Below are 56917 nucleotides of genomic sequence, written 5' to 3' on the forward strand. Positions count from 1 at the left end.
CGTCGTCTACGAAATCCACCTGACCAGCATAGGTCCACTTAAGCAGATAAGCAGTACATGCGTTCTATTTTACGCACTTCGCCGGGATCCGCAAGGGCTTCGCGACAATCGGCCTCGAGTATTTTCGAACCTATGTTGTTGCAGTGCAACATGATCAGGCGTCCGAACCGGCAGGCGGCATGCTGACCGATGTCCGGCTGCAGTAGTCGCAGTTCAACGGCACTTTCCAACAGCACTTTCCAAATCTGTCGGTACCCCATGCCACGCTCTGCGGTGTCACGTTCTGCACAACATTCTGGGGGAAGCAGATGACCATTACAGTCGACCGTTCGGCAGCCGATCACACACTGACCGTCGCCGAGCAGTGCAAGCAGGATCTCGGTGATCCAACACTGTGGATCGAGCGCGATTCGATGCGAAATTCGTTGGCGCTGTGCATCATCGATGCGATCCAGTCGACGAGATCACAGTACAGCTCCGTCGCGAAGATCTTGGATCGCTACGCCGAATATCGGTCAGGGCAAGGATCGGAAGCCGAGGCGGACAACGCCACCGACCTGATTCGATCCTTCGACGATGTCGGCGGTCCGGCCGAGTGGGCAGACGCGATCGGCAACAGGCGGCCGGTCTCGACCGTGCAGGGGGCTCCGCTGAAAGCTGCAGCGATTCTCGAAGCAGCAAAAGTGTTGACAACCAACAACATCGAGACTGCCGAACAACTACGCGACGTCGTCGATCTGGGACAGATTCGCGAGCCGTGGACTGCGATCCCAGGTCAGAAGTCGGGACTCACGTGGAGCTACCTGACGATGCTGACCGATGTCGCTCTGGAGACGCCGGACCATCTGGTGGTGCGCTACCTCGGCCGGGCGACCGCAACGATCAAGCTCGCACCCGCAGACGCCGCCGCCATTCTGCGGGACGTCGCCGAGCACTGTGGCCACGACTCCGACCGACTTGCCTACGCCATCTGGCGTTTCGAATCCGGAAGGCCTATCGGGCAACAGGTTCAGGAGGAGCAGGTTCAGGAGGAGTAGGCCCGCCCTACTCGCCCTCGAGTTCACCTTCGGTCTCGAGGTAGACCTGGCGCAGGCCATCGAGCGTGGCCTGTTCCGGGTTCTCCCACATCTCGCGCTGCGCTGCCTCGAGTAGCCGCTCCGCGATACCGTGCAACGCCCACGGATTGGACTGCTCCATGAACTTGCGGTTCTGCTCGTCGAAAACGTAACTCTCGGCCAATTTTTCGTACATCCAGTCGGCGACGACATTGGTTGTCGCGTCGTACCCGAAGAGGTAGTCCACTGTGGCGGCCATCTCGAAAGCACCCTTGTAGCGGTGGCGCCGCATGGCATCGAGCCACTTCGGATTGACGACACGAGCGCGGAACACGCGGTTCGTCTCCTCGGACAGGGTCCGAGTGCGGACCGCATCGGGTCGAGTGCTGTCGCCGATGTAGGCCTCCGGATCCTTTCCGGTCAACGCGCGGACGGTCGCGACCATGCCCCCGTGGTACTGGAAGTAGTCGTCGGAGTCGGCGATGTCGTGCTCGCGGGTGTCGGTGTTCTTGGCAGCAACGGCAATACGGCGATAGGCGGTCCGCATGTCGTCGGCTGCCGGCGCACCGTCGAGACCGCGGCCGTAGGCGTAGCCACCCCACGTGGTGTACACGGCAGCGAGGTCGGCATCGGTTCGCCAGCTCTTCGAATCGATCAGCTGCAGTAAACCTGCGCCGTAGGTCCCTGGCTTGGAACCGAATATGCGTGTGGTGGCACGTCTGTCGTCACCGTGCTCCGCGAGCGCCTCGAGCGTGTGCGCTCGGACGTAGTTCTGCTCCGCAGGCTCGTCCAGTGCCGCAACCAGTTGAACCGCGTCATCGAGAAGGGCAAGAACATGCGGGAAAGCATCACGGAAGAAGCCGCTGATGCGGACCGTCACGTCGATACGTGGGCGTCCCAATTCCTCGAGGGAGATCGCTTCCAACGAGATCACACGCCGCGACGCGTCGTCCCAAACCGGCCGGACACCGAGCAGCGCGAACACTTCGGCGATGTCGTCGCCGGAGGTTCGCATCGCACTGGTGCCCCACACCGACAGCCCGACCGACTTCGGATACTCGCTGTGATCGGTGAGATAACGCTGCACAAGCGACTCGGCCATTGCTTGACCGGTCTCCCAGGCCAACTTGGACGGCACGGCCTTCGGGTCGACGGAGTAGAAGTTGCGACCGGTCGGCAGAACGTTGATCAGACCACGCAACGGCGACCCACTCGGGCCGGCTGGGATGAAGCCGCCGTCGAGTGCGTGCAGGATCCACTCGAGTTCGCGGTCGGTCTGCCGCAGCCGGGGGACGACCTCGGTCGCAGCGAAGCGCAGAATCGCTGCAACGGTCGCATCGTCGGTGAGCGAATCCGCCGCGTCCGGGTTCCAGTCGGCTTTCTGCAGCGCTGCCACCAAACCGCGCGCCTGCTCCTCCACCGCGTCGACCCGACCGCGATTCTCGTCGCCCTTCTCGCTGAGACCCAACGCTTCGCGAAGACCAGGAACACTCTGTTCGCCACCCCACATCTGGCGGGCCCGCAGCATCGCGAGAACGAGGTCGACCTCGGCTTCACCACGCGGCGCTTCGCCGAGAATGTGCAGACCGTCGCGGATCTGGACATCCTTGATCTCGCACAACCAACCGTCGACGTGCAGCAGCATGTCGTCGAACGTGTCCTCGTCGGGACGTTCGGCCAAGCCGAGGTCGTGGTCCATTTTCGCGGCGCGCATCAGTGTCCAGATCTGCTGCCGGACCGCGGGAAGTTTCGCGGGATCCAGCGCCGACACGTTCTGATGCTCGTCGAGCAGTTGTTCGAGGCGTGCGATATCGCCGTAGCTTTCGGCACGCGCCATCGGTGGAATCAGATGATCGACCAGAGTCGCGTGCGCACGGCGCTTTGCCTGCGTGCCCTCGCCGGGATCGTTGACGAGGAAAGGGTAGATCAGCGGAAGATCACCGAGCGCGGCGTCGGTGCCACACGACGCGGACATTCCCATGGTCTTGCCGGGGAGCCATTCCAGGTTGCCGTGCTTGCCGAGGTGTACGAGGGCGTCGGCGCCGAAGGACTCTCGAATCCAGCAGTAGGCGGCCAAGTAATGGTGGCTCGGCGGCAGATCGGGATCGTGGTAGATGGCGACCGGGTTCTCACCGAAACCACGTGGCGGCTGCACCATGATGACTATCTTGCCGAATTCCATTGCTGCGATGACGATCTCGCCTGCGGGGTCGGCCGTGCGGTCGACATACAGCTCGCCCGGCGCTGCTCCCCAATGCTCTTCGACACCAGCACGGAGGTCCTCGGGCAGTGTCTCGAACCAACGCCCATAGCTCGCTGCGGAGATCCGAATCGGATTGCCTTCGAGTTGCCCTGCGGTGAGCCAGTCGGGATCTTGGCCGCCGGCGGCAATCAACGCATGGACGAGTGCGTCACCGTCCTGGGCCGCGAGGCCGGGAATCGTGTCTTCGGGCCCCAAATCGTATCCAGCGGTAGCCATTTCAGCGAGCAGCCGCACAGCGCTTGCAGGTGTGTCGAGTCCGACGGCGTTGCCGATGCGCGCATGCTTCGTCGGATACGCCGAGAACATCAGCGCGATGCGTCGCTCCCCCGCCGGAATGTGCCGCAGTCGCGCGTGGCGAACGGCGATGCCCGCGACTCGCGCAGCGCGCTCCGGATCGGGGACGTAGGTGGACAGACCGTCGGCGTCGAACTCCTTGAACGAGAACGGAACCGTGATGATGCGTCCGTCGAATTCCGGAACGGCGACCTGGGTCGCGACATCGAGCGGCGACAATCCGTCGTCGTTGGCCGCCCACGCCTCACGACGACTCGTCAGGCACAACCCCTGCAGTATCGGCACATCCAGATCTGCGAGCTCGCCGATGTCCCACGCCTCGTCGTCGCCTCCCGCCGACGCTGTGGACGGTTTGGTGCCGCCGGCAGCGAGAACCGTGACGATCAGCGCATCGGCCTGGCGAAGTGTGTGCAGCAGTTCGGGTTCGGCGGTCCGCAGCGACGCGCAGTAGATCGGCAACGCACGACCACCTGCGGTTTCGATTGCGGCGCAGAGCGCTTCGATATAGGCCGTGTTGCCTGCCAACTGCTGAGCGCGGTAGTAGAGCACCGCGATCACGGGTCCGACTGCGGCCGCCTCGGTCCGCTCGAGCAAACCCCAACTCGGAGTGTGCACCGGCGGGGTGAACCCGTGCCCGGTGAGCAGCACGGTGTCGGAAAGGAAGTGAAACAGCTGAGCAAGGTTGTCCGGCCCGCCCGCGGCGAGATAGTTGTGCGCTTGCGCCGCGACACCGCCGGGAACGGTCGAGCACTCCATCAGTTCGGCGTCGGGTGCGTTCTCACCACCGAGCGCGACGACGGGAATGCCGCTCGCGAGCAGCGCGTCGAGGCCGTCTTCCCACATCCGTTTGCCACCGAGGATTCGGACGACGACGAGGTCGGCACCGTCGAGGAGCGCCGGCAGATCGTCGACGAGCAAGCGGGCGGGATTTGCCCAGCGATAGTCGGCGCCGCTCGCACGTGCACAGAGCAGGTCGGTATCCGAGGTCGAGAGCAGCAGAATCACGGGTCAGCCTTTCCTCGGGGTTGCGCGCCCCGTCGGGTAGTCGCTCGCCGACCGAAGATCTGGCTTTCAGCGCAGACGTGGACCGTCTGGCCGAGTCACAGTGGCGCGACCGCACCGGAATCTCACCGGTTTCCTCGTCTGCCGCCGAGCACTCGGATCCTACGGCACTGCACCGTACGCTGGATTCGTGTCTCGATCCCGGCCCGACGCCTGCCCCGGTGCCCTGCAGGTACACCACGCTGCCGACGGTGCCCTTGCACGTGTCCGGCTGCCCGGCGGACTGCTCACGCCCGATCAGTTGACCACTCTCGCCGACGCCGCCATCGACCTCGGCAACGGCGACATCGAACTCACAGTGCGCGGAAACGTGCAGCTACGCGCCGTATCGGACCCCGCTGCACTCGCGGACCGACTAGCCGAGGCAGGTCTGCTGCCGTCCGCGACACACGAACGTGTTCGCAACATCGTCGCCTCGCCGCTGTCCGGTCGCATCAGCGGACTCGTCGATGTCCGTGAGCACGTTCTCGGACTCGACGCCGCCATCCGCGCCGACGCCGTGCTCGCCGAACTTCCCGGCCGCGTCCTGCTGTCGATCGACGACGGTCGCGGCGACGTCAGTGGACTCGGCGCTGACATCGGTCTACACGCCGTCTCGGACCGCGAGTTCGCGCTCGTGCTTGCTGGCGCAGACACCGGTGCACGCGTATCGATCGACGACGGTGTCGACTACGCGATCCGAGCCGCACTTGCATTCGTCGACCACCGCAGCGACGAGTGGCGGCTGGCGGAACTCGAAGGCGGCGTCGGCACACTCCTCGACAGCCTCGGCCTCGTCGGCGACGCCGACCCGCTCACCTTCGAGCCGCCCGAACTGCCGCCGATCGGTTGGCTCCCCCAGGACGACGGCCTCGTCAGCCTCGGCGCCGGCGTGCGGCTCGGCATTCTGCCTGCCCGAACCGCTCAGTTTCTCGCCGCGATCGAACGCCCGATCATCGTGACGCCGTGGCGGTCGATCATCATCGCGGACCTCGACGAATGGGCAGCGGAACAGGTGGTGCGCGTCCTCGCGCCGATGGGACTGATCTTCGACAGCGAATCGCCCTGGTTGCGGATCAGCGCGTGCACCGGCAAACCCGGTTGCGACAAGTCACGTGCCGACGTCCGAGCGGACGTGACAGACGCTGTCGAGAACGACGAACTGCCTACTGCCGGACGTCAGCACTGGGTCGGTTGCGACCGAAAATGCGGACGTCCACGCGGCGACGTGACCGACGTCGTCGCTACCGACGCGGGGTATGTCGTCGACTGACTTCGCTCTGTATCTATCGTTGCCTCATGCTCGACTACATCCGCGACGGCGCCGAGATCTACCGCCGATCGTTCGCAACCATCCGCGCCGAAGCCGATCTGACCGCGCTTCCTGCCGATGTGTCGCAGGTCGTCGTGCGCATGATTCACGCCTGCGGCCAGGTCGATCTGACCGAGGACATCGCGTTCACACCCGACGTCGTCACCGTCGCTCGCGCTGCACTGCACGCCGGAGCACCCATCCTCTGCGACACCCGCATGGTCGCCGCCGGAGTCACCCGCCGCCGCTTGCCTGCCGACAACGAGGTGGTCTGCACTCTGCCCGATCCGCGGGTGGCCGTCCTCGCCGAAGCGCTGCAGACAACGCGCTCGGCTGCGGCCCTCGAGCTGTGGCGTGACCGCCTCGAAGGTGCGGTCGTGGCGATCGGCAACGCCCCGACCGCGTTGTTCCACCTGCTCGACCTGGTGGAGCACGGTGGTCCGCGACCTGCCGCGGTGGTCGGCGGACCTGTCGGCTTCATCGGAGCCGTCGAATCCAAGGACGCACTCGTCGAACAGGCGGCCGCTCTCGGAATCGAGTACCTGGTTGTCCGCGGCCGCCGCGGCGGCAGCGCGATCACGGCAGCAGCACTGAACGGTATCGCGAGTGAAATCGAGTGACCGACAAGACCTTCGGCAAACTATGGGGCGTCGGTCTCGGACCGGGCGATCCCGAGTTGGTGACCGTCAAAGCCGCGAAGGTGATCGCCGCGGCCGACGTCGTCGCTTTCCACAGCGCAGCCCACGGGCGAAGCATCTCCCGCGCCATCGCGGCACCGTACCTGCGGGGCGACCAAATCGAGGAACACCTCGTCTATCCGGTGACGACGGAGACGACTGATCACCCCGGCGGCTACCAGGGAGCGATCGACGAGTTCTACGTTGCCTCCGCGGAACGCCTTGCCGCACATCTCGAAGCGGGGCGCAGCGTCGCGTTGCTCGCCGAAGGCGATCCGCTCTTCTACAGCTCCTACATGCATATGCACAAACGTCTGGTCGAACGGTTCGAGGCCGAGATCGTTCCCGGCGTCACGTCGGTCAGTGCCGCCGCAGCTGCGCTGGGAACACCGCTGTGCGAAGGCGACGAGGTGCTGACCATCTTGCCGGGCACATTGCCGGAAGCCGAACTCGCACGCCGACTCGCCGACACCGATGCAGCGGCGATAATGAAGCTCGGCCGAACCTATCCCACCGTGCGACAGGCACTGTCGGATTCGGGTCGACTCGACGACGCACGTTATGTCGAACGGGCAAGCACAGGTCGGCAGCGCGTCCTCGGCGCGGCGGACGTGGTCGACGACGACGTTCCCTACTTCTCGATCGTCCTCGTTCCAGGTGCTGGCAACGCTCGCACCACGGCGCCGCAACCGGACGTGACAGGCGAGGTCGTCGTCGTCGGACTCGGGCCCGGCGCTCGGGAATGGACGACTCCGGAGGTCCGCGCCGAACTCGAACGGGCGACCGATCTCGTCGGCTACGGACCCTATCTGGATCGCGTCGCGCATCGCTTGGGTCAGCGTCGCCACGCTAGCGACAATCGCGTCGAGTCCGAGCGTGCGGCAATGGCTTTGGATCTCGCAAAACGTGGGGCGCGGGTCTGTGTGGTGTCGTCGGGCGACCCTGGCGTCTTTGCGATGGCGGCCGCGGTGCTCGAAGTCGCGACCGAAGATCAATGGCGCGGGGTGCCGGTTCGCGTACTGCCGGGAATGACCGCCGCCAACGCTGTTGCCAGCCGGGTCGGCGCACCGCTCGGCCACGATTACGCCGTCATCTCGCTCTCGGACCGATTGAAGCCGTGGGACGTTGTCGCCAAACGTATTTCGGCTGCCGCCGCCTCGGACATGGCGATCGCCGTCTACAACCCGGCGTCGCGGTCGCGGACCTGGCAGGTCGGTGCGATGCGAGATCTGCTGCTCGAGTATCGATCTCCGGACACCCCGGTGATCATCGGGCGCGACGTCGCCGGACCTACCGAGAGTGTGCGGGTGGTACAGCTCGCCGAACTCGATCCAGCCGACGTGGACATGCGGACGCTGCTGATCATCGGATCGTCGACGACAACGATTCACCACACCGACGACACCACAAGGGTTTTCACCTCCAGGCGGTATCCGGAACAATGACTGGATCGGTCAGCCGCGCGGCTCGGGTCACAGCATCCATCGGCATCGCCGCGGTCGTCGGTGCGAACGTCTGGATCCGGCTCGCGGCGGCCGGCCGGATCCGCACACCCGCCGAGGCGCCGACGACGGCGGTTGCGATCGTGCTCGGCGCACAGGTCCGCGACGGCCAACCGATGTCGTTTCTCGCCGGCCGTCTCGACACCGCCGTACAGCTGTTTCACGAAGGTCGCGTCGGTGTGGTGCTGGTATCGGGCGACGGCAACGGCAGCTCCGGCGACGAGATCGCCGCGATGACCGAATACCTTGTCGGCAAAGGTATTCCACACGAGCGCATCGTCGGCGATCCGCTCGGTCTACGCACCTACGACACGTGCGCACGAGCCGTGCACACCTTCGGTATCGAGCGGGCACTCGTCGTCTCGCAGGCTTTTCACGTGCCTCGAATCGTCGCACTGAGCCGTCGGGTTGGCCTGAACGCTGTTGGTGTCAACAGCGAATGCAATTGTCGTGCAACGTCATTGGCGCGCAATCGCGGTAGGGAATGGCTGCTCGCCAGACCGCGGGCGGTGGTGGATATTCTCCTGCGGCACGGACCGACGGTGGTCTCCGAGCCGGACGACGCCATCGAAAAGGCCCTTGCAGCTCTAGGCTGACGCGCTGCCTCGCACGACTCGGAGCCAATTCACTACGCCGTCGACAGTGTCCACGACAGCTGCGCTGACGCCGAGGTCGGGCCGATCGACGACGATCACGGGCAAACCAAACATTCGGGCGGCAGCAAGTTTCGCGACGGTCTGATCGCCACCGCTGTTCTTCGTGACAAGCACGTCGATACCATGATTCTCGAGCAGCGCTAGCTCGTGCTCCACGCTGAAAGGTCCACGCTCGAGCAGCAATTCGTGCCTCGGGGGCAGCGCCCGACTCGGTCGATCGATCGCTCGGATCAGGAACCAGGATCCTACCTCGGCAAAGACGTCGACCCCCTGCCGCCCGATCGTCAGAAAGACACGATCGCCGAACTCCGGAAGCACCGCCGCAGCGACAGCCATCGATTCGACAGGCGTCCAGCGGTCACCGGGCACTGGCTGCCACGGCGGACGTCGAAGGACGAGATACGGCAATCCGAGTGCGGTGGCAGCGTCGATCGCATTGCTGGTCATCCGGGCCGCGAACGGGTGGGTAGCCACGACGAGAGCATCGATCAGATTCTCGTGCAACCAGTCTCGCAAACCTTCGGCACCGCCGAAACCACCGACCCGCACCTCCCCGTCGGGCAGCCTGGGATTGCGCAGCCGACCGGCGAGCGAGGAAACGACATCGATTCCCGGCTCGCCGGTCAACAGTTCGGCGAGTTCACGGGCTTCACCCGACCCGCCGAGCAGCAGAACTTTCACCCAGTGCTCATGGCTGACCCGTGAGGTACTGGTATCCGGCATCGAGCAGCGGCTGACCGCCGGTGTTGACGGCACCGACCACCGCACCGATAGCCGCTCCGATCAGCACGCCGGGGATGCAGCCGACGACGATCCCGATGATGCAGCCGGTCACAAGCCCGATGCCTGCGCCGATTGCAGCGGCGACACCGATACCGAAGGACGCGCGATTGAGCTCGTACAGAAAGCGGTCCTGCGCGCTGACATCCTGCAGAACCGCTGCACTCGCCGGGCTCACCGACGGCGTCAGAGTCAAACTACGACCCGCCGCATCGATGGCGGGAGCGACCGAAACCTGTTGGCCCGCAACGTCGAACACCAAGGGAATCTCGGTGACGACCGCGCCCGCGTCGTTGGTGAGGCTGACGGCTGTTCCCGCCCTCGTCAGCGTGAATGCACCGGCATCGACAATTGTCGTCACCGCCTGGCCCGATACTTCCGTGCGATAGCCGACGCCGCCGTCGCTGTTCTCGAACCCCGCCGGTGCGGGTGCCGCGTGCGCGGTGCCCGCTGTGATGCCGACCGCGGCGATGGCCATGACTGCAATGGTTGTGAGCTTTCCGACCTTCATTCGGTGTTCTCCCCTGTTCTACTGGACTTGTGCCCAGTTCCCACTGAAACCTTAGCGTCGCTCATCGTCAGGTGCCATGGCTTCCTGTGCCCCTAAAATCAACTGCGCGACGGGGAGTTGCGGTCGCCAGGTGGTGAATCTGCCGAGCGGTTCCCCACGATGAACCTGCAAGCGCCGCAACGTTCCACCGAACTTCGAAGACCACTCGACCAGCAACGCTTCCGACTCGGCGGTCACCGCGTTGGCGACGAGGCGCCCGCCGGGAGCCAGTCGGTCCCAGCAGGCTTCCAGCAATCCCGGCACGGTGACTCCCCCGCCGACGAAGATGGCGTCGGGCGCAGGTGCCTCGTCGAAGGCCGCCGGTGCTGCGCCACGCACCGTCACGCCGGGGACGCCGGGAACGCCGAGGGCACGAGCATTGGCTTCGATCGTCGAGACCCGTGCCGCAACGTGCTCGAATGCGATTGCACGACACAGCGAACTGGTTCTGCACCACTCGATCGCGATGCTGCCGGAACCTGCTCCGACATCCCAGAGCAGCTCACCGGGCGCCGGTGCAAGCGCGCTCAGGGTCAGCGCCCGAACCTCCTGTTTGGTCAGCTGGCCGTCACCGCCGAAGACGTCGTCAGGCAAGCCGGGGATGCGGGTGACCCTGCGGCCGGCGACCTCGGCGACGCAGGTCACCGCGACGACGTTCAACGCGTCGCCGACCGGATGCTCCCACGTCTGCGCGACACCGTCGACTCGTCTCTCGGCGGGTCCACCCAGCTGCTCGAGAACGCTCACAGTCGACGCTCCGAACCCGTTGGCGCACAACAGTTCGGCGATCTCACCTGGTGTCTGCACGCCACGACTGAGCACGACGATGCGACCGGTGTCGTACAGCGCGGGCAGCAACGTCTCGACCGGGCGATCGACAAGACTCACGACGGCTGTGTCGGCGACCGCCCAGCCCAACCGTGCACAGGCGAGCGACACCGACGATGCCTGCGGTAGCACCTCGAGGCGGTCGGCGCCGAGCAACCGCGCGAGTGTCACCCCGATGCCGTGGAACATCGGATCACCGCTGGCCAGAACGCAGATCCTGTGCTGCGCATACCGATCGAACAAGCCTGGCAGCGCAGGTACGAGCGGTGTCGGCCAGGGCACCCGCTCCGCTGAACCGACGTCGACGAGTTCGAGTTGCCGTCGCGAACCCAGCAGCACGTCGCATTCGGCCAGCTCTCGTAGTGCTCGACGCGAGAGCCCGTCGACGCCGTCGGCGCCGATCCCGACAACGACAACCCGTTCGGTCACCTCGGCAACCGTCGCCAGACGGCTCGTGGCACGAACCGCGTCGCAAAGTACATCGGCCGCAATGCCTTCGGCACCCAGACAACGTTCGACCGCTTCGACAACCCCGCGACTACCCCCTCCGCCACATCGGGCGGAGTGCTCGAAAACGGTGCGGGCGACATCCCTTCGGTCATTCGTCCGATCACGAAGCCCGATCGGATCAGCAGCAGATGAACACCGCTGCCTACCAACGCATCCGCGAGACCCGACGCGAATCCGTCGAGTCCGGCCTTCGCCGAGCCGTAGACGTAATTGGCGCGCCGGACTCGGAAGCCGGCGAACGAGCTGAACACGACGAGATGCCCAGCACGTTGTGCTCGAAGGATTTTCGTGAGATGGGTAAGGACGCTCACCTGTGCGACGAAGTCGGTGTGGACCACCTCGACGGCATGCGCCGCGTCCGTGCTGGCGCGATCCTGATCGCCGAGAATGCCGAATGCGAGAATTGCCACGCCGATTCGACCGTGGTCGGCGACGATCGCGTCCAGTATCGGACCGTGGTCTGCTACCGCGTCGGCGTCGAATTCGACAGCGTGCACCGCCGCGGCGCCACGATCGAGCAACCGCTGCTTTTCGGCATCGAGTTCGGTACTTCGTCGGGCGGCGAGTACGACGGTCCGCCCGGCCGCGAGTCGATCGGCAATTTCGAGTCCGATCTCGCTACGCCCGCCGAGCAGCACAACCGAACCCTGCGCGAGAGTCTTCGATCCGAAAGCCATGGCAGTCAGTTTCCTCGATTACCGTCGTGGCATGCCGACCACCCCCTCCGACGCCGTCACCGTTCTGACCGAGACCGCACTCGCCTTCGTACGCGAGCGTCATCTCGCAACCCTCACAACTTTGCGGACGGACGGCACCCCGCACGTCGTCGCCGTCGGGTTCACCTGGGACCCGGAAGCAGGCAAGGCACGCGTCATCACCAGCGGTGGGTCACAGAAGGCGCTCAACGCCGGCCGAGGCGCCTACGGGGCGGTGTCTCAGGTGGATGGTGGCCGGTGGCTGACCTTGGAAGGCCCAGCGGTCGTCCTCACCGATCCCGACGCGGTCGCCGATGCGGTAGCTCGGTACGCGGTGCGTTATCGCCAACCCCGCGTCAATCCAGCCCGCGTCGTCGTCGAGATAGACGTGCGACGGGTCCTCGGATCTTCTCTACTGCGCTGAACGGAGCCCTTCAGGCCTCTGGCCCGAGAGCAGCAACGGCTTGCGCCACGGTCGCGTACAGGCCGAGTGCCTTGTCCAAACCGGTCAGCGACAACGGGCGACTGGTGGCTGGGCCATCGGCGACAACTGCGAACGCTGCCGAATCGCCGATCCGCTGACGTGCTTCCACGAGAATCGTCATACCGGCCGACGCCAAGAACTCGACATCGGACAAATCGATGATCAAGCCGGCCGAAGTACTGCTCACTGCCTCGCGCACAGCGGTCTGCAGTACGGGCGCCGTCGCCATGTCGATCGTGCCACTCACCGCAAGGATGGTCAGCCCGCCGTTGACGGACAGTTCGGTGTTCATCGTGTCGGGAGCCGATGCCGCGGACTCCGACGCGTGCGTTGTCATGCGGTCAATCTTGCCCTATCGCATTGCCGACCACACAACTCGCGGCCCCACCTTTCACCGACGTACGCCGTCGTTATCGCGCTGACGTGCGGCGTTCGGCTGATGCTTCGACACTGGATGACCCGTCAACACGGTCGACATTCGCACAGTTGTTCCAGCATCGGATCGTTCGATCGTGACCGCGTCGGTCAACGCCCGCATCATCGGCAGGCCCCGACCGCGGTATCCCGGATCGGCTGCCTGCTCTTTCCAAGTACCGGTATCGCTGACGGTGAACCGCAGCTCGTCGACGGTTGCAACGGCGGTCACCGTGACGCGACCCGGCTCGACATTGCGGAAGGCGTGCTCGACGCTGTTGGAAAAGGCCTCGTTGACAGCGAGAATGCTGTCGACGACAACTTGCTCGGGCACGCCACACGAGTCCATCCACGTGCGTAACCGGGCCCGAAGGACGCCGAGTTGTGTGCCTTCGGCCGGTACCTCGATGAGCATCGGCAACGGCGGCTGCCGATAAATCACCATGGCGACATCGTCGTCGTAACCCTCGCTCGGTTGCAACAGCGCAAGGACGGCATCGGCTACGTCGTCAGGAGCTCGTCGACTCAATTCGAGCAGCACCTCGCCGACCTTGTCGATACCGATGTCGATGGATTCGGTGCGCCGCTCGACCAGTCCATCGGTATAAACCACAAGCGTCGAACCGGTCGGCAACTGCACCGTCGTCTCGGGACGAGGCGAGCAGTCGAAGCTTGCGAGCGGCAGTGCTCGTCCGCCCTCGAGTCGCTCACCCGATACGTCCGGAGCGGCGAGCAGTGCAGGCATGTGTCCGGCACTGCTGTAGGTGAACGAACCGCGGATCGGATCGATGATTCCTGCGCATACGGTCGTGCACTCCGCGCCGGGGATGCGACCGGCGACATCGTCGAGTTCGTCGAGCAGTTGCCCGGGTCCGGCACCTCGCAGCATCAACGCGTTCGCCGCGCTGCGCAGTTGACCCATCACAGCCGCCGCGGCCAGACCTCGACCGACACAGTCACCGACGATGACACCGAACCGCTCGCCAGGGAGCACAACGACGTCGTACCAGTCGCCGCCGATCTCCAGCGGTGGCGTCGCAGGCTCGTAGCGAACCGCGAAACCGGGTGGCAGCGCGATCGGGCCCAACATCGCGCGTTGCAGCGTCAACGACGTTTCGCGGGCGATGTCGTAGGAGCGCGCGCGCTGCAATGCCAGGCTCAGGTGGCCGGCCATCATCGTCACCAAGGCTCGATCGATCGCCGTGGACCGTTGCGGTGCAACATATTCCAACCACAAGGCCGCGTCGGCCGCGCCGCTGATCGCCGCCGAGATGCTGTGTGCGGTGTCGGGCAGATCCGCATCTGGTACCGAAACCGCTGTGAGCGCAGGTTGCAGGCGCGCACGTTCCAGAATGTCGCGCTCGGCGGCATCGAGATCGGACCAATTCACGCTCTCCCCCGTCGCCGAGTAGACGGCAGGATCGGAAAACCGATCGGTCCACACGACAGCGAGGCCACGCCGCGCACCCACACCGTCACGACATTCGCGAATTCCGATCGTCAGCACATCGGCAACACTGGTCGCGGGGGCGATCGCCGTCGCGAGCCGGATCGCAGCCTGCTCTCGATCAGCGGCATGCCGTTCGACGGTGATATCGCGGATCGTCCCGACGAAGATCGATCCGGCACCGTCGACGCCCTCGAGTGGGCTGGTCGTGATGGCCAACCACACCTTGCGTCCGTCGCTGTGTGTGATCGGCACCGACAGCCTGGTGCCGTTGCGAAGGGCATCGATGGTGAAGTTCGACTCGAAGTCGCCGTCCGATCCCGCGCTGCGCGAGAGCCACGGATACGGCCACGGGTACGGCAGGTGGTCGGAGTCGTACCCGGTCATCGCAGCGAACGCCGAGTTGACCTCGACGATGCTGCCCGCCTCGTCGGTGACGAAAAAGCCGTCTTGCAGCGAATCGATCACTGCACGGCGAAACTCGTCCCGGTCGGCGAGCTTGTTCGCGCGGGCGCGCTGCTGCTCGAACCGTCGGGTGCCTTCGAGAAAGCCACGCGTTGCAACATCGAGTGCGGTCAACGTCTGCAACAGAAAACGGAGGGCAACTTCGGCAAGATCGGTCGGCGGCTTCGTCGGCGCCTGCTCCAACTCGCTCACGATCCGAAAATGGTTCTCGGTGACATCGAGCAGGCTGACATCGTCGACGAGTGCATGCCTACCGAGTTCGTGCCCCACAACGAGACTTGCCTCGGTCCGTAGGCGCAGATGCTCGATCAGCGCGGACCGATACTCACCTCTGAAGACATCGACCGCGCTCACGACACTGTCCCGCGATGGCGCGCGGCGAGAACGAAGGCATCGTCGGAGGCCCTGGCGTGGCTGTCGACGATAGCGGCGACGATCTCGTCGGCTCGGTGCGAAAGGTCGACGCTCGCAACGAAGTCGCCGACGATTCCGTCACTTGCCAGCACCAGAAGGTCACCTGGGCGCATGGTGACAGCGTAGGACTGCACGGTCGGGAGCCGGTAGCCGACTATTCCCCCGATCAGCGGCGCCGTCGCGCGAACCTCGAGCCCGCCGGGCGCAACACCGATCACAACAGCGGCCACGTTTCCGACACCGAGCCAGTCCACTCGGGAGTCGGCAAAGTTGATCGACGCCAAAGAGATTGCGGCTCCTCGCGTTGCGGTGAGAGCACGGTGGCTGAGCAACATGAGCACGTCGAGTGGCTCGGCCGAATTCTCGGTCAGTACCGACGCTGCGATGTCTGCGGCAAGCGCCGCGGCCTCTCCATGGCCGAGACCATCGATCACACCGAACACCGCGCTACCGTCACCTGCATCGAGGACGACCCCGCGATCGCCGAACGCAGCTTCACCTGGCAGCGCCCGGCCGGCCATCGCCCACTCGACGGGACCGACCTTTCCGCTCGAACGGACCGTGTGCGCGACCTCAGATTCCCGTGTCACGCGGCGCCCACTTCCACATCTCGATCACGGTGCCATGACCCAACGTCGAATGCACCTCGAGACGGTCCATCAGGCGACGCGCACCGGGTAAGCCGAGACCGAGTCCACGGCCGGTCGAGTATCCGTCCTCCAAAGCCCTTGCTATATCGGCGATTCCAGGACCGTTGTCTGCGGCCTCGATGATCAGGGCGGTGCGATTCTCGCGACTGGAGATCGTCAGCCGAATCTCGCCACGGCCGGCATAGCTCGTGATGTTTCGCGCGACCTCGGAAATGGCCGTGGCGATCATTGTCACGTCGGTCAACGAGAACCCGAGTCCGGTCGCCAGATCGTGGCCTGCCTGACGAGCGGTGACGATGTCGTCGGGAGTGTCGACCGCTACGACGCGGTCAGCTGCCACCGTGGTGTCCCCTCGTACTGCGACGGCTCGCGAGCTGATTGTCCAGCAGCGCGAGACCCTCCTCCAGATCCAGCGACGTCTGCATATCGTCGAACGTCAGGCCGAGCTGGACCATCGCGAACGCGACCTCCGGCTGCAGACCGACGATGACGGTGTCGGCGCCGCGCAGCCGAGTCATGTGCGCAATAGTTCGCAACGCTCGCGCAGCGAACGAATCCATCACGTCGATCGCGGTCACGTCGACGATGATGCCCTGCGACCTGAAACGACTGACCCGTTCCATCAGATCGTCCTGCAACCGCTCCGCATCGGCGTCGCTCAGAGCCGCCTGAACGGTCGCGATCAGGTAGGTGCCCTGCTTGAGAATCGGTACCGGCATTACCGAACGCGCCTAACGGCTAAGGCACATCGCGCACGGAATCTCCGGCACGACTCACTTCGTATCCGAGCAACCGCTCGGCCTCTTCGATGCCACCCTGCAGGTCGCCGACAGCATTCATCTTCGACAGGTCGAGACCGATGGTGACCAGCGTCAGCGCGATCTCCGACGACAACCCCGTGATGATGACGTTGGCGCCCATCAGACCCGACGCATCGACGGTCTGCACGAGGTGATTGGCGACCGTGACGTCGATCGTCGGTACACCGGTGATGTCGATGACGACGACCTTCGCGCGGTTGGCACGGATCGCACGCAACAACTGCTCCGTGAGCTGCCGCGCTCGCTGACCGTCCAGCACACCGATGATCGGGAGAATCAGCAACTGCTCGCGCACCTGCAGCACCGGTGTCGACAGTTCGCGAATAGCCTCCTGCTGCTGCCGGATGATGCGTTCGCGTTCCTGAACGAAGCTGACGCCGACCGTGTTGGCGATGCGGTTCGCAGCAGGCTCGTACGCATCGAGCACCCGATTGAGCAGTGTGAAGTCCGATTGGTACTTCTCGAACAGGGAGCGGGCGAGCACGTCACGCAGCAGCAGCACGATGCCGAGAACCTCGTCGGTCTCGACGCCGCGAGGGATGATGCGTTCGGAAAGGTCGCGCGCATACGCCTGCAGCGCCTCGACGCTGCCGGTCTCGAGCACCTCGACGTAGTTGTCGTACACCGACGTCGCTTCGGAGAAGAGTTCCTCCGGCGTCATGGCGGTCAACAACTCGGCCGCGGTGATGCGTCGAGCCCACTCTTCACGAAGGATGGTTCGATTCTGCCGAAGGTGCTCGACCAGTTGAGGTAACAGTGCCTCGCTCGACACAGCGGTGTCGATCGACCCAGCAGCGGACATCGGACCTCCCAGATAGCTGAACAAAGCTGCGGTGAGCCTAGTCGACGCTGGTCAGGCCATGCGGCTGATTGTTCATCGATTCGCATCCGTCGGCCGTGACGACGACGATGTCTTCGATCCGCGCCCCCCACTGGCCCTTGAAGTAGATGCCCGGCTCGATGCTGAACGCCATGCCCGGTTCGAGGACGAGGGTGTTGCCGGCAACGATGTACGGATCCTCGTGGACCGAGAGCCCGATGCCGTGGCCGGTGCGGTGGATGAAGGCGTCCGCCAATCCTGCCTCGGCGAGGACGTTGCGTGCAGCGGCGTCCACGGCCTCGGCAGTAACTCCGGGACGGACCGCGGCGACTGCGGCTGCCTGCGCCTGCGCCAGAACCGCAATTCGTGTCGAGGCGTCATCGCCCGGATCGCCGACCGAGTAGGTCCGGGTCGAATCGGAGTTGTAGCCGGGTTCGACCGGACCGCCGATGTCGACCACAACCACGTCACCTGCCTCGATGCGACGATCGGATACCTCGTGGTGCGGATCTGCGCCGTTCGGTCCGGATCCGACGATGACGAACTCCGCTTCGGTATGGCCTTCGGCCACGATCGCAGCTTCGATGTCCGCCGCTACCTCGGCCTCGGTCCGCCCCGCGACGATCCACTCCGCCATCCGCGCGTGCACCCGATCGATGGCGGCGCCCGCTCGGCGCAACGCCTCGATCTCGTCGGCGTCCTTGATCATTCGCAGTTGCCGCAACACCGCGGTGGCCAGTACCGGAGTCGTTCCGAAATTCGAGGCGAGCGGGAGCAGATGCAACGCGGGCATCGCGTCGGTGACCGCGGTCGCAGGCTTGGGTGGCAACACCGAACCTGCGAGCAGATACGGGTCGTCACCGTCCACCCAGTCGAGTACCTCGAGACCGAGGTCGGCGGTGGCCGAGCCGCCGAGTGCGGCCAGTTCCATTTTCGGCACGACGATCCGCGCGCCGGACCCGTCCGCAGGTATGACGAGACAGGTCAGCCGCTCGAACGACTCCGCCCGCGAACCGAGCAGGTACTGCAGGTCGGGGCCGGGGGTGATCAGCAGACCGTCGAGACCGGCTGCGGCGCTCAGCTCAGCGGCGCGGGCTAGTCGCGTGGCGTAGACGGCACTCGGAAAACGTGCGGAATTCGTCATGGCCACAACATTAGTCACCAGGCGCCGCGCCATCACCTCGACTCGGTTGGCAGGATGGCGGTCATGAGTGGACGACTGATGTTGCTGGATGGCGCGAGCATGTGGTTTCGGGCGTTTCACGGCGTCCCGGACTCGATTGTCGGACCCGACGGTCGACCGGTGAACGCACTGCGCGGCTTCACCGACATGGTCGCGCAGTTGATCACCCGACAGGCTCCGACGCGGCTGGTCGTGTGTCTCGACTTCGACTGGCGTCCCCAGTTCCGTGTCGACGCCATACCGACCTACAAGACGCACCGACTCGCACCCGACGGCGCCGCGACCAACACCGAGGAAGTGCCGGACCTGCTAGGCCCACAGGTAGCGATGATTCACGAAGTGCTCGAAGCCGCAGGCATCGCGACCGCGGGCGCAGTCGGATTCGAAGCCGACGACGTGCTGGGAACGCTTGCGACACAGGAGAAGACGGACGACGTCGTCGTCGTCAGCGGCGACCGCGACCTGCTGCAACTCGCGAGCGACGAACCGAACTCCGTCAGGGTGCTCTACATCGGCCGCGGACTCGCGAAGGCCGAACTGTTCGGTCCCGCCGAGGTTGCCGCGAAGTACGGCGTACCCGTCGAGAATGCAGGCGACGCCTACGCCGATCTCGCGACCTTGCGCGGTGACAGTTCCGACGGCCTGCCCGGCGTCGCAGGCATCGGCGAGAAAACGGCCTCGACCCTGATGCTGCGGTTCGGCACGATCGCCAAGCTGCGTGCCGCCATCGACGATCCCGACTCCGACATCGCCCGCGGCGTCAGGGCGAAACTCGCCGCCGCTACCGACTACCTCGACGCGGCGACCATGGTCGTTCGCGTTGCCAGAGACGCCGAGATCGTTGCCTCCGGTCCGGATCTGCTGCCGCGCGAACCGGCCGATCCGGCGAAATTGGACGAACTCGCCGTTCGCTACGGCGCGGAAAGCTCGGTAGCCCGACTCGTCGCCGCGATGCGAAACCGCTAGCAAACACAAAGCCGCCGACACGTTCGTGTCGGCGGCTCCTGTGTCCGGTGCAGGTTGGCTGCCTACTTCGGTCGGCCGACCTCGTACTCACCGTCGTCGTTGGTGAACGTCACGGTGACCTTCTTGTCTTCGCCGTCGACACTCACGTCGCATTCGAAGGTCGCGTCCTTCTCGACCTTCTGATCCGCTGGGCAGGAAACGTTCTCGACGTTCTCGGCACCGTAGTTCTCGGTCAGAATCTTCTTGACGCCTTCTTGTGCGGCATTCTGATCGAGCGAGGAAGATCCGAGCAGCAGCACTGCAGCAACGATTGCGCCGATGACGACGACCGCCAGGATGCCGAGACCGATGAACAACGGCGTCTTCGACTTCGTGCCTGACGTCGCGGGTGCGCCGGGAGTTCCCCACTGGTTGCCTGCAGGCTGCTGCTGGCCACCCCATGCCGGCTGCCCTGGCTGCTGGCCACCCCATTGATTACCCGCAGGCTGCGCTGGTGCACCCCACTGCGGTTGCCCGGGCTGCTGAGCTCCCTGGCCCCACTGGGCCCCACCCTGCTGTCCCCCGCCCTGACCCCACTGGGGCTGGCCTGCGTCGGCACCCTGCTGTCCCCACTGACCACCGGTGGGCGCCTGCTGGGTCGGCGCCGCGCCCCATGCGGGCTGACCGGGCTGCTGCGCCGGCGGCTGTTGCTGACCGGGCCACTGCTGACCTGGCTGCTGAGGCTGGCCCTGCTGGCTGCCCCACCCTTGACCCGGATTCTGCTGGCCACCGGACGGGGTATTGAAGACTCGTGTGGCGTCGGCGGGACCGCCTTCACCTTCGGGAGTGCTCGGCTGCTGTTCGCCGCCGGGACCCCATCGTTCGTCCGGACCGCCAGGCCCATATGGTCCGCTCATCTCTTCGCCTCCACTCGCATCGCACTGTCGTAAACACGGTAGCTCCCCACCCGGCACCGGAGTCGGATAGCGAAGGGAATCAAATCACAATCGACGCCGCTACGCGGCGTCCACGGCCACGACACCACGGCGAATTGCCCGTACTGCCTTGGCCGCAGCTCCACGTATCTGTGGATCCTCGGCCGTGTTGTGCAGCTGATCGAGCAAATCGATCACCTGCCTGCACCACCGTACGAAATCGCCTGCAGACAACGCCTTACCTCTGTCACCGGCGGCGATCAAGGCGTCGACCAGTGGCTCACCGCGTGCCCAATTGTAGATTGCCGCGACGAAACCGAGATCGGGGTCTCGGGTGAGCGGCAGTTTGTGGCGGACTTCGTCCGAGCGCAGCTCGCCCCACACCCGAAGTGTCCCGGTGAGCGCATGGCGGACAGCAGTGGTCGGACCCGTCACCATCGGGTAGCCGCCTTCTTGCCTCGACTCGAAGACCACGCTCGACGCGACCGCCGCGAGTTCTTCGGGGGCGAGCCCGGCCCACAGTCCCTGCCGCAGACATTCGGACACCAAAAGGTCGCTCTCCGAATAGATTCGGCCGAGCCGTCGCCCGTCTTCGGTCACCGCACCGGCCGCGATGTAGCCCCGCTCGCCGAGGAGGGCGAGAATCCGATCGAAAGTCCGAGCAAGCGAATTCGTTGTCGCAGAGACCTTTTGACGCATCGACTCGGTCTCGCGCGCAAGTCGACTGTAGCGCTCCCCCACGCGGGCGAGCTGATCGCGATTGGGCCAGGTATGGCAGGGGTGCGAACGCAGCGCGCGGCGCAACGTCGCAAGCTCCCTGTCGTCCGCGGCTGGCGAACTGTGCTTACGCCGACGACCGCTCGGCGCGGTGATGCCGGTACTGCGAAGCGCCGACGCCAGGTCCTTCCGCGCACGCGCGGTCCGGTGATCCACATGTTTGGGCAGGCGCATCCTGCCGAGTGCTTCAGCGGGCGAGGGGAAGGCGGCCGCCGAGATCCGGCCCGCCCATTTGTCCTCGGTGAGCACGAGGGGACGTGGGTCACCGGTATCGCCGTCGGCCTCGAGGACGACGGCCAGACCCGAACGACGCCCAGCGGGTATCGCGATCACGTCGCCACGTCGCAACACCGTCAGCGCGGCGACCGCCGCACCCCGAGTGTCGGTTCTGCCCTGCTGCGCCAACAGTCGTTCCCGCGCGCGAATACGTTCTCGCAGTTGCGCGTACTCCAGATATTCGCTGCCGTCACCGCCGAGTTCTTCGCGGAGTTGCTCGAGATCGCGGACGTTTCGATCGATTCCACGCACCGCGCCGACCACGGACTTGTCGGCCTGGAACTGCGCGAAAGACCGCTCGAGCAGCGCACGTGAATCGTCGGCACCCATTCGGTCGATCAGGTTGATCGTCATGTTGTAGCCGGGGCGGAACGAACTCCGCAGCGGATAGGTCCGTGTCGATGCGAGACCCGCAACTTCGGTTGCGTCGAGGTCGGGATGCCAGAGGACGACCGCATGCCCTTCGACGTCGATGCCGCGTCGGCCCGCACGACCGGTGAGCTGGGTGTATTCGCCAGGCGTCAGATCGGCGTGGGTTTCGCCGTTGTATTTGACCAGTCGCTCGAGGACGACGGTTCTGGCGGGCATGTTGATGCCGAGCGCGAGGGTCTCCGTCGCGAAAACGGCGCGGACCAAACCCTTGACGAACAACTCTTCGACCGTGTGCCGGAAAGCGGGCAACATACCAGCGTGATGGGCCGCGAGGCCACGTTCGAGGGCGTCGCGCCACTCCCAGTAGCCGAGCACATCCAGATCGGCTTTCGGCAGTTCCGCCGTGTGCTTGGCAATCACGGACGAGATCTCCTCGACCTGTTCCGGCGTCGTCAGCTCCAGCCGGGACCGCAGACACTGGTTCAACGCGGCGTCGCACCCGGCTCTACTGAAGATGAAGGTGATCGCGGGCAGCAAACCTTCGTCGTCCAGCTTGGCGATCACGTCGGGACGTGAGACCGGTCTGAAGTTCTGCCGCGGATTCGAGCGGCCGCGGCCACCGGAACGACCCGACTGCTCCCAGGACCCGCTGCGTTCGAGTGCCCGCTTCTGCTTGAGATGGCGGACGAGTTCCTGATCGACGACAACCCCGGCATTCGGGCGCCCAGCCTGGGCTTTGGTGTCGAACAGATCGAACATCCGCTTGCCGACGAGGATGTGCTGCCACAGCGGGATCGGGCGGGTCTCGTCGACGACGATCGTCGTGTTCCCTCGCACGGTCTCCATCCAGGCGCCGAACTCCTCGGCGTTGCTGACCGTCGCAGACAAGCTGACCAGGCGAACGTCTTCCGGCAGGTGCAGAATGACCTCTTCCCACACGGCGCCACGGAACCGATCGGCAAGGAAGTGGACCTCGTCCATGACAACGAACGCGAGACCGCGCAGCGCTGTCGACGACGCGTAGAGCATGTTGCGCAGCACTTCGGTCGTCATCACGACTACAGGCGCATCCGGGTTGATGCTCTGGTCGCCGGTCAGCAGCCCGACCGACCCACGCCCGTAGCGCGCGGTCAGGTCCGCGAACTTCTGGTTACTCAACGCCTTGATCGGTGTCGTGTAGAAGCACTTGGTTCCTGCCGCGAGTGCGAGATGCACCGCGAATTCACCGACCACGGTTTTACCCGCACCCGTCGGCGCGCACACGAGCACGCCGTGGCCGTTTTCGAGCGCTACGCAGGACTGCACCTGGAACGGGTCGAGTGGAAAACTCAGCTCGGCCGCAAAAGCCTCTAGTTGGGGTCCGCGGGTATCGATGCTCACCTCAGATGGTGTCCGAATAATCCGAGCGGGGTTCGGCATCGGCGACGGGGTCGGGACTCGGCAGCGGAGACGCCTCGTCGTCGTCGAGGTCGCGCCAGTTCGCGGCGCCGTCGCGACGGGCTTTACGCCTGTCGTGGATGCGGCCGATCTGAATGGCGACCTCGAGCAGCAGCGTCAACGCGAATGCGAGAGCCAGCATCGAGAACGGATCCTGGCCAGGCGTCGCGAACGCGGCGAAGAGGAACATCGTGAAGATCAAACCGCGTCGCCAGGCCTTGAGACGTGTGTAGGGCAGCACGCCGACGAAGTTCAGCCCGACGATCAGCAACGGTATCTCGAAGCTGACGCCGAAGATGATCAGCAGATTGATGATGAAGCCGAAGTACTGGTCGCCACTGAGCGCCGTCACCTGGACGTTGTCGCCGATCGTCAACAGGAAACCCAAAGCCTGCGAGACGACGACGTAGGCGAGAACAGCGCCTGCAACGAAGAGCACGGCTCCGCAGGTCACGAACGACACCGCGTAGCGTCGTTCTTTCGCGTAGAGACCCGGGGTGATGAACGCCCAGATCTGATACAGCCAGATCGGGCACGCAAGCACGATTCCAGCGGTCAGACCGACCTTGAACCGCAGCATGAACTGCTCGAACGGTCCCGTCGCAAGAAGTCGGCAGGCGCCGTCGACGCTCAGATCCGCGCGCGACTCCGACGGCAGCGAACAGTACGGACCGCGAAGCAGCTCACCGAGACTTTCCAGCCCGATAATCGAATGCGAGTACCAGTAGAAGCCGAAGATGCTGGTGAGGATGACCGCTGCGATGGATACAAGCAGTCGGGTGCGCAGTTCGTAGAGGTGATCGACCAGCGACATCGTGCCGTCGGGATTGGTTCTACGTTTACTGCGTCTCGGGTCGAACGGGATGCGCAAGTTCGCCTGTCTCCTGCTCAGCGCTCAGCACGGGGCAGCCAACTCACCCCGACTGTTGCGGTATCGGGCGGACTAAGCCGATCTGGGATCCGAACGCTCCGACGCTGTGTACTGCTGCGGCGGTGCGACAGGGGGAAGCTCGGTCGGTGCTGGAGCAGGGGTGGGATCTGCCTGCGCGGACTGATCCTTGCTCTCGCTCTGCATTTCCTTGACTTCGCTCTTGAAGATCCGCAGCGACCTACCAAGACCACGCGCGGCGTCGGGCAGCCGCTTCGAGCCGAACAGGATCACGACCACAATCGCAACGATCACCCAGTGCCACGCGGAAAGGCCGCCGGTCATGTCTACCTCCGAAAGTCGTGTGGAATCGATGCTACCGGACCGACGAGGACCCAGCGGTGACCGAACCTGGGAGTTTGCCGCCCGTTCAGGTGGACACCTGCGTCATCGGACCGGCGCCGACTTCCCCGACGCCTTCAACGTCTTCAACAATTCGGCGCCCGACCAGTGCCGTCTGCCACCGTTTTCGGCGACTTTGATCAACTCGGTCAACCGCGCGTTCACCGGCGCGGTTCTGCCCACCTGCTCGCCGAGCCGGACGACCTCGCCGCAGATGTAGTCGATTTCCGACTTCCGTCCGAGTTCGAGGTCGTCGAGCATCGAAGTCCGCGCCAAAGGGTCTATTTCCAGTACGGATTGCGCCACGCCCTTGAAAAGGAAGTTCGACACTCCGAGCAGCCGAGCCATGAGGGCAGGCGGTACCGAGGTCAGCCGAGCCGGTCGGATGCCTGCCGCCTTGAGGATCGCAAGCGCCTCCAGCTGTGCCATACCGATGCACTTGCGGTACTTCCGTTGTGACAGTTCCTCTTTCAGCGGCACTCCGGACAGTGCGTTGATCGGATTGTTCAGGTTGAGCAGCAGTTTCGCCCACATGACGCGGGTGAGGTCGGCCTCCCTTAGCAGCGGCAAACCGGCATTGCGGAAGGTCGACGCGAACCGATCGAGCGCCGGATGGTCGCTGACAATGATTTCGCCTTCCGTGCCCTGGTGGAATCGGCCTTCACCACGGTGGGAAACGTTGTACATCACCATCGAGGACAGGACGATGCACTCGGGCAGATGTTCGCGCAGCACGTCGGCGTTGCGGACGCCGTTCTGCAGCGAGATCACCACAGTGCCCGGCCTGACCAGCGGCGCGAGTGACCGACCTGCTTCGTCCGTCGATCCGGCCTTTACGGTGACGAGAATCAGATCGGCGCGCGAGGCGCGGTTCGGTGCAGTGTCGAACCGAAGTTGAGCAGGGCGGACCTCGATATCGGCGCCGTGCAGGTCGGTCAGATGCAGCCCATGGGTCGCGACTTCTTCGACTATCGCCGGACGACCGACAAGAGAGACCTTCGCGCGCGCACCAGCGAGCCTGCCCCCGACGTAACAGCCGATATTGCCTGCACCGAAAACGCAGATCTCGAAATCGTTTGCCATCAGAGCGCCTCGAGGTCAACGTAAGCGGCGAGTGCGGCGCCTGCCCGTTCGCGCAGCGACGCGACGAGTGCGGGTGGATCGAGGACCGTGATTCCGGAACCGAATCCGAGAACCATTCGGGCCATCCAATCGAGCGTGGCAAATCTCATCGTCGCCTCGATGCTCCCGTCGTCGTTGAGTGCAAGCTGATTCATCGGATAGTGGTCGAGCACCCACACCGAATCGCTCGCGATCTGCAACCGTGCCAGAGGAAGCGCCGGGTCGTCGCTGAACAATTCGAGCGCGGACTGTTCTGCCATGGCGGCTGCGGGCGGGCGGGCCTGCTCGTCGAGTTCGTTCGCCTCGTCGATCCTGTCGAAGCGAAACAGCCTGACCCCCTCAGCATGTCGGCACCACGCCTGCAGATAGCTGTGATTGTCGACCAGCACGATACGAATCGGATCGACGACACGCTCGGAGATCGCATCACGGCTGGCCGAGTAGTACACCAGCCGCAGCGCATGGCCGTGGTTGAGCGCGGAACGCACGGTGGCTACAGCTGGATGTTCGGGCAGTCGGACGCCACGCTCCTCGCTCGTCGACTCCTGGTCGCTGTCGGCATCGTCGCTGTGCCGGGCAACCGCTGCGGCTCCGGCGGCCGACTCGATCTTTGCCATCGCACCCTGGGCAGCGGTCGGGTCGACCATTCCTGGCATCTCCACGATCGACCTCAACGCCACGAGCAACGCGGTTGCCTCCGTCGACGTGAGTCGCAACGGTCGATCGATTCCGGCCGAGAAGGTGACCTCGATACTTTCCTCGGAGAACGAGAGGTCGATCAGGTCGCCGGGGCCGTAGCCGGGCAGACCGCACATCCACAGTTGATTCAGATCGTCCATCAACTGTTTGGTTGTCACACCGAGCTCGACGGCCGCTTCCGCCGCGCTGATTCCGGGATTGGCGATGAAGTACGGAACCATGTTGAGCAGCCGAGCAAGCCGCACCGACAAACGGGCGCTCATCGGCGAGCCTCCGTGTGCGTGACGCCGGCAACCGCACGCAGCCGCTCGACGACGTCGTCGCGTAGTTCGGTGGGGGCGATCACCAGTGCGTCGGCACCGTGGCCGGTGATCAGCCGCGCGACCCAGTCCCACGTCCGCACCGGAATTTCGAGAACACTTCCCGATCGTGCACCGATCCGGCGTTCTTCGATTTCCCGGCCGAGGCGTCGAAGTTCGTGCGCACGACCGTCTGCTACCCATACCGTCGCCGTGCCCGCTACTCCGGCGATGCCGGTGACGCGATCGACGATGTCACGCAGATCGACGTTGTCGGGTTTGTTCACCGCGTCGACGGGTCCGTACGCGGCAACGTCGTCGCCGATCCTGGAGAGCCGGAACGTACGCACGGCGTCACGATCCAGATCATGTCCGACGAGGTACCACCGCCCGCTGTGGGTGACGACACCCCACGGTTCGACATTGCGCCTGCGAAAGGGTTCGTTCGCGGCGCTGCGGTGCTCGAAGCGCACGGCACGACCCGAATCGATCGCGGCGAGCAGTTTGCCGAGGGCAGGTTCGGAACCACGGGTGCGCGCTGGGACGGGCGTGACGGCCGCGGCAGCGGAGTCTTGATCGACCTGCACACCCGCTGCTCGGAGTTTGAGCATCGCGCTCTGCGCTGCTGCCGCCAACTCGGGTGATTCCCACAGCTGCACCGCGACGGCGACCGCTGTCGCCTCCTCACTGGTGAGGTCGATCTCGGGCAGTTCGTAGGCGGCGCGGCTGATGCGATACCCCTCGACAGTCGAGAACCGCGACGAGGCACCCGTTTCGAGGGGCACTCCGAGATCGCGAAGTTCGTTCTTGTCGCGCTCGAACATGCGACTGAACGCTTCGTAACTTGCCGAATCGTCGTATCCGGCAACGCTGTCCCTGATTCGTTCCGCTGTTAGGTACTGCCTGGTCGAGAGCAGCGCGATGACAAGATTCATCAACCGCTCGACCTTGGAAATCGCCACCACGACAGGCTAGCGTCCTCGGGCCTACATACTCGCGATGAGCCGCTCGACCCGCTCGTCGACCGATCGGAACGGGTCTTTGCACAGCACGGTGCGCTGCGCTTGGTCGTTGAGCTTGAGGTGCACCCAGTCGACGGTGAAGTCGCGACCGGCCTCCTGAGCGGCGGTGATGAAATCACCACGCAGCTTCGCGCGTGTCGTCTGTGGCGGTGTGTTGACCGCGTCGTCGACCTGATCGTCTTCGGTGACCCGCTTCGCCAGACCTTTACGCTGCAGGAGGTCGAAGACGCCGCGGCCGCGCTTGATGTCGTGATAGGCGAGGTCGAGCTGCGCAATCTTGGGATCGGACAACTCCATGCTGTAGCGATCCTGGTAACGCTGGAACAGCTTTCGCTTGATCACCCAGTCGACTTCGGTATCGACCTTCGCAAAATCCTGCGCCTCGACGGCGTCGAGGGTCCGCTCCCACAGGTCCATGACCTGGTCGATCTGCGGGTCGGCGTCGCGCGTACGGACGTGCTCGACCGCGCGGGCGAAGTACTCGCGCTGAATATCGAGCGCACTTGCCTGACGGCCGCCCGCGAGACGTACCGGTCGCCGACCTGTCAGGTCGTGGCTGACCTCGCGGATCGCGCGAATCGGGTTGTCGAGAGCGAAGTCTCGGAAGGACACGCCTGCCTCGATCATCTCGAGCACCAGCGCTGCGGTTCCGACCTTGAGCATCGTCGTCGTCTCGGACATGTTCGAGTCGCCGACGATGACGTGCAGGCGGCGATACTTTTCCGCGTCGGCGTGTGGTTCGTCGCGTGTGTTGATGATGGGCCGGGATCGGGTGGTGGCGGAGGAAACGCCTTCCCAGATGTGTTCGGCGCGCTGTGACAGGCAGAACGTCGCTGCCTTCGGAGTCTGCAGCACCTTGCCTGCACCGCAGATCAGCTGACGGGTTACGAGGAACGGCAGCAGCACGTCGGAGATGCGCGAGAACTCTCCCGCGCGGACAACGAGGAAGTTCTCGTGGCAGCCGTAGGAGTTGCCTGCCGAATCGGTGTTGTTCTTGAACAGGTAGATGTCGCCGCCGATACCTTCTTCGGCGAGGCGTTGCTCGGCATCGATGAGCAGCTCTTCGAGGACGCGCTCGCCCGCACGGTCGTGGGTCACCAGTTGGACGAGACTGTCGCATTCCGCGGTCGCGTATTCGGGGTGACTGCCGACGTCGAGATACAGCCGAGCGCCATTGCGTAGGAACACATTGGAACTGCGTCCCCACGAGACGACACGCCGGAACAGGTACCGGGCAACCTCGTCCGGACTCAGCCGGCGATGGCCGTGAAAGGTGCACGTGACCCCGAACTCGGTCTCGATGCCCATGATTCGTCGCTGCACAGTTCGACAGTACAACCACGACACCCTCTCTACCCGGAACAACCAGCGGAACCGGCGCCGACGCCCACACCGAGCTATGCCTAGGCTGGGGCGAGTGAAGCACTCCGCGTCGACCCTGCTCGACTCCCTCGATCGCCGACTTTTGGCCCGAAGTGCACATATTCGGCCGACCGGTGTCGACCGATCACTGCTCATCGCAAGCAAACTCGCCAACCACAGTGTGTTGTGGATGGGCGTTGCAGCAGGGCTCGCTGCAACAGGCGGCACGAACAGACGAGCGGCCGTTCGCGGAGCCCTCGCGGTCGCTGGCGCGAGCGCGCTCGCGAACGGTGTTGCCAAACCGGTCTTTCCGCGCCGCCGCCCACCGCCGGACTCGGTCCCGTTCGTGCGCGGTCTCGTCCGCCGACCCGAGTCCTCGTCGTTTCCGTCGGGGCACGCCGCGACGGCCGCCGCATTCGCTACCGCGGTCGCCATCGAATCTCCCAAAGCAGGCTTGGTCGTGGCCCCCGTTGCAGCAGCTGTCGCCTATTCGCGGGTGCACATCGGGGTCCACTGGCCTTCCGACGTCGTCGTCGGCGCGGCGCTCGGGGTTGGCGTCGCCCTCGCGACGCGACGGTGGTGGGCAGTCCGAATCGAGGAACCGGCATCGATCGGTGGGAGCGTCGAGGTCGCGGCGCTACCGCAAGGGCGAGGACTCGTGGTTCTGCTCAACGCCGGTGCCGGATCCGACGACGACTCGTTGACAACCGAGCTGCGAGAACGTTTGCCGGCCGCCACTTTCGTCGAGCTCGATACCGAACGAGACATCATCGAGCAGATCCACGCCGGGATCGACAGCACCGACGCCGAAGCACTCGGCATCGTCGGCGGCGACGGATCGGTGCTCGCGGCGGCAGGCATCGCCATCGAGCGAGGCCTGCCGCTTGCGGTGTTCCCCGGCGGAACCCTCAATCATTTCGCTCGCGACGTCGGAGTCACCGACGTAGCTGCGACAACGGAAGCAGCGGAAGCATTGGAGGCGGGTTCCGCGGTGCTGATCGATATCGCAGAGGTCCACGTCGACGGTCACACCGCCGAACTGTTTCTCAACACCTCCAGCCTCGGCGGCTACCCGGACTCCGTCCGGCTCCGCGAGAAATGGGCACCGCGGTTCGGCAAATGGCCCGCCGCGGCTGTGGCAATGGTCCGGGTTCTCGCGTCGGCACAACCCCTCTACGCCCGCATCGACGGCACCGAACACGCGATCTGGATGTTGTTCGTCGGGAACGGCCGATACTCCCCCGTCGACAAGGTGCCCATGTCTCGCCCCGACCTGCACAAGGGCGCCCTCGACGTCCGCTACATTCGTGCCGACACGCGGCTCTCCAGGCTGCGGCTTGTTGTCGACGCTTTGGCTGGAACCCTCGGCAACTCGAAAGTGTATGTCCAGCAGTTCGTTTCGAAAATCGATATCGAAATCGACGGCGCCGAGGTCGCACTCGCCACAGACGGCGAAGTGCCCCGGGCCGGTCGCACATTTCGTTTCGCGAGTCGGCCGGGGGCACTCCGGGTATATCGAACGCCCTAGGTCGGGTCGGCAGGACCTGCGTCGGTCGTGTCGGCCTTGTCGGGCGCGGGCTCGGCTTTTTCCGGCGCGGCAGGGTCGGGTGCAGCAACGCCGCCGAGCAGAGCCTCCAACGCGGACCCGGTGATACGACGGAACGCACGACGCGGGCGCGCTTGGTCGAGCACCGCAACCTCCAGCGCAGCGACGCCGATCGGCTTCTTCTCCTTGTCGGCACCTTCGGGCACACCGGCCTGCAGTGCTGCGACAGCGACAGCGATACCCGCCTCGAGCGACAGTCCAGGCCTGTACGAACTCTTCAACGCGGTCGCGATGGGTTCGGTGGTGCCACCCATCACGATGAACTCGCGTTCGTCGCCGATGGAACCGTCGTAGGTGATCCGATACAGCTGCGGCGGCTTCGGATCGTCGGGATACCCAACCTCGGCGACGCAGATCTCGACCTCGTACGGTTTCAGCTGATCGGTGAAGATCGTCCCGAGCGTCTGCGCATATGCATTGGCAAGAGTCCGGCCGGTCACGTCACGCCTGTCGTAGGCGTAGCCGCGAGTATCGGCGTGCACGATGCCCGCTTTGCGCAGATTCTCGAATTCGTTGTACTTACCGACGGCAGCGAAACCGAGACGGTCGTACAGTTCGCTGACCTTGTGCAACGCCGTCGACGGGTTTTCGGCGACGAACAGCACGCCGTCTGCGTACGTCAGCACGACGACACTTCGACCGCGACCGATTCCTTTGCGCGCCAACTCGGACCGGTCGCGCATGATCTGCTCGGCAGATGCGTAGTACGGCATCGTCATCGCGGCGCACCTCCCTGTTCGGTTCGGTCGGCAACGACGGCGCGAGCAATCTCCTCCGTACGCGTGGCCGGTACTTCGACCGCACCGTCGACGGTGATGGTCACTGCCGACGGGTAGATACGCCGAGCGAGATCGGGTCCGCCTGTGGCCGAATCGTCGTCGGCCGCGTCGTAGAGCGACTCGATGGCGATGCGCAACGCCTCGGCCTCGTCGAGGCCATCGCGGTACAGCTTCTTGATCGCCGATTTCGCGAACAGCGAGCCGGACCCGACAGCGTGATAGCCGGAGCGTTCTTCGCTACGTCCACCGACGACGTCGTAGGACACGATGCGGCCGGCTTTCGCCGGGTCCGCCGCTGCGGTGTCGTAGCCGACGAGCAGCGGGATCGCTGCAAGGCCCTGCATGGCGGCAGGCAGATTGCCGCGAACCATGCCGGACAGCTTGCTTGCCTTGCCGTCGAACGTCAGCGAGATGCCTTCGATCTTCTCGTAGTGCTCGAGTTCGACCGCGAACAGCCGGACCAACTCGATGGCAATGCCTGCAGTGCCTGCAATGCCCGCCGCGGAGTACTCGTCGGTGACGTACAGCTTCTGAATGTCCTTGTTGGCGATCAGGTTGCCCTGGGTCGCCCTCCGATCGCCCGCGAGCAGGACACCGCCGGCATAGGTGAGAGCGACGATCGTCGTGCCGTGCGGCGCGAAGTCGGCCCCAACCATGACGTCACCACTCCGTGCTTCGAATCGGTTGCCCGGCAACAGTTCCGGCGCGTGCAGACGCAAGTGCTCCGAGAACGACGACAGGTTCGATCCGAAATGCAGCGCGAGCGGCCCCTCCGCCGGTGGAAAACCAGTTCTGTCCGGGGTCACTGGCCGCCCTTCTGGACATAGGCGCGAACGAAGTCTTCGGCGTTCTCCTCGAGCACGTCGTCGATCTCGTCGAGCAGGTCGTCTGTTTCCTCGGCAAGCTTCTCGCGACGTTCCTGGCCCTCGGCACCGTCACCGGCTGGACCTTCGTCCTCGTCGCCGCCACCGGTGCGCTTGGTTTGTTCCTGCGCCATAGCAGCCGACCTCCTCGTATGCAGTGCATTCGAACGGGATTCGAATGCGTGTCTCCCGTGAACCTTCTCGGACCTTAACCCTACCGATCGCTACCGTCATGTTGGGGTAAAGCTCGGGTTCACCGCTAGGTTGCGTCGACTAGGTGGTGAGTTGATCGACCAGCTCTGCGGCGGTGTTGACCGAATCGAGCAACTTGCCGACGTGCGCCTTGCTGCCACGCAACGGTTCGAGGGTCGGAATGCGGACCAGCGAATCGCCGCCGAGATCGAAGATCACCGAATCCCAGCTTGCTGCGGCGATATCGGCACCGAACCTGCGCAGGCATTCGCCACGGAAGTAGGCGCGCGTATCGAGCGGCGGCCGCGTCATCGCTTCGAGCACCTGAGCCTCGGTGGTCAAACGCAACATCGAGCCTCGTGCGACGAGACGGTTGTAGAGACCCTTGTCCAGCCGGACGTCGGAGTACTGCAGGTCGACGAGGTGCAGCTTGGGGGCCGCCCAGCCGAGACCTTCGCGATTTCGGATGCCCTCGAGCAGACGTAGTTTGGCCGGCCAGTCGAGGATGTTCGCGCACTCCATCGGGTCGCGCTCGAGCAGGTCGAGAACCATGGCCCACTTTTCGAGGATGTCGTTCGCCCTCGCATCGTCGGGGCTGTGCGATGCGACGAACTTCGAACACCGCTCGAGGTAGATCCGTTGCAGCGCAAGACCGGTCAGTTCGCGTCCGTCGGCGAGCGCGACGACTGCCCGCAGCGTCGGATCGTGGCTGATCGTGTGGACCGCCGTCACCGGACGCGCCAGCTGCAGATCGGTGAGGTCGACACCCGCTTCGATGAGGTCGAGCACGAGAGCGGTCGTACCGACCTTCAGGTACGTCGACATCTCGGCAAGGTTGGCGTCGCCGATGATGACGTGCAGGCGGCGGTACTTGTCCGCATCGGCGTGCGGCTCGTCGCGGGTGTTGATGATGCCGCGCTTGAGGGTCGTTTCCAGGCCGACCTCGACCTCGATGTAGTCGGAGCGCTGTGACAGCTGGAAGCCGGCTTCGTCGCCGGACTGCCCGATGCCGACCCGGCCCGAACCGCAGATCACCTGCCGGGACGCGAAGAACGGCGACAACCCGACGGTGATCGAATTGAACGGCGTGTTCCGGCTCATCAGATAGTTCTCGTGCGTGCCGTACGACGCGCCCTTGCCGTCGACGTTGTTCTTGTACAGCTGCAAGCGTGGCGTTCCCGGCACGCTTGACGCGTAGCGCGCCGCGGCCTCCATCACGCGCTCCCCCGCTTTGTCCCAGATCACGGCGTCGAGCGCGTCGGTGACCTCGGGTGCGGAGTACTCGGGATGGGCGTGATCGACGTACAGGCGGGCACCGTTGGTCAGGATCATGTTGGCAGCACCGACTTCGTCGGCATCGATCACCGGGGCTGGTCCGCTGAGCCGACCGAGATCGAATCCACGAGCATCCCGAAGCGGCGATTCCACCTCGTAGTCCCACCGCGTTCGCTTGGCCCGTGGCACACCCTCGGCCGCCGCGTATGCCAGTACTGCCTGCGTCGACGTGAGAATCGGATTCGCCGAGGCCTCGGTAGGCGACGAGATGCCGTACTCGACCTCGATTCCGATGATTCGCTGCATGCGTCCGAGCCTATGCGACCTCCTCCGAGGATCGTCCGTCCGCTCGTACTTTCGGACGATGTGCGTGCAGGCGCCGCCGACCAGGCTGACGGTATGGACCGAATCCGATCACTCGACGTACTGCGCGGTATCGCGATCCTCGGAACGCTCGCGACCAACATCTGGATCTTCACCAACCCCGAAGGTTTGGTCGGCTACATCAGTCGGTCGGATCCGCTCGACGGTGGGTGGCAGTGGGTGGAGACGGTCATGCAGCAACTGGCGCAGGGCAAATTCCTCGGTCTGCTGACGATCATGTTCGGCATCGGACTCGCGATCCAACAGCAATCCGCGCTGCGTCGAGGTAGGCCGTGGCCAGGTCCGTACCCGTGGCGAGCACTCCTGCTGTTCATCGACGGCATCGTCCACTTCGTCCTTGTCGTCGAGTTCGACGTCCTCACCGGCTACGCCGTGACAGGTCTTGTCGTCGCCTTCGTCCTCGCGACATCCGAACGCGCGCAACGCCGTTGGATGTGGACGACGGCTGCGATCCATGTCGCTCTGCTGACGCTGATCACCCTGGCGCTTGCCTTCGCCGCCGAGCCCGAGACCGCGCCCGCGCCGCTCGACCCCAATCCGTACGCCGACGGCACGTGGCTGGATCTCGTCGTCTTCCGGCTCGACAACGTCGTGCTGTTTCGCTTCGAGCCGGTGTTCGTATTTGCTATGTCGATCGCGCTCTTCCTTGCGGGTGCGCGGTTGTACCGGGCAGGTGTGCTCGGGCCACAGGGCCACCGTATTCGCGTTCGGCTGATGCTCGCAGGTGCAATCGCGTGGCCGATCGACATGGCGCTCGGCGTGGCCGGCGGCGATACGGGCGTCATCGCCGCCCGCTACGGCACCGCAGCGATCGTGGCGTTCGGCCTGCTCGGGCTCATTGCAGAGTTCTACGTTCGCCGCACCGTGGGGGTGGTCGGTAGACGCCTGTCCGAGGTCGGTCGGACGGCGTTGAGCAGCTACGTCCTGCAGAACATCGTTGCGTCGATCATCTGCTACGGCTGGGGATTCGGGCTAGCCGATCGGGTGTCCGGCACTGCACGAATACCGTTCACGCTCGCCGTGTATGTCGTGGTCGCGGCGGTTGTGACGGTCTTCGCGCACGTCTGGCTCATGCGCTACGACAAAGGACCGGTGGAGTGGCTGTGGCATGCGAGCTACCTGAGAATCGTTTCGAAGACTGCAGCGAACGGTGCGACGATGGCAACCATGACGTCGAAACCTGCGGACGAAGTAGTCGCCGTGTACGACAGCGAACGCAACGTGATCGGAGAGGCACCGAGATCGGTCGTCTACGCCGACGGGCTCTGGCACGCGACCTCGGGGGTGCTTGTTCGGTCCTGCGATGGTGAGCGGATCTATGTGCACCGCCGGACGGACACCAAGTCGATTTTCCCAGGGATGCACGACTGCCTCGCCGGCGGCGTCGTCGACCCCGGCGAAACCATCGAAACTGCTGCGATCCGCGAACTCGAAGAGGAACTCGGGATCGTCACGACGTCACTTCGACCGCTCACAGATCTGTCGTGGGACGGCACCTGGCAGGGTAAACCGATGCGCTGCCACATGTTTGCGTTCGAGATTGTCAGTGACGGACCGTTCCAACATCAAGCGAGCGAGATCGTCGATGGCTGGTGGTGGACCGACGCCGAGCTACGCGAGCACCTCGCCGACCCGGCGTGGCCGTTCGTACCCGACACCCGACTGCTGGTACCTGGGATGTTGCGTTCCTTGGCGTAGCGCGCGAACGCGTGGACAGTGGTGTCATGAAGTTCGGAGCGGCGCAGTCCGGAGCCGCGAAGTCCGACACCGCGACGCCCGCGCAGACCGACCGCGGTTCGCCGGTCGGGCGTCGAGTCGTTCTCGGTCTGCTGGCCGCCGGGGTTGCCGGCGTGCTCGGCGGCAACGAGATTCAGAACGGACTCGCCCGTGTGCTCGGCCCGCTCGGCAATCACGATCCGACCGGACTGGTCGGTTTGATCCCGGTCGGAAACACGTTCAGGTTCTATTCGGTCACCCGCGGAGCGCCCCGACGCGACGCGAGCAACTACCAACTCACCTTGACCGGGCTTGTCGACAAACCTCGTAGCTTCACCCTCGACGATCTGCGATCGATGCCGCAGACCACTCTGGTGCGCGATTTTCAGTGCGTTACCGGCTGGCGGGTTCCCGAGGTGCGTTGGAGCGGTGTACGACTCGCCGACATCCTCGACGCAGTCGCTCCGCGGACCACCGCAACCGCGGTTCGATTCACCTCGTTCGACGGGACCTACACCGAGAGCCTCACCCTCGAACAAGCCCGCCGCGACGATGTCCTCGTCGCACTCGAAATGATCGACGGACCCGTCACCCATGATCACGGCGGTCCGGTTCGGCTCTACGTCGCGCCGATGTACGGCTACAAGAGCCTGAAATGGCTCGACGGTATCGAACTGACCAGCGAAGTGGTGCCCGGCTACTGGGAAGAACGTGGGTACTGGATCGACGCGTGGGTCGGCGAATCGAACGGACGCGACGATGACCCGACCTGATCTCACCGACAGCGAGGCGGACGGCGCGATGGTCGAGGTCCAGCGGTTCAGCCGGGCCGAACGCTGGGTCCACGCGACAACGGGCGTACTCGTCGCGGTCTGCATCGTGACTGCTGCGATTCTCTACAACGGTTCTCTTGCGGTCCTCGTCGGCAACCGTCACATCGTCGAAATCGTGCACGTCTATTGCGGTTTCGCGCTTCCGGTCCCATTGCTCGCCGGACTCGCGTCCGTCGCATACCGGACGGACCTCAGCCGCCTCAACCGGTTCACCCGTGCAGACTGGCAATGGTTGCGGTCGAAGACTCGGCGGGTGAACGCGATCGGGGTCGGCAAGTTCAACGCCGGGCAGAAGGTCAATGCGGCACTGAGCGCAGGCTCGATCCTCGTGCTGTTCGGCACCGGCATCGTCATGTACTTCCCCGACTGGACCCGGTTGGTCTGGCGTACCGGTGCGACGTTTGTGCACGACTGGTTCGCGCTGGCGTTCGGACTGCTTGTCGTCGGCCACCTCTTCTACGCGTTCAACGACACCACGGCCATGCGCGGGATGCGAACCGGCTGGGTGCCACGTTGGTGGGCTGAGCGCGAGCACGAGGCATGGGCCGCGGAAGTACTTGCCGGATCGGCCGACGACGAGCATCCGGGTAGCAAACCGGCACCGTAGGGTGCCTATTGTTCGAGTGTCGCTGCGGCCACGCTGGACGGGACCAGCACGGTTGTCCCACTCAGCGATTCGGAGTCACACATGGCCCGCAGGACCGCTTCAGCGGCAATATTTTTGGGGTTTGCGATCGCAGTTGCCCCGGCACTCGTCCCGATCGCGAGTGCTGCTGCGGCACCGAGCGTCGGCATCCAGCAATCCCCGCAGGGCCCGAACGGCCCTGCCAAAGGTCCGGACCGACCGCTCGGCCCAGACGCACTTCGCTATCGCTTCGTATCGGCCAACGACAATCCAGCCTGTATCGAGATCGCAGCGGAAGCGAATCGTCTGCTTTCGCAAGGGTTGGCAAGCGCCGCAGCCGATGTGGCCCGCAGTAAGGGCGACGACTGCCCGACCGTCACGGTGCGGGGCTAGCCTTCCGGCGGGGCCGGCCTTCCGGCGGGACTAGGCCGCCGTCGCGAGGTCGGTGTTGCGTCGCCGTTTCTCCAGGTCCCAGTTACGGAGCAGGACATCGGTGGCGAAGCTGGCATCGAGCGGTTCACCGGACCAATCGGCAGTGACAGCGTCGGGGTCGATGTGGCGATAACGGCGGCTGAGGTCGTCGACGTCACCCGACAGCAGTGGGGCGTAGTCGATTCCGCGCCCATCAGGATGGCGGAACGTGAACCTCTGACCACCCTCGGCGGTAATGGTGAACAACCCGTCGTGCAACGCGCGATGGTGTTCACCGCACAACAGGGTCAAGTTGTCGAGATCGGTCGGACCGCCCCGCGAATAGTAGACAACGTGGTGCGCATGCAGGAACCTAGTGCGGCCGCAGCCCGGCACCGTGCAGCACCGATCCCGGATCACCAACTGCCGCAGCAGGGTTCGACTCGGCCGACGTTGGGATGTGTCCCAGGCGATGGTCGGCCCGAGACGGCCGTGACGGATCAGCCGCACCGACGCAGTACACAACACCGCCTCCAGAGTCTGCGAATCGAGACCGGGACCGTCGTCGAGATGCGCATGCGATGCGTCGAGTGGTGACCCGTCGGGGCCGATATGAACCAACACATCCGCAGCAGGAGACACAACCGGAGAAGCGGTAGTGCCGGCGCAGATGGTCTCGGCCATCGCCACCATCGCGGGAACAGGATTCGAGGGTGCGGGTGCAGTGCGGTCGGGTTCAGGGGTATCAGGTCCATCGTCGTCGGTGCGGGTGCGTTCGTACTCCGCACGGGTCAGGGCAGCGATGAATCGGGCACCGTCCTCGGGACGGAATCGGGCGGACACGACCAGGGAGCCGTCGTCGTCGTAGAACCAACGCCCACCGGCACTGTCGGTGTCGGTGTTGCTGTTGTCGGCCTTACGGGTTTGTCGGACGAGGCCACGGACGAGCCGGTCCAGGTGTGCCGCCGGTGCTTGCAAGGCGATGCGCAGCAACGATTCTTCGGTGTGCGGTGTGGCGACGCGGGTGAGGGCGCGGACTTTGGAGTAGGACACTCGGCCTTCGGCGAATGCGTGCGCGATACGCGGAAGCACGGTCACGGCGTTCGCGACCCGGACCTGTTCACGAGCGGTGTGCAGGCTGACACCCGCTTTCCAGGACAGCCAGTGGGCAGCGGAATGCAGTTGCCAGCCGGCCCAGCCGCGGCGGGCGTCGAATTCGGCGAGCAGGGTCAGGAATCGGGCGGTGGCGGCGGCGATTTGCCCGGCGAGGGTGCAGATTTCGGTTTCGATCTCCTCGATCGGCCGTTCCGCTGTCGGTAGTTGTGCGGTGGTGTTCATCGAATCTCTCCGTTTCGATAGAACTGATGTTCGACAAACCTACCTCGGGGCACCGACAGAAACTGATCATCGAAACGTCCCCGCGGGGACGTCGAAGAGGCGCGACCAGGCGACACAGGACAACCCCAACGAGCAGCCGCAGGCCGACTCCCAGCACCAAGGTCATCGATACCCGCATACCGAGCCACCAACCACAACGGACCGCCCGACGTCCCCGCGGGGACGTCTCGACCCAGGTCCGACAATGTCGAACAAGTGGGGCCGGTCGGGGTGACCGGCAGCACGAAGGGTGCCGCCTAGCAAACGCCGAAACCTGTCGGACCGCACCGCTAGCTTGGATTCATGAGCACATTGTCGATGAGTTCACATGACCGCGAAGAGTTCCTTGCCGGTGTCCACATCGGAGTTTTGGCCGTTGGGCGTGCCGGCGAAGCACCGTTGACCACGCCGGTCTGGTACCGCTACGACGACGGCGTCGTCGAGATCGCGACGGCAGCGCGTACCAAGAAGGTTGCACTACTGCGCGATTCGCCCGAGGCGAGCCTTTGTGTGCAGCGGGAGGAGAACCCACCCGCGTACGTGACCGTCGAGGGGTCGGTGAGCATCGAGCCACTACCGGCCGGGGTGGTCACCGACATCGCGGCGCGCTATCTCGGCACGGACGGTGCAGCCCAATATGCGGAAACCGCCGAGGACGACACGTTGCTGCGATTGCACGTCCGTACCTGGCGATCGCTCGATTTCGCCAATCTCGGCGGTTGAACTGCCATTTGTCTGACCTCCCATTCGTCCAAGCGGTCCCGCACCGGCAAAGAGGAAACTGGGAGGCATGACACAGCAGACGGCCGCCGATCACTCAGAGTTACTGAAGCTCCTCGAGGACTGGGATGCCGCACTCGTCGCCAACGATGCCGAGCGAATCGCTGAATTCGCCACTGCCGATTGGTCGTTCGTCTCGCAGGACGGACTTGTGCCGGGTCGCCAGTTTCTGGAGTCGGTCGCGAACGGAACTGTCTCACACGACACCATGAGCAGCGAGGTGGTTTCCGTTCGCGAGTTCGGCGACGTCGCAGTCGTCGTCGCGCGAGTGATCAACACCGGCTACTACCAGGGCCAGCGGTTCGAGAACGACGAGTGGACCTCGGATGTCTTCGTTCGTCGAGACGGTCGATGGCGGTGCGAACTCACCCACCTGACTACCGCCCGACAAGGCGGCGCCTAGAAGGCTGGCGAACTCCTATCCGCCCGGGGCGAAGCCCGCGACCCAGCCTGCGAAGGCGCCAGGATTGCGCGTCTGCAGCAGGACTCGACCGGGACCAACGAAGTCGAACACGAAACCTTCGCCGGATTTCATCGACTGAATCGAACGACCCTGCACTGCCCTGCGCATCGAGAACGACATCGACAGGTCGTATGCGACAACATGTCCGGTGTCGATCGTGACCGCATCCCCTGCGGCGAGATCGAACACGTCGATCGCGCCGAAGACTCCGAGAACCACGTCACCCTGGCCGTGTGCGCGCAGGCCGAAACCACCTTCACCACCGAAGAGGTTGGCCATGCCACCCCACTTGCTTTCGATCTGCACACCATGCGAGCTGGCCAGCCAGCCGCCGCGGTTGATGAAGTAGGGCCGGTCAGCGGTAACCGGCAGCGCGAAGGCGTCGCCTGGCAGCACGGAAGCGACGTCGACCCAACCGCCGTTGTCCGGCGCGGTGTAGGTGTTGATGTAGAACGACTCTCCCGCAAGCACTTTGCGTTTGAGACCGGCTACCAGACCACCTTCGGCTTTTGCTTCGAGACGAATGCCTGCAGAGTGGGCGACCATTGCGCCGCTCTCGACACGAACGGGTTCGCCCGGTGCAAGAAAGCACCGGGCGACCGTCGATGATGGGTTGTGGCGGAGTTGTACCTGCACGAGGCGACCCTACAGGTATTGCCCCGTGTTGGACTCGGTGTCGATAGCCCGACTTGCACTCGCATTCTTGCCGGTGACGAGCGTGCGGATGTAGACGATCCGCTCGCCCTTCTTGCCGGAGATACGAGCCCAGTCGTCCGGGTTGGTTGTGTTCGGCAAGTCCTCGTTCTCGGAGAACTCATCGACGATCGAGTCGAAGAGATGCTGGATCCGCAGACCGGGTGACGCCGTCTCGAGGACTGCCTTGATCGCGTACTTCTTCGACCGGTCGACGATGTTCTGGATCATCGCGCCGGAGTTGAAGTCCTTGAAGTACAAGACCTCCTTGTCACCGTTGGCGTAGGTGACTTCGAGGAAACGGTTGTCTTCGCTTTCGGCGTACATCCGCTCGACGACCTTCTCGATCATCGCCCGAATGCAAGCCGAGCGATCGCCACCGAATTCGGCGAGGTCGTCTGCGTGCACCGGCAAACTCTCGGTCAGGTACTTCGAGAAGATGTCCTGTGCAGATTCCGCGTCCGGCCGCTCGATCTTGATCTTCACATCGAGACGTCCGGGCCGCAGAATCGCGGGGTCGATCATGTCCTCGCGATTGGAGGCGCCGATGACGATGACGTTCTCCAGACCCTCGACGCCGTCGATCTCACTGAGCAGCTGCGGCACGACGGTCGTCTCCACGTCCGAGGAGACACCCGAACCACGGGTCCGGAAGATCGAGTCCATCTCGTCGAAGAAGACGATCACCGGAGTGCCCTCGGACGCCTTCTCGCGTGCCCGCTGGAAGATGATCCTGATGTGGCGCTCGGTTTCGCCGACGAACTTGTTGAGCAGTTCGGGGCCCTTGATGTTGAGGAAGAACGACTTGGCTTCCTTGGCATCCTCGCCGCGCGATTCGGCGATCTTCTTTGCCAGCGAGTTGGCGACCGCCTTGGCGATCAGCGTTTTACCGCAGCCGGGAGGACCGTAGAGCAGCACACCCTTCGGTGGCCGCAGCGAGTACTCACGGAACAGTTCCTTGTGCAGGAAGGGCAGCTCGACCGCGTCGCGAATCTGCTCGATCTGCCTGCCGAGACCACCGATGTCGCTGTAGTCGACGTCCGGCACCTCTTCGAGCACGAGGTCTTCGACCTCAGCCTTCGGAACGCGCTCGAACGCGTAGCCGGCCTTCGTGTCGACCAGCAGCGAGTCGCCTGGGCGGAGCTTGCGGATCGGCCGGTCGGGGTCGTCGACGTCGTCGATCTCGGCGACATGAGCAAGCGGCTCGGCCAACCAGACGACGCGCTCTTCGTCGGCATGGCCGACCACAAGCGCTCGGGTGCCGTTGTCGAGAATCTCGCGAAGCGTGCAGATTTCACCGACGCGCTCGAACAAACCCGCCTCGACCACTGTCAGCGCTTCGTTCAGACGCACGGTCTGGCCGAGCTGGAGCGTGTCTGTGGCAATGTTCGGCGAGCAGGTCAGGCGCATCTTGCGACCCGAGGTGAACACGTCGACAGTCTCGTCGTCGTGCACGCCGAGCAGGGTGCCGTAACCACTCGGCGGCTGCCCGAGTCGATCGACCTCCTCGCGCAGCGCGATGAGTTGCTGACGCGCTTCCTTCAGCGTGTCCATCAGCTTCCCGTTCCGAATGGTCAGCGAGTCGACTCGACTTTCGAGTTCACGTGACCGTTCCGGCGACTCGGCAAGCTGGCGGCGGAGTCCAGCAGCTTCGGCACGCAGGGCTTCCAGTTCTCGCCACGCCGCCGAATCCGAACTATCTGTGGGGCTCATAGTGTCGACTCCTCCCAGTCCCGGTCTATCCACGCTACCGGCAGCGCGCGCTTTCTGCCGTACGACACTGTTTCGGTGCTGTGACGTGTCTCGGATGTGTTCGGCGACAAGACGAGTACCGCCAGGTCGTTGCGGCCCGATGTTAGCGTGACGTCCCGTCGCCGATACGCCCCGCAAGCTGCGATCGAGAGAAGAGTGCACGTGATTCACCGCAAATGCGTTAGTTCCGTCGGTGCTTTGCTCGTCGCGGTGGCCGGTGTCGCCTGCGGTTCCGACGATGCCAATACCCCTGCTGTCGGTCAGCCGTCGTCGCAGCCGACCACAACGGCACCTGAGCCGTCGGCGGTGCCGACCACCACGCAGGTGCCCGATGTCGCTCCCCCGACGCCGGATCTACTCCAGGATTCGCTGGTGCGGCTCGTCGATCCGGCGATCCCGGCACAGGACAAAGCGGGGCTGGTCGTCGACGGTCAGACCCGGGTGGAAGCGTTGGCCGCCTTGACGACGGGGCTGGACAACTACGGGCGAATCACCTTCGTCGTATCCGGTGTCGACGTAGCCGGGACATCGGCAACGGCAAAGGTCGACGTCACGGGCCCGCACGGCACAATTCCCATCAATATGACCTGGGACAAGGTCGGCGAGGCGTGGCAGCTGTCGGGCGCAAGCACGTGCAATCTGCTTGCGATGGGCAGAGTGCAATGCTGAAACGACTGCAACTGTCCGAAATGGTCGGCTTGTTCTTGCTGGTCGATTACCATTACGCGGCATGAAGGAAGGCGACCAGGCGCGCAACTTCGCCTTGCTCGATCACACCGGCACACGACGGACCCTGTACTCGTTCCTCACCGACGGACCCCTCGTGCTGTTCTTCTACCCCATCGCGTCGTCGCCGATTTGCTCTGCCGAGGCCTGCCACTTTCGTGATCTGGCGGCAGAGTTCGCCGCGGTCGGAGCGCGGCGCGTCGGGATAAGTACCGATTCGGTCGACAGGCAGGCGCATTTTGCACAGCAGCGGTCGTTCGACTTTCCGTTGCTGTCCGACGTCGGCGGTTCGGTTGCCGAACAATTCGGCGCCAAGCGCAGCGCACTGGCAAAACTGAGCCGCACCAGGCCCGCTGCGTCGTCAGGCCGCCACGCCCGCCATCGCGACGGGTGGCTCACCCGAATAACCACACGCCGCAAGACCTTCGTCATCGACGAGAACGGCACGGTGTGCAAGATCGTGTCGAACGATCTGCGCGCGAACATTCACGCGGATCAAGCGTTGTGGTACCTGCGTACCGAATACCGCAAACCCCTCCCGTACTAGCTCGGGCTCTGCCCCTTCGATGCCCTGCGCTGCGGCTTCGGAGTCACCGTTCCCTCCGCCAGTTTGCGTGCGCTCACGAGAAAGGCTGTGTGCCCCTGCATTCGGTGCTCGGGACGCACAGCAAGGCCGACGACGTGCCAGCCGCGGACGATCGATTCCCACGAGCGTGGTTCGGTCCAGCATTCCTGCTCGCGCATCGCCTCGACCACCTTCGACAACTGCGTCACGGTCGCGACGTAGACGATGAGGACACCGCCTGGAACCAGCGCCTTCGCGACGGACGGCAACGCGTCCCACGGGGAGAGCATGTCGAGCACCGCACGGTCGACCTGCCCGTCGAATTCGGCGACATCGGCGATGGTGAGGTCCCAGTTCTCGGGGCTACCGCCGAAAAAGGTCTCGACGTTGCGGACCGCGTGCTCGGCGTGGTCGGCGCGAACCTCGTAGGAAATGACGCGGCCCTCGGGCCCGACCGCTCGCAACAACGAACACGTCAATGCACCGGAACCCGCACCGGCTTCCAGGACACGCGCGCCGGGGAACACGTCGCCTTCGTGCACGATCTGTGCCGCGTCCTTCGGGTAGATCACCTGCGCACCGCGCGGCATCGACAGGATGTAGTCGACGAGCAACGGCCGCAGTGCAAGGTAGGGCGTGAAGTTGCTCGACTTGACGACCGTGCCCTCGTCGGAGCCGATCAGATCGTCGTGCGCAAGGCCACCGCGATGGGTGTGGAACTCCTTGCCCGCTTCGAGAACGACCGTGTAGTGCCGGCCCTTCGCATCGGTCAGCTGCACTCGATCGCCGACCTGAAAGGGTCCGGTAGGTCTTGCCGTCATCGAAATCCGACTCCCTATTGCTGATCCGCTACTGCTGGTCCGCGCGGACTCGACTCATTGTCGGCCCAGGGGCATACCCTGCCAGGTGTGACGACAACAGCACCGCCAGCCCCCGATTCGGCACCTCCGCGCAGGCCTGCGCTGTCGCCGTCGCGTGCTGCCGATTTCAAGCTGTGCCCGTTGAAGTACCGATTGCGTGCAGTCGATCGAATCCCCGAAGTGCCGACGAGAGCGGCCCTGCGGGGAACTGTCGTGCATGCCGCGCTGGAATCTCTGTACGGATTACCCGCCGCGGACCGTGTTCCCGACACGGCGACCGCGCTCGTCGATCCTGCGTGGGACCGTCTCGTCGGGGATGCACCGGAGTTGCGCGAGCTGGTCACCATCGACGAGCGCGGCGAATTTCTCGACGAAGCGCGCGCGTTGATTTCCAGGTACTACCGGCTCGAAGACCCGACTCGATTCGAACCTGAATCGTGTGAGCAGCGAGTGGAGGTCGAGCTGGAAGACAGTGTCCTGCTTCGTGGTTTCGTCGACCGCATCGACGTAGCACCGACCGGCGAGGTTCGGGTCGTCGATTACAAGACGGGCCGCGCACCGGGCGAAAGGCGCGAATCCCACGCGCTGTTCCAGATGAAGTTCTACGCGCTGGTCATTCTGCGGACCCGTGGGATCGTCCCGACGCAGCTTCGACTGCTGTATCTCGCCGACGACGAAATTCTCACCTACCAGCCCGATCGTGACGAACTGCTGCGGTTCGAACGCACGCTGTCCGCACTGTGGAAAGCGATCCTCGAAGCAGGCGCGACCGGAGATTTCCGGCCGAGTCCCAGCAACATGTGCAACTGGTGCGACTACAAGCCGCTGTGTCCAGCGTTCGGCGGCACTCTCCCCGAGTATCCGGGCTGGCCCGCAACCGTGCCGGACGGCACGAGGTAGGCCTGCCCGGATCCAGCGTCAGAACGCTCGACAGGACCGAATGTCGGAGGCAAGAATCGCTTTCGCGCCCAAGTCGGCGAGACGATCCATCACGTCGTTGTGTTCGGTGCGCGGCACCATCGCGCGCACGGCGACCCACGCTTCGTCCGCGAGCGGCGACACCGTCGGCGACTCGAGGCCGGGCGTGATCTGCACGGCCTCGTCGAGCAAGGTCTTCGGGCAGTCGTAGTCGAGCATCAGGTACTGCTGCGCGAAGACGACTCCCTGCACACGTGCGACCAATTGGTTGCGTGCGCGGTCCGACCGGTCCGACCCGGCCCGCTCGATGAGCACTCCCTCCGAGTCGCACAGTGAATCACCGAAAGCGACGAGGTTGTGCTGCCGCAGCGTGCGGCCGGACCCGACAACGTCGGCGATCGCATCGGCGACACCGAGTTGGATGGATATTTCGACGGCACCGTCGAGCCTGATGACATCGGCTGTCAGTCCGCGCTTCGCGAGATCGGCGCGAACGAGGTTCGGGTAGGACGTCGCGATGCGGAGGCCGCCGAGGTCGTCGGCACTCCAGTCGCGACCTGCAGGTGCCGCGTAGCGGAATGTGGATCGACCAAAGCCGAGCGGTAGGCGTTCGTCGACGGTCGCGCCCGAGTCGCGGGCGAGATCGCGGCCGGTGATGCCGAGATCCAGTTCGCCTGACCCGACGTAGATCGCGATGTCTTTCGGTCGGAGGAAGAAGAACTCGACCTGGTTCGCTTGGTCGAGCACGGTGAGGTCGCGGGAATCGGTGCGGCGGCGGTAGCCGGCTTCGCTGAGAATTTCAGCAGCAGATTCCGACAGGGCACCTTTGTTGGGGACTGCTACACGCAGCATGGGTTGAGTCTCTTTCACGGTCTTGGCCTTTCAGGCGGGGCGTGCACGGCGACGAGGAGTACCGATCACAGATGTCGGTAGACGTCATCGAGCTTCAGGCCGCGCCCGATCATCAGCACCTGCACCCAGTAGAGCAGCTGCGAGATCTCTTCGGCGAGGGCTTCGTCGCTCTCGTGCTCAGCCGCGATCCACACTTCGCCAGCCTCTTCGAGAACCTTTTTGCCCTGCGCATGCACGCCGGCGTCCAACGCTGCGACGGTTCCGGAACCGTCAGGGCGATTGGCGGCACGGTCGGCCAGCTCGGCAAACAGGGATTCGAAGTTCTTCACGGAAGGCCATTCTTCCAGCTACGCCAACGGTGACCGGCCAGTGGGTGCGAACGTGCCCGCACTCGGACGTGGCGAACGCCTCAGCCGAGCTCCTGCAACGAGATCTGGAACGACGTGTCGCTGGCACCGGGGATGTCGCCTGCGACGATCGACACCCACAACCCATCTCGGGTGAAGACGTGAGAGCCGCCGCTCGACGTGGTGTCGTCGAGGGTCCAACCGAGCCCCGGCAGCCTGCTGTCGTAGAACTCGATGAACTCGTCGGCGGTCGACGTGGTCGTGCCACTCAGCAGAGCGGTGACCGACTCGTCACGGCTCTCGGTTGTGTTCAGATTTTCCGGGAACGGAAAGTCGTCGGGAAACAGCGACGGAATGCCGTCGGTTGCCGGCTTCGTCGTTGTCGGCGGCGTAGTCGCCGTGTCGGACGCGGTCGGCTTGGTCGTCGCGGGCGCCTTCGGTGGCGCGGTTGCCGTCGCCTCGGCGGTGGACGGTTCGGGCGAGGCCTTCGAGCTGTCGTCGCCACCGCAGGCGACGAGGGCGAAAGCCAACGCAGTTGTGGCCAGCAAGCAGGTGAATCGTCGGGTCATCACTAGGTCCCTGTCGTCGACACCGCAGTTCAACGGTTCGACGATAGCCCCGGCGTTTACGCGCTGCTACCCGATGCGCAGATCACCGACGGTCAGCCCGATCAGGCTGTCGCGAAAGACCCGACCGGACGCTTCGGGAACTGGAATTTCGCAGGGTACGACGATGAGCGAGCACCCAGCAGCTTCCGCGGCGATCGCACCAGTCGGCGAGTCTTCGATCGCAACGCAGTGGGTCGGGTCGGTACCGAGCAGTTCGGCGCCGCGAAGGTAGAGGTCGGGAGCCGGCTTGCCGTGTGGCACCTCGTCGGCGCACACCGATGCGGCGAAATGCTCGCGGCCGAGCGTGTCCAGACCGAGCTCGGTGAGCGAGCGTTTGGTGTTGGTCACGAGTGCCATGGGGATTCCCGCGTCGAGAACCATGGCCAATGCCTCCTGCGCCCCTGGCCGCCACGGGATACCGTCACCGAACAGCTGGACAACGCGCTTGTCGAGCCAGTCGTCGGCATCGGCAAGGGCGTCCGGATGCGGTTCGAGGTCCAGCGAGTCGAAAATGATCGCGAGAGTGTTGGGTCCCGAGGATCCGATCAGCGCATGTCGCGTCGCCGGTGTCATCGGTCCGCCCAGGTTGAGGGAGAGTTCGTTTATGGCGACGTCCCACAGCTTCTCCGAATCGAGCAGCGTTCCGTCCATGTCCCACAACACACCGGCTACTTCTGGCACGCACTTTCCCCTCTGATTCCGACATCTCTGATCCAACGTCGACAGCCATGACGGTAGCCGACCGGACCGCTTCGCCGAGTGGCGCGGGAGGCGAGGACCACACACCTTCCGTCGTCGTGATGACCATCACCGAACGCCTAAGATTCGACGCCCGAAACGGACGATAGACTCGCTCTCGGGGGTCGGAAGAGACCGTTCGTCAGCAATGTGACACGCGTCTCGCCTCATCGCAGGGAATATTTGTTGCCGAATATTTGCTGTTCCCACAAACTGAAACAAACAGCAAGTAATTGAAAAGCGAAGCAACCGACAAGCGAACGAAAGGACCTTTCATGTCGTGGTTACGACATACCGCGGTCGCGCTCGCTGGTGTCGCAAGCGTCGGCTTCACGGGCGCTGCGGCGTCAGTAGTGCTATCCGACATGGGCGTCGACATGCCCACCAAATCGATCTTCGACTTCGCCATGCCGAATACGCCGAGGCCAAGTGGCCCGGTAGCCGTCAGTGGCGTCAATGGAGTGGACGCTGCGCGCACTGTCGCAGTCGATCTCGCAACCGCGACCGAAGTCGCACACCTGCTGCTCGATACAGCAACGCAGGAATCGGTGACCGCACCGAATCTCGTCACACCGTACAAGCCTGCACTCGAGGCGAAGGTGACCGTCGACGACTATTACCTCGGCGCAGCGGTCTCGCCTGTACGGTCACGCGTGGTCGGGCTCGATTTCACGACCAATATCCTCGACGTGATCCCGACCTTCGTCCGAGCCTTCTACGATCCCGATCCGAACTCCAAAGGTCCGACCGAGATCCGTACCGAACTCGACGGACGTGTCGGTGAAGTCAACGTCGTCGTTTCCGATCCGGATGTCGGCGAACGAGAAGTCACCCTCACCCGCACCGACGCGGTCTGACCCAGCCGGAGTGCTGCATCACCTCAGACGTTGAAGTACTTCGCCTCGGGGTGATGCAGAACGAACGCGTCGGTCGACTGCTCCGGATGCAGCTGCAGCTCTTCCGACAGCACGACACCGATTCGCTCGGAATCGAGTAGCGCAACCAGCTTCGCCCGATCTTCCAGGTCCGGGCACGCACCGTAGCCGAAGGAGTAACGGGCGCCGCGGTAGCCGAGCTTGAAGTACTCCGACACATCGGACGGGTCGTCCTCGGCGAGACTGTGACCGCCGAGCACCAATTCCTCACGGACGCGGCGATGCCAGTACTCGGCGAGAGCTTCGGTCAGCTGTACACCGATGCCGTGTACCTCGAGGTAGTCGCGGTAGGAGTCGGCAGCGAAAAGTTCGTTGGCGAAATCTGCGATCGGCTGACCCATCGTCACCAATTGGAACGGCAACACGTCGACGGAACCGTCCGCAACGGCCTTCTCCCTCGACCTGACGAAGTCGGCGATACACAGGAAGCGGTCGCGCTGCTGGCGCGGGAACGTGAAGCGATACCGTTCCGCCGCATCGGGTTCCGGGCTCTCGAGCACGATCACGTCGTCACCCTCGGACACGGCCGGGAAGTAGCCGTAGACAACCGCGGCATGAGCGAGGATGCCGTCGCTGGTGAGGCGATCGAGCCAGTACCGCAGGCGCGGACGTCCTTCCGACTCGACCAGCTCCTCGTACGTCGCGCCTTCGCCTGCCCGCTGACCGCGCAGTCCCCACTGGCCGAGGAACAGAGCACGTTCGTCCAACAGATTCGAATATTCGGACAGCGCAACACCTTTGACGATGCGACTCCCCCAGAACGGCGGTGTCGGCACAGGAAGATCTGCCGCGACGTCGGAGCGCTCGGGAACAACGACGGGAACCTCTGCGGCCTTTCGTTTTTCGGCGATCTTGCGGGAACGCTCGTGCCGCGCTTTACGTTCGGCCGCCTTCTCACGTTCCGCGATCGCTTCGGGGCTGTCCGGATCGGGTCCACCGCCGCGTTTGCGCGTCATGATGGTGTCCATCAACCGCAGACCTTCGAAAGCGTCACGGGCGTAACTGACTTCGCCGTCGTACACCTCGGTCAGGTCGTTCTCGACGTAGGACCGTGTGAGCGCCGCGCCACCGAGCATGACGGGGAACTGCCCCGCAACACCCTTGGCGTTCAGTTCGAGCAGGTTCTCCTTCATCACGACTGTCGACTTCACGAGCAGGCCGGACATACCGATGACGTCGGCCTTCTTGTCGATCGCGGCATCGAGGATCGACGCAATCGGTTGTTTGATACCGAGGTTGACGACCTCGTAGCCGTTGTTCGACAGGATGATGTCGACCAGGTTCTTACCGATGTCGTGGACGTCGCCCTTGACGGTCGCGATCACCATGCGGCCCTTGCCGTCGTCGTCGGTCGCCTCCATGTGAGGTTCCAGATAGGCGACAGCAGCCTTCATCACTTCGGCAGACTGCAGCACGAAAGGCAACTGCATCTGACCGGAGCCGAACAGTTCGCCGACCGTCTTCATCCCGGACAGCAACGTCTCGTTGATGATTTCGAGGGGCTTCTTGGTGAGCATCGCCTCGTCGAGATCGACGTCGAGACCGTTTCGGTCACCGTCGACGATCCGGCGTTCCAGCCGCTCGAACAGCGGCAGCTTGGCCAACTCCTCGGCTCTCGACTCACGGGCATCGGCCGCCGAGACGCCTTCGAACAGCGCCATCAACGTCTGCAGCGGGTCGTAGTCGTCGCGGCGACGGTCGTAAACGAGGTCGAGTGCGGTCTGCCGCTGTTCCTCGGGGATCCGCGCCATCGGCAGGATCTTCGACGCATGCACGATCGCGGTGTCGAGACCGGCCTCGATGCACTCGTTCAGGAACACGGAGTTGAGCACCTGCCGCGCAGCGGGATTGAGGCCGAACGAGATGTTGGAAAGCCCGAGTGTCGTGTGGATCTCCGGATGCAGCCGCTTGATCTCGCGGATGGCCTCGATCGTCTCGATGCCGTCGCGCCGGACCTCCTCCTGGCCCGTCGAGATCGGGAACGTGAGAGCGTCGATGATGATGTCGCTCTCCGACAATCCCCAGTTGCCGGTGATGTCCGCGATCAGCCGCTCGGCGATCCGGACCTTCCACTCGGCGGTACGCGCCTGACCCTCTTCGTCGATCGTCAACGCGACGACCGCCGCACCGTGTTCCTTCACGAGCGACATGATCTGCTGGAAGCGCGAATCGGGTCCGTCGCCGTCCTCGTAGTTGACGGAGTTGACCGCGCAACGCCCGCCGAGGTGTTCTAGACCAGCCTTCAGCACAGCGGGTTCGGTGGAGTCGAGCATGATCGGCAACGTCGACGCGGTCGCCAATCTGCTTGCGAGAGCAGACATGTCCGCGGCACCGTCACGGCCAACGTAGTCGACGTTGAGGTCGAGCATGTGCGCGCCGTCGCGCGTCTGATCCTTCGCGATATCGAGGCACTTCTCGTAGTCCTCGGCAAGCATCGCCTCACGAAAAGCCTTGGAGCCGTTGGAGTTCGTACGTTCGCCGATCATCAGGATGCTGGCATCCTGCTCGAAAGGCACTGCCGTGTAGAGCGAAGAAACGCCAGGCTCGCTGATGTGCTTACGCGTGCCCCGCTCGACATCGCGCACGGCCGCCGCAACCTGACGAATGTGCTCTGGCGTTGTGCCGCAACAGCCGCCGACCAACGCCAGACCGTATTCGCGTACGAAACCACTCAGTGCGATTGCCAGCTCTTCCGGTGACAGCGGGTATTCCGCGCCGTTGGCACCGAGGACTGGCAGACCTGCGTTCGGCATCACCGACACCGGCAGCTTCGAGTACTTCGAAAGATGGCGGAGGTGCTCGCTCATCTCGTCGGGTCCCGTTGCGCAGTTGAGCCCGATCAGGTCGACGCCGAGCGGCTCGATAGCCGTCAGCGCGGCGCCGATCTCGCTGCCGACCAGCATGGTTCCGGTTGTTTCCACAGTGACGTGGGTGATGATCGGCAGCCGCCTGCCGAGCTTTGCCATCGCGTTCTGGCTGCCGATGATCGCGGCCTTGACCTGCAGCAGGTCCTGACACGTCTCGATCAGGATGGCGTCGGCACCACCGTCGATCATGCCGAGCGCGGACTCCGTGTAGGCGTCGCGCAACACGGCGTACGGGGCGTGTCCGAGGGTGGGCAGCTTGGTGCCGGGGCCCATCGAACCGAGGACGAAACGTGGCATCCTGTCGCGACCTGGACCCATCTCGTCGGCAACGTCGCGCGCTAGCTGAGTGCCCTTCTCGGACAGCTCACGAATGCGATCGGAGATGTCGTAATCGGCAAGGTTCGGCAGGTTGCAGCCGAAGGTGTTCGTCTCGACTGCGTCGGCGCCCGCTTCGAAATACGCGCGGTGAATGTCTTTGAGCACATCGGGGCGCGTGTCGTTGAGAATTTCGTTGCAGCCCTCCAGCCCGAGAAAATCGTCGAGGGTGAGGTCGGCAGCCTGCAACATCGTGCCCATCGCACCGTCGCCGATGACAACACGCTGATCGAGCGCATCGAGCAGTGCAGAGTGCAGTGGCAAAGACATGCGCTCCAGAATAGTGGGGGCCTCAACAGTGTGATCTTCAGACGTATCCGGCTCACGGCCAGAACTACGCGGTGCAGCGGCAACCATCGGCACATCCCCTCGTCTATCCACGCTTGCCGCACCCGAATCGGACGTGCGGCCTGGTCGTCACCCGGAGCACCCCACCGTGGCGGAGGGTTGCCGACCAGCGAGCCGGGGCTGTGCGCTGGTACTCATGACCAACGTCAAGGCTGGCAGGGGATGGCTTTCGTTGTCAAACGGCGCTATGTGAAGAGGCGGACCCGCCCTGGTCGTAGGCTGTGTCGGTGAGTTCCGAAGAGTTCCCGGTCGTAGCCGACCTCGATCTGCCTACGCTGCGCGATCCGATCCTCGTCGCGGCGTTCGAAGGCTGGAACGACGCCGGTGATGCGGCAAGCGGTGCAGTCGAGCATCTCGAACTGATCTGGGATGCCGAGCCGCTGGCAGAGCTCGATTCCGAGGATTATTACGACTACCAGGTAAATCGACCGACGGTGAAGCAGATCGACGGCGTCACCCGGGAGATCCAGTGGCCGTCGACCATGCTGTCGGTGTGTTCGCCTCCCGGTAGCGAACGCGATGTTGTGCTGCTTCGCGGTATCGAGCCCAACATGCGCTGGCGCAGTTTCTGCGACGATCTGCTCGAATTCGTCGAGCAACTCGGCGTCAGCACCGTCGTGATCCTCGGCGCGCTGCTCGCCGATACCCCGCACACCCGCCCGGTTCCGGTCACCGGTTCGGCCTACAGCAAAGAGGCCGCCGAGCAGTTCAAACTCGAACAGACCAGGTACGAGGGCCCGACCGGCATCACCGGCGTGCTGCAGGACCACTGCGTCAAGGCGGGTGTTCCCGCGGTGTCGTTCTGGGCGGCCGTTCCGCATTACGTGTCGCAGCCGCCCAATCCGAAGGCGACGATCGCCTTGCTGCAGCGGGTCGAGGACGTGCTCGACGTCGAGGTTCCGCTCGGTGAACTACCGACCCAGGCCGAGGATTGGGAAGAGGCGGTCACGGAGATGACGGCCGAGGACGAAGAAATCGCCGAGTACGTCCGCTCGCTGGAAGAACGTGGCGACGCCGAGATCGACATCTCCGACGCCATCTCCAAGATCGACGGCGATGCGCTCGCAGCCGAATTCGAAAAGTACCTTCGCCGGCGCGGGCCTGGCAGCTTCGGACTGTAACCACGGGTGAGGACCACAGCGTGAGTCGCCTCCGCACGCTCGCCCTCTACGCGGGTGGGTTTCTCGGACCGTTCGGTGGCGGAGTCGTCACGGCGATGCTCCCGGAGATGGGCAACGACCTCGGCGTCAGCTCTCCCGCAGCAGCATCGACGCTCGCGGCGTACCTGTTCCCCTTCGCAATCTTGATGTTGGTCTCCGGCACACTCGGTGCACGCTGGGGTCAATTCCGCACTGTCCGAATCGCTTACGCCGTGTACGTCGTCGCGTCGCTGGCCTGCGTCGTCGCACCGAGTCTGTCGTTTCTGTTGGTACCGAGAGCAATTCAGGGGTGCGCGAATGCCTTCACCACTCCCCTGCTGTTGGCATCGCTTGCGTCGATAACTCCCAAGGCGCGGCTCGGTCGTGCGCTCGGCACGTTCTCGGCACTGCAGGCAGCAGGCCAGACGACGGCGCCGCTGGTGGGCGGGCTTGCGGCAGAGGTGAATTGGCGGCTCGCGTTCGTCGCCGTTGCTGTGGTCGCAGCGATATTGGGAATCGTCGGATTGCCCACCGGCGCACAGGTGTCGGGACGCGAAGTGAAGCTGCGCCAAGCTTTACGGCCGGATGTCGTACGCATCGGACTGGTCGCGTTCCTCGGATGGGGCGCACTCGGCGGTCTGAACTTTCTGGTCGCCTTCCGCGCCGAGGATGCGTTCGGCCTCGGCCCCACGCAGCGTGGCCTGCTGCTCACCGGCTTCGGAATCGCAGGAATCATCGCCGCCCGGCCCGTCGGAAATGCGATCGACAGGATCGGTGCGCGCCGGTCGGTACTGATCGGCGCCACCTGCGGTGCCGTTCTCGTCACGCTCGCGGGGACCGCCGGACTGCTCGTCGTCGCCGCTGCCGCGTGGGCCGCCGCAGGCGTTGCGGGTCAGGGCATCCTCGTCGGCGTCAATGCAGCGGTACTCGGCCTGCGCGGACCGAATCAGGGCGGCGCGCTCTCGGTTGTGCAGTCGTTGCGCTTCTCGGGGCAGGCGCTCGCGCCGGTGCTGCTCACACCGCTCTACGGTGTGCACCCGACCACTGCGTTCGTGATTCCCGCGGTGCTGCTCGCACTGGTGGCACCGGTGCTGATGCCGCGTCCGCGGGCCGAGACCGAACCGGTCTGACATCGCTCGGTGTGCGAGGTAAGCCTTGCCAACTATGATCCGGTGGTGGCGCCATCAACCGAACGTGCGACGACGCGACTCGTCGACGAGCTGGCGCGCCATGGTGAGCGCACAGCAATCGTGTCGGGCACCGACGAGGTGTCCTACCGCCGCCTCGCCGCGCTCGTGCACGATGCCGCCGCACGCTTCGGGACCGAACGGCGGTTGGTGCTGATCGCGGGTCGCAACGACATCGAGGCGGTCGTCGCATACCTCGGAGCGCTCGCCGCCCGTCAGCCGGTGTTACTCGTGCCGGGCGATCCGCAGTACGACGCGACGTCCCTCGTCGATACCTACGATCCCGACATCGTGATCGAACAGCGCAGCGGCAGTTGGCATTTCGACGAACGACGGTCGGTGTCCAGGCACACGCTGCATCCCGATCTGGCACTGCTGCTCAGCACGTCGGGTTCGACTGGTTCGCCGAAGCTGGTTCGCCTCTCACGCGCGAACCTGCGATCGAACGCCGAATCGATTGCAACCTACCTCGACATCCGCCACACCGACCGAGCGATGACCAGCCTTCCGATGAACTATTGCTACGGCTTGTCGGTCCTGCACAGTCACCTGCTTCGGGGTGCCGGAATCGTGCTGACGGACGCGTCTGTCGTCGATGCCGAGTTCTGGGACCTTTTCGGTCGGCATCGGGCGACAACGTTTGCCGGCGTCCCCTATACGTTCGATCTGCTCGACAAAATCGGATTCGAGCACATGCACCTGCCGCATCTGCGCTACCTCACCCAGGCAGGCGGTCGGCTCGCTCCCGACCGGGTCGCACGGTACGCCGCACTCGGCGAACGCGACGGCTGGGATCTGTTCGTCATGTACGGCGCAACGGAAGCGACCGCTCGGATGGCGTATCTCCCACCGCACCTGGCACGGTCGCATCCGAACGCGATCGGTGTCGCGATACCCGGTGGGTCTTTTCGCATCGACCGCAGCGGGGACGAAATCGATCCCGACGCGGGCGAACTCGTCTACTCGGGCCCGAACGTGATGATGGGCTACGCCGAATCGGCGGCAGATCTCGCCGCCGGAGCAACGGTCGACGAGCTTCGTACCGGCGATATCGCCAAACGCGGCGCTGACGGCCTGTACGAAATACTCGGCAGGTCCGCACGCTTCGTCAAACTCTTCGGCCTCCGGATCGACCTGCCTCGCGTCGAAGCCGCACTCGACACTGCAGGAATTACGGCCTCGTGTATCGACGGCGACGATGAACTTGTCGTTGCTTTCGAAGGCGCGCTTGCACCGGCGAAGGTCCGTGCGATCGCGGCTGCCGCGTCGGGTCTACCTGCGGCTGCAGTCCGCGCCTGCCGAGTCGCCGAACTGCCGCGCCTGCAT

Annotated in this window: 54 protein-coding genes, 1 pseudogene and 1 riboswitch (1 of these 56 cut by a window edge); of the genes and pseudogenes, 22 read left to right on the plus strand and 33 right to left on the minus strand. The window is 64.5% G+C overall.

Translation table 11 applies throughout. The features are described from left to right. Window positions 1-308: 308 nt before the first annotated feature. Window positions 309-1037, plus strand: a complete 729-nt coding sequence (locus ACHIRB_RS03375) for a heme peroxidase (RefSeq protein ID WP_395116095.1) — start codon at window positions 309-311, stop codon at window positions 1035-1037. Window positions 1038-1044: 7 nt separating this feature from the next. On the opposite strand, the gene ACHIRB_RS03380 is transcribed toward ACHIRB_RS03375, so the two are convergent. Beyond that, complete coding sequence (locus ACHIRB_RS03380; RefSeq protein WP_395123413.1) at window positions 1045-4617, minus strand: cobaltochelatase subunit CobN; 3573 nt, start codon at window positions 4615-4617, stop codon at window positions 1045-1047. Between the two features lie 187 nt (window positions 4618-4804). Here ACHIRB_RS03380 and cobG point away from each other — a divergent pair, with 187 nt between their 5' ends. From cobG to ACHIRB_RS03400, 4 genes are read left to right on the plus strand one after another with little or no spacing between them, the layout of a single operon-like run. Further along, window positions 4805-5926 carry a precorrin-3B synthase gene (cobG, locus tag ACHIRB_RS03385; RefSeq protein WP_395123412.1) on the plus strand — a complete coding sequence of 374 codons (1122 nt, stop codon included), beginning with the start codon at window positions 4805-4807 and terminating at the stop codon, window positions 5924-5926. Between the two features lie 26 nt (window positions 5927-5952). Beyond that, window positions 5953-6585 carry a precorrin-8X methylmutase gene (locus tag ACHIRB_RS03390; protein ID WP_395123411.1) on the plus strand — a complete coding sequence of 211 codons (633 nt, stop codon included), beginning with the start codon at window positions 5953-5955 and terminating at the stop codon, window positions 6583-6585. Beyond that, window positions 6582-8087 (plus strand): precorrin-3B C(17)-methyltransferase, encoded by a 1506-nt coding sequence (gene cobJ, locus ACHIRB_RS03395; protein WP_395123410.1) that lies wholly within the window; start codon window positions 6582-6584, stop codon window positions 8085-8087. Before ACHIRB_RS03390 ends, cobJ begins: the two co-directional genes overlap by 4 nt. Continuing rightward, window positions 8084-8740, plus strand: coding sequence for a SanA/YdcF family protein (locus tag ACHIRB_RS03400; RefSeq protein ID WP_395123409.1), 657 nt, complete (start codon window positions 8084-8086; stop codon window positions 8738-8740). Before cobJ ends, ACHIRB_RS03400 begins: the two co-directional genes overlap by 4 nt. Here the strand turns inward: ACHIRB_RS03400 and ACHIRB_RS03405 are convergent. From ACHIRB_RS03405 to ACHIRB_RS03420, 4 genes are read right to left on the minus strand one after another with little or no spacing between them, the layout of a single operon-like run. Then, window positions 8732-9523, minus strand: coding sequence for a cobalt-precorrin-6A reductase (locus ACHIRB_RS03405; RefSeq protein WP_395123408.1), 792 nt, complete (start codon window positions 9521-9523; stop codon window positions 8732-8734). The two genes, ACHIRB_RS03400 and ACHIRB_RS03405, sit on opposite strands and share 9 nt — an antisense overlap. Further along, window positions 9489-10091, minus strand: coding sequence for a DUF8020 domain-containing protein (locus ACHIRB_RS03410; protein WP_395123407.1), 603 nt, complete (start codon window positions 10089-10091; stop codon window positions 9489-9491). Before ACHIRB_RS03410 ends, ACHIRB_RS03405 begins: the two co-directional genes overlap by 35 nt. 51 nt (window positions 10092-10142) lie before the next feature. Beyond that, a complete protein-coding gene (cbiE, locus tag ACHIRB_RS03415) occupies window positions 10143-11387 on the minus strand; it encodes a precorrin-6y C5,15-methyltransferase (decarboxylating) subunit CbiE (RefSeq protein WP_395123406.1) in 1245 nt (414 codons plus the stop codon). After that, a complete protein-coding gene (locus tag ACHIRB_RS03420) occupies window positions 11384-12145 on the minus strand; it encodes an SDR family NAD(P)-dependent oxidoreductase (protein WP_395123405.1) in 762 nt (253 codons plus the stop codon). Before ACHIRB_RS03420 ends, cbiE begins: the two co-directional genes overlap by 4 nt. 31 nt (window positions 12146-12176) lie before the next feature. Here ACHIRB_RS03420 and ACHIRB_RS03425 point away from each other — a divergent pair, with 31 nt between their 5' ends. Beyond that, window positions 12177-12587, plus strand: coding sequence for a PPOX class F420-dependent oxidoreductase (locus ACHIRB_RS03425; protein ID WP_395116075.1), 411 nt, complete (start codon window positions 12177-12179; stop codon window positions 12585-12587). A 10-nt stretch (window positions 12588-12597) separates the two neighbouring features. Here the strand turns inward: ACHIRB_RS03425 and ACHIRB_RS03430 are convergent, their stop codons facing one another. Genes ACHIRB_RS03430 through ACHIRB_RS03460 form a run of 7 tightly spaced genes read right to left on the minus strand, consistent with a single transcriptional unit; the run spans window position 12598 to window position 18822 of the window. Continuing rightward, window positions 12598-12984 carry an STAS domain-containing protein gene (locus ACHIRB_RS03430; RefSeq protein ID WP_233528567.1) on the minus strand — a complete coding sequence of 129 codons (387 nt, stop codon included), beginning with the start codon at window positions 12982-12984 and terminating at the stop codon, window positions 12598-12600. Window positions 12985-13038: 54 nt separating this feature from the next. Further along, window positions 13039-15327 (minus strand): SpoIIE family protein phosphatase, encoded by a 2289-nt coding sequence (locus tag ACHIRB_RS03435; protein ID WP_395123404.1) that lies wholly within the window; start codon window positions 15325-15327, stop codon window positions 13039-13041. After that, window positions 15324-15977, minus strand: coding sequence for a SpoIIE family protein phosphatase (locus ACHIRB_RS03440; RefSeq protein ID WP_307829456.1), 654 nt, complete (start codon window positions 15975-15977; stop codon window positions 15324-15326). Before ACHIRB_RS03440 ends, ACHIRB_RS03435 begins: the two co-directional genes overlap by 4 nt. Continuing rightward, on the minus strand, window positions 15961-16377 hold the full coding sequence (locus ACHIRB_RS03445; protein ID WP_199701448.1) for an ATP-binding protein: 417 nt from the start codon (window positions 16375-16377) through the stop codon (window positions 15961-15963). Before ACHIRB_RS03445 ends, ACHIRB_RS03440 begins: the two co-directional genes overlap by 17 nt. Continuing rightward, a complete protein-coding gene (locus ACHIRB_RS03450) occupies window positions 16367-16756 on the minus strand; it encodes an STAS domain-containing protein (RefSeq protein WP_395123403.1) in 390 nt (129 codons plus the stop codon). Before ACHIRB_RS03450 ends, ACHIRB_RS03445 begins: the two co-directional genes overlap by 11 nt. Before the next feature lie 19 nt (window positions 16757-16775). Beyond that, on the minus strand, window positions 16776-17660 hold the full coding sequence (locus ACHIRB_RS03455) for an STAS domain-containing protein (protein ID WP_395116064.1): 885 nt from the start codon (window positions 17658-17660) through the stop codon (window positions 16776-16778). Between the two features lie 37 nt (window positions 17661-17697). Next, window positions 17698-18822, minus strand: a complete 1125-nt coding sequence (locus ACHIRB_RS03460) for a M24 family metallopeptidase (RefSeq protein WP_395123402.1) — start codon at window positions 18820-18822, stop codon at window positions 17698-17700. A 63-nt stretch (window positions 18823-18885) separates the two neighbouring features. Between ACHIRB_RS03460 and ACHIRB_RS03465 the strand changes: the two genes are divergently transcribed. After that, on the plus strand, window positions 18886-19827 hold the full coding sequence (locus ACHIRB_RS03465; protein WP_395116060.1) for a 5'-3' exonuclease: 942 nt from the start codon (window positions 18886-18888) through the stop codon (window positions 19825-19827). A 62-nt stretch (window positions 19828-19889) separates the two neighbouring features. Here the strand turns inward: ACHIRB_RS03465 and ACHIRB_RS03470 are convergent, their stop codons facing one another. The 8 genes from ACHIRB_RS03470 to pafA form a co-directional block, all read right to left on the minus strand. After that, window positions 19890-20723, minus strand: a complete 834-nt coding sequence (locus ACHIRB_RS03470) for a DUF4333 domain-containing protein (protein ID WP_395116058.1) — start codon at window positions 20721-20723, stop codon at window positions 19890-19892. A 99-nt stretch (window positions 20724-20822) separates the two neighbouring features. Beyond that, window positions 20823-23585 (minus strand): DEAD/DEAH box helicase, encoded by a 2763-nt coding sequence (locus tag ACHIRB_RS03475; RefSeq protein ID WP_395123401.1) that lies wholly within the window; start codon window positions 23583-23585, stop codon window positions 20823-20825. Continuing rightward, window positions 23548-24474, minus strand: a complete 927-nt coding sequence (tatC, locus tag ACHIRB_RS03480; RefSeq protein WP_395123400.1) for a twin-arginine translocase subunit TatC — start codon at window positions 24472-24474, stop codon at window positions 23548-23550. The genes ACHIRB_RS03475 and tatC overlap by 38 nt, the downstream gene beginning before the upstream one ends. A 72-nt stretch (window positions 24475-24546) precedes the next feature. Further along, on the minus strand, window positions 24547-24816 hold the full coding sequence (gene tatA, locus ACHIRB_RS03485; RefSeq protein WP_199701432.1) for a Sec-independent protein translocase subunit TatA: 270 nt from the start codon (window positions 24814-24816) through the stop codon (window positions 24547-24549). A 102-nt stretch (window positions 24817-24918) separates the two neighbouring features. Then, window positions 24919-25956 carry a 2-dehydropantoate 2-reductase gene (locus ACHIRB_RS03490; RefSeq protein WP_395123399.1) on the minus strand — a complete coding sequence of 346 codons (1038 nt, stop codon included), beginning with the start codon at window positions 25954-25956 and terminating at the stop codon, window positions 24919-24921. Further along, entirely contained in the window at window positions 25956-26957 is a 1002-nt protein-coding gene (locus ACHIRB_RS03495) for a helix-turn-helix transcriptional regulator (protein WP_395123398.1), read from the minus strand. Before ACHIRB_RS03495 ends, ACHIRB_RS03490 begins: the two co-directional genes overlap by 1 nt. Beyond that, window positions 26954-27955, minus strand: coding sequence for a helix-turn-helix transcriptional regulator (locus tag ACHIRB_RS03500; RefSeq protein WP_395123397.1), 1002 nt, complete (start codon window positions 27953-27955; stop codon window positions 26954-26956). The genes ACHIRB_RS03495 and ACHIRB_RS03500 overlap by 4 nt, the downstream gene beginning before the upstream one ends. Before the next feature lie 24 nt (window positions 27956-27979). After that, the gene (gene pafA, locus ACHIRB_RS03505; RefSeq protein ID WP_199701424.1) at window positions 27980-29338 is read right to left on the minus strand and encodes a Pup--protein ligase; all 1359 of its coding nucleotides are present in this window, start codon (window positions 29336-29338) and stop codon (window positions 27980-27982) included. A 76-nt stretch (window positions 29339-29414) separates the two neighbouring features. Between pafA and ACHIRB_RS03510 the strand changes: the two genes are divergently transcribed. Next, entirely contained in the window at window positions 29415-30905 is a 1491-nt protein-coding gene (locus ACHIRB_RS03510; RefSeq protein WP_395123396.1) for a bifunctional phosphatase PAP2/diacylglycerol kinase family protein, read from the plus strand. Here the strand turns inward: ACHIRB_RS03510 and prcA are convergent. The 4 genes from prcA to dop all read right to left on the minus strand — a co-directional run bounded on the left by prcA (window position 30902) and on the right by dop (window position 34398). Then, a complete protein-coding gene (prcA, locus tag ACHIRB_RS03515) occupies window positions 30902-31702 on the minus strand; it encodes a proteasome subunit alpha (protein ID WP_395123395.1) in 801 nt (266 codons plus the stop codon). The genes ACHIRB_RS03510 and prcA overlap by 4 nt on opposite strands. Next, window positions 31699-32568, minus strand: a complete 870-nt coding sequence (prcB, locus tag ACHIRB_RS03520) for a proteasome subunit beta (RefSeq protein ID WP_307829454.1) — start codon at window positions 32566-32568, stop codon at window positions 31699-31701. The genes prcA and prcB overlap by 4 nt, the downstream gene beginning before the upstream one ends. After that, on the minus strand, window positions 32565-32759 hold the full coding sequence (locus ACHIRB_RS03525; RefSeq protein ID WP_395123394.1) for a ubiquitin-like protein Pup: 195 nt from the start codon (window positions 32757-32759) through the stop codon (window positions 32565-32567). The genes prcB and ACHIRB_RS03525 overlap by 4 nt, the downstream gene beginning before the upstream one ends. A 139-nt stretch (window positions 32760-32898) precedes the next feature. Further along, on the minus strand, window positions 32899-34398 hold the full coding sequence (gene dop / locus ACHIRB_RS03530) for a depupylase/deamidase Dop (protein ID WP_395123393.1): 1500 nt from the start codon (window positions 34396-34398) through the stop codon (window positions 32899-32901). A 93-nt stretch (window positions 34399-34491) separates the two neighbouring features. Here dop and ACHIRB_RS03535 point away from each other — a divergent pair. The 5 genes and pseudogenes from ACHIRB_RS03535 to ACHIRB_RS03555 form a co-directional block, all read left to right on the plus strand. Then, a pseudogene (locus ACHIRB_RS03535) lies at window positions 34492-35613 on the plus strand (DUF418 domain-containing protein); the annotation flags it as partial. Between the two features lie 21 nt (window positions 35614-35634). Next, on the plus strand, window positions 35635-36174 hold the full coding sequence (locus ACHIRB_RS03540; protein ID WP_395123420.1) for an NUDIX hydrolase: 540 nt from the start codon (window positions 35635-35637) through the stop codon (window positions 36172-36174). Window positions 36175-36200: 26 nt separating this feature from the next. Then, the gene (locus tag ACHIRB_RS03545; protein ID WP_395123392.1) at window positions 36201-36965 is read left to right on the plus strand and encodes a molybdopterin-dependent oxidoreductase; all 765 of its coding nucleotides are present in this window, start codon (window positions 36201-36203) and stop codon (window positions 36963-36965) included. Beyond that, window positions 36952-37632: a cytochrome b/b6 domain-containing protein gene (locus tag ACHIRB_RS03550; RefSeq protein ID WP_395123391.1), complete on the plus strand. Its 681-nt coding sequence runs from the start codon at window positions 36952-36954 to the stop codon at window positions 37630-37632. Before ACHIRB_RS03545 ends, ACHIRB_RS03550 begins: the two co-directional genes overlap by 14 nt. Window positions 37633-37713: 81 nt before the next feature. Next, window positions 37714-38043, plus strand: coding sequence for a hypothetical protein (locus ACHIRB_RS03555; protein WP_395116036.1), 330 nt, complete (start codon window positions 37714-37716; stop codon window positions 38041-38043). 30 nt (window positions 38044-38073) lie between these two features. On the opposite strand, the gene ACHIRB_RS03560 is transcribed toward ACHIRB_RS03555, so the two are convergent. Further along, complete coding sequence (locus ACHIRB_RS03560; RefSeq protein WP_395116034.1) at window positions 38074-39399, minus strand: HNH endonuclease signature motif containing protein; 1326 nt, start codon at window positions 39397-39399, stop codon at window positions 38074-38076. 342 nt (window positions 39400-39741) lie between these two features. Between ACHIRB_RS03560 and ACHIRB_RS03565 the strand changes: the two genes are divergently transcribed. Continuing rightward, a complete protein-coding gene (locus ACHIRB_RS03565) occupies window positions 39742-40161 on the plus strand; it encodes a pyridoxamine 5'-phosphate oxidase family protein (RefSeq protein WP_395116032.1) in 420 nt (139 codons plus the stop codon). A gap of 67 nt (window positions 40162-40228) precedes the next feature. Further along, on the plus strand, window positions 40229-40621 hold the full coding sequence (locus tag ACHIRB_RS03570) for a nuclear transport factor 2 family protein (protein ID WP_395116030.1): 393 nt from the start codon (window positions 40229-40231) through the stop codon (window positions 40619-40621). A 15-nt stretch (window positions 40622-40636) separates the two neighbouring features. Here ACHIRB_RS03570 and ACHIRB_RS03575 read toward each other — a convergent pair whose 3' ends face one another. Further along, window positions 40637-41317 carry a TIGR00266 family protein gene (locus ACHIRB_RS03575; protein WP_395123390.1) on the minus strand — a complete coding sequence of 227 codons (681 nt, stop codon included), beginning with the start codon at window positions 41315-41317 and terminating at the stop codon, window positions 40637-40639. A 9-nt stretch (window positions 41318-41326) separates the two neighbouring features. Beyond that, complete coding sequence (arc, locus tag ACHIRB_RS03580; protein WP_199701392.1) at window positions 41327-43087, minus strand: proteasome ATPase; 1761 nt, start codon at window positions 43085-43087, stop codon at window positions 41327-41329. Between the two features lie 201 nt (window positions 43088-43288). Here arc and ACHIRB_RS03585 point away from each other — a divergent pair, with 201 nt between their 5' ends. Then, a complete protein-coding gene (locus ACHIRB_RS03585) occupies window positions 43289-43795 on the plus strand; it encodes an MTB12 C-terminal domain-containing protein (RefSeq protein WP_395116026.1) in 507 nt (168 codons plus the stop codon). A 61-nt stretch (window positions 43796-43856) separates the two neighbouring features. Further along, complete coding sequence (locus tag ACHIRB_RS03590) at window positions 43857-44399, plus strand: peroxiredoxin (protein WP_395116024.1); 543 nt, start codon at window positions 43857-43859, stop codon at window positions 44397-44399. Here the strand turns inward: ACHIRB_RS03590 and ACHIRB_RS03595 are convergent. After that, window positions 44396-45238 (minus strand): tRNA (adenine-N1)-methyltransferase, encoded by an 843-nt coding sequence (locus ACHIRB_RS03595; RefSeq protein ID WP_395116022.1) that lies wholly within the window; start codon window positions 45236-45238, stop codon window positions 44396-44398. The two genes, ACHIRB_RS03590 and ACHIRB_RS03595, sit on opposite strands and share 4 nt — an antisense overlap. An 87-nt stretch (window positions 45239-45325) precedes the next feature. Between ACHIRB_RS03595 and ACHIRB_RS03600 the strand changes: the two genes are divergently transcribed. Further along, a complete protein-coding gene (locus ACHIRB_RS03600; protein WP_395116020.1) occupies window positions 45326-46177 on the plus strand; it encodes a RecB family exonuclease in 852 nt (283 codons plus the stop codon). An 18-nt stretch (window positions 46178-46195) separates the two neighbouring features. Here the strand turns inward: ACHIRB_RS03600 and hisG are convergent, their stop codons facing one another. The 4 genes from hisG to ACHIRB_RS03620 all read right to left on the minus strand — a co-directional run bounded on the left by hisG (window position 46196) and on the right by ACHIRB_RS03620 (window position 48683). Further along, a complete protein-coding gene (hisG, locus tag ACHIRB_RS03605; protein ID WP_395116018.1) occupies window positions 46196-47047 on the minus strand; it encodes an ATP phosphoribosyltransferase in 852 nt (283 codons plus the stop codon). A 65-nt stretch (window positions 47048-47112) separates the two neighbouring features. After that, on the minus strand, window positions 47113-47376 hold the full coding sequence (locus tag ACHIRB_RS03610) for a phosphoribosyl-ATP diphosphatase (protein WP_199701380.1): 264 nt from the start codon (window positions 47374-47376) through the stop codon (window positions 47113-47115). A gap of 80 nt (window positions 47377-47456) precedes the next feature. After that, window positions 47457-47963: a hypothetical protein gene (locus ACHIRB_RS03615; protein WP_395116016.1), complete on the minus strand. Its 507-nt coding sequence runs from the start codon at window positions 47961-47963 to the stop codon at window positions 47457-47459. A gap of 66 nt (window positions 47964-48029) precedes the next feature. Next, entirely contained in the window at window positions 48030-48683 is a 654-nt protein-coding gene (locus tag ACHIRB_RS03620; RefSeq protein ID WP_395116014.1) for an HAD family hydrolase, read from the minus strand. Window positions 48684-49015: 332 nt separating this feature from the next. On the opposite strand from ACHIRB_RS03620, the gene ACHIRB_RS03625 reads away from it, so the two are divergent. Then, window positions 49016-49597, plus strand: coding sequence for a hypothetical protein (locus ACHIRB_RS03625; protein WP_395116012.1), 582 nt, complete (start codon window positions 49016-49018; stop codon window positions 49595-49597). A gap of 23 nt (window positions 49598-49620) precedes the next feature. On the opposite strand, the gene metH is transcribed toward ACHIRB_RS03625, so the two are convergent. Further along, window positions 49621-53187: a methionine synthase gene (metH, locus tag ACHIRB_RS03630; protein WP_395116010.1), complete on the minus strand. Its 3567-nt coding sequence runs from the start codon at window positions 53185-53187 to the stop codon at window positions 49621-49623. Between the two features lie 104 nt (window positions 53188-53291). Continuing rightward, a riboswitch (SAM riboswitch) is annotated at window positions 53292-53407 on the minus strand. 85 nt (window positions 53408-53492) lie between these two features. Here metH and ACHIRB_RS03635 point away from each other — a divergent pair. The 3 genes in view from ACHIRB_RS03635 to ACHIRB_RS03645 are tightly spaced (at most 45 nt apart) and all read left to right on the plus strand, a layout consistent with a single transcriptional unit that may run on beyond the window. Further along, a complete protein-coding gene (locus tag ACHIRB_RS03635; protein ID WP_199701375.1) occupies window positions 53493-54386 on the plus strand; it encodes a PAC2 family protein in 894 nt (297 codons plus the stop codon). Window positions 54387-54406: 20 nt separating this feature from the next. Further along, a complete protein-coding gene (locus tag ACHIRB_RS03640; protein WP_395116008.1) occupies window positions 54407-55534 on the plus strand; it encodes an MFS transporter in 1128 nt (375 codons plus the stop codon). 45 nt (window positions 55535-55579) lie between these two features. After that, a protein-coding gene (locus ACHIRB_RS03645; RefSeq protein ID WP_395123389.1) for an AMP-binding protein crosses the window boundary here: on the plus strand, window positions 55580-56917 show its 5' portion. Its footprint extends 1155 nt past the window's final position; 1338 of the gene's 2493 nt are visible here — the first part of the coding sequence; it begins with the start codon at window positions 55580-55582; its stop codon lies beyond the right edge, outside the window.

Origin of the sequence: Antrihabitans spumae (assembly GCF_043944905.1) — a bacterium.
In the GTDB taxonomy this organism is placed as follows: domain Bacteria; phylum Actinomycetota; class Actinomycetes; order Mycobacteriales; family Mycobacteriaceae; genus Antrihabitans; species Antrihabitans spumae.

What these genes read in the sequence shown, in the direction of transcription:
- ACHIRB_RS03375 (WP_395116095.1), top strand. Translation starts at nt 309, where the DNA reads ATGACCATTACAGTCGACCGTTCGGCAGCCGATCACACACTGACCGTC.
- ACHIRB_RS03390 (WP_395123411.1), top strand. Translation starts at nt 5,953, where the DNA reads ATGCTCGACTACATCCGCGACGGCGCCGAGATCTACCGCCGATCGTTC.
- ACHIRB_RS03400 (WP_395123409.1), top strand. Translation starts at nt 8,084, where the DNA reads ATGACTGGATCGGTCAGCCGCGCGGCTCGGGTCACAGCATCCATCGGC.
- ACHIRB_RS03405 (WP_395123408.1), bottom strand. Translation starts at nt 9,523, where the DNA reads ATGCCGGATACCAGTACCTCACGGGTCAGCCATGAGCACTGGGTGAAA.
- ACHIRB_RS03410 (WP_395123407.1), bottom strand. Translation starts at nt 10,091, where the DNA reads ATGAAGGTCGGAAAGCTCACAACCATTGCAGTCATGGCCATCGCCGCG.
- ACHIRB_RS03420 (WP_395123405.1), bottom strand. Translation starts at nt 12,145, where the DNA reads ATGGCTTTCGGATCGAAGACTCTCGCGCAGGGTTCGGTTGTGCTGCTC.
- ACHIRB_RS03425 (WP_395116075.1), top strand. Translation starts at nt 12,177, where the DNA reads ATGCCGACCACCCCCTCCGACGCCGTCACCGTTCTGACCGAGACCGCA.
- ACHIRB_RS03430 (WP_233528567.1), bottom strand. Translation starts at nt 12,984, where the DNA reads ATGACAACGCACGCGTCGGAGTCCGCGGCATCGGCTCCCGACACGATG.
- ACHIRB_RS03450 (WP_395123403.1), bottom strand. Translation starts at nt 16,756, where the DNA reads ATGCCGGTACCGATTCTCAAGCAGGGCACCTACCTGATCGCGACCGTT.
- ACHIRB_RS03455 (WP_395116064.1), bottom strand. Translation starts at nt 17,660, where the DNA reads ATGTCCGCTGCTGGGTCGATCGACACCGCTGTGTCGAGCGAGGCACTG.
- ACHIRB_RS03460 (WP_395123402.1), bottom strand. Translation starts at nt 18,822, where the DNA reads ATGACGAATTCCGCACGTTTTCCGAGTGCCGTCTACGCCACGCGACTA.
- ACHIRB_RS03465 (WP_395116060.1), top strand. Translation starts at nt 18,886, where the DNA reads ATGAGTGGACGACTGATGTTGCTGGATGGCGCGAGCATGTGGTTTCGG.
- ACHIRB_RS03470 (WP_395116058.1), bottom strand. Translation starts at nt 20,723, where the DNA reads ATGAGCGGACCATATGGGCCTGGCGGTCCGGACGAACGATGGGGTCCC.
- ACHIRB_RS03475 (WP_395123401.1), bottom strand. Translation starts at nt 23,585, where the DNA reads ATGCCGAACCCCGCTCGGATTATTCGGACACCATCTGAGGTGAGCATC.
- tatA (WP_199701432.1), bottom strand. Translation starts at nt 24,816, where the DNA reads ATGACCGGCGGCCTTTCCGCGTGGCACTGGGTGATCGTTGCGATTGTG.
- ACHIRB_RS03490 (WP_395123399.1), bottom strand. Translation starts at nt 25,956, where the DNA reads ATGGCAAACGATTTCGAGATCTGCGTTTTCGGTGCAGGCAATATCGGC.
- ACHIRB_RS03495 (WP_395123398.1), bottom strand. Translation starts at nt 26,957, where the DNA reads ATGAGCGCCCGTTTGTCGGTGCGGCTTGCTCGGCTGCTCAACATGGTT.
- ACHIRB_RS03510 (WP_395123396.1), top strand. Translation starts at nt 29,415, where the DNA reads ATGCCTAGGCTGGGGCGAGTGAAGCACTCCGCGTCGACCCTGCTCGAC.
- prcA (WP_395123395.1), bottom strand. Translation starts at nt 31,702, where the DNA reads ATGACGATGCCGTACTACGCATCTGCCGAGCAGATCATGCGCGACCGG.
- ACHIRB_RS03525 (WP_395123394.1), bottom strand. Translation starts at nt 32,759, where the DNA reads ATGGCGCAGGAACAAACCAAGCGCACCGGTGGCGGCGACGAGGACGAA.
- dop (WP_395123393.1), bottom strand. Translation starts at nt 34,398, where the DNA reads ATGCAGCGAATCATCGGAATCGAGGTCGAGTACGGCATCTCGTCGCCT.
- ACHIRB_RS03540 (WP_395123420.1), top strand. Translation starts at nt 35,635, where the DNA reads ATGGCAACCATGACGTCGAAACCTGCGGACGAAGTAGTCGCCGTGTAC.
- ACHIRB_RS03545 (WP_395123392.1), top strand. Translation starts at nt 36,201, where the DNA reads ATGAAGTTCGGAGCGGCGCAGTCCGGAGCCGCGAAGTCCGACACCGCG.
- ACHIRB_RS03550 (WP_395123391.1), top strand. Translation starts at nt 36,952, where the DNA reads ATGACCCGACCTGATCTCACCGACAGCGAGGCGGACGGCGCGATGGTC.
- ACHIRB_RS03555 (WP_395116036.1), top strand. Translation starts at nt 37,714, where the DNA reads ATGGCCCGCAGGACCGCTTCAGCGGCAATATTTTTGGGGTTTGCGATC.
- ACHIRB_RS03560 (WP_395116034.1), bottom strand. Translation starts at nt 39,399, where the DNA reads ATGAACACCACCGCACAACTACCGACAGCGGAACGGCCGATCGAGGAG.
- ACHIRB_RS03565 (WP_395116032.1), top strand. Translation starts at nt 39,742, where the DNA reads ATGAGCACATTGTCGATGAGTTCACATGACCGCGAAGAGTTCCTTGCC.
- ACHIRB_RS03570 (WP_395116030.1), top strand. Translation starts at nt 40,229, where the DNA reads ATGACACAGCAGACGGCCGCCGATCACTCAGAGTTACTGAAGCTCCTC.
- arc (WP_199701392.1), bottom strand. Translation starts at nt 43,087, where the DNA reads ATGAGCCCCACAGATAGTTCGGATTCGGCGGCGTGGCGAGAACTGGAA.
- ACHIRB_RS03590 (WP_395116024.1), top strand. Translation starts at nt 43,857, where the DNA reads ATGAAGGAAGGCGACCAGGCGCGCAACTTCGCCTTGCTCGATCACACC.
- ACHIRB_RS03595 (WP_395116022.1), bottom strand. Translation starts at nt 45,238, where the DNA reads ATGACGGCAAGACCTACCGGACCCTTTCAGGTCGGCGATCGAGTGCAG.
- hisG (WP_395116018.1), bottom strand. Translation starts at nt 47,047, where the DNA reads ATGCTGCGTGTAGCAGTCCCCAACAAAGGTGCCCTGTCGGAATCTGCT.
- ACHIRB_RS03615 (WP_395116016.1), bottom strand. Translation starts at nt 47,963, where the DNA reads ATGACCCGACGATTCACCTGCTTGCTGGCCACAACTGCGTTGGCTTTC.
- ACHIRB_RS03625 (WP_395116012.1), top strand. Translation starts at nt 49,016, where the DNA reads ATGTCGTGGTTACGACATACCGCGGTCGCGCTCGCTGGTGTCGCAAGC.
- metH (WP_395116010.1), bottom strand. Translation starts at nt 53,187, where the DNA reads ATGTCTTTGCCACTGCACTCTGCACTGCTCGATGCGCTCGATCAGCGT.